53 protein-coding genes, 3 tRNA genes, 1 pseudogene and 1 CRISPR repeat array (1 of these 58 running past the window's edge) are annotated in these 56,453 nt (G+C 70.4%); of the genes and pseudogenes, 21 read left to right on the forward strand and 36 right to left on the reverse strand.

The window, feature by feature from the left end; genetic code table 11:
* The 3 genes and pseudogenes from ACFWPT_RS05385 to ACFWPT_RS05395 all read left to right on the forward strand — a co-directional run.
* Positions 1-951 (forward strand): annotated as a pseudogene (locus tag ACFWPT_RS05385) (hypothetical protein); the annotation flags it as partial.
* Between the two features lie 516 nt (positions 952-1,467).
* Entirely contained in the window at positions 1,468-1,863 is a 396-nt protein-coding gene (locus ACFWPT_RS05390) for a hypothetical protein (RefSeq protein ID WP_380479695.1), read from the forward strand.
* Between the two features lie 1,213 nt (positions 1,864-3,076).
* Positions 3,077-3,436: a hypothetical protein gene (locus ACFWPT_RS05395; protein WP_380479697.1), complete on the forward strand. Its 360-nt coding sequence runs from the start codon at positions 3,077-3,079 to the stop codon at positions 3,434-3,436.
* Between the two features lie 667 nt (positions 3,437-4,103).
* Here the strand turns inward: ACFWPT_RS05395 and ACFWPT_RS05400 are convergent.
* Positions 4,104-4,406 carry a hypothetical protein gene (locus tag ACFWPT_RS05400; protein WP_380479699.1) on the reverse strand — a complete coding sequence of 101 codons (303 nt, stop codon included), beginning with the start codon at positions 4,404-4,406 and terminating at the stop codon, positions 4,104-4,106.
* Between the two features lie 142 nt (positions 4,407-4,548).
* Here ACFWPT_RS05400 and ACFWPT_RS05405 point away from each other — a divergent pair, with 142 nt between their 5' ends.
* Both ACFWPT_RS05405 and ACFWPT_RS05410 read left to right on the forward strand, forming a co-directional pair.
* Positions 4,549-4,686, forward strand: coding sequence for a hypothetical protein (locus tag ACFWPT_RS05405; protein ID WP_380479701.1), 138 nt, complete (start codon positions 4,549-4,551; stop codon positions 4,684-4,686).
* A gap of 344 nt (positions 4,687-5,030) precedes the next feature.
* On the forward strand, positions 5,031-6,611 hold the full coding sequence (locus ACFWPT_RS05410) for a hypothetical protein (RefSeq protein WP_380479703.1): 1,581 nt from the start codon (positions 5,031-5,033) through the stop codon (positions 6,609-6,611).
* A 486-nt stretch (positions 6,612-7,097) separates the two neighbouring features.
* On the opposite strand, the gene ACFWPT_RS05415 is transcribed toward ACFWPT_RS05410, so the two are convergent.
* The 3 genes from ACFWPT_RS05415 to ACFWPT_RS05425 form a co-directional block, all read right to left on the reverse strand.
* The gene (locus ACFWPT_RS05415; RefSeq protein ID WP_380479705.1) at positions 7,098-7,616 is read right to left on the reverse strand and encodes a hypothetical protein; all 519 of its coding nucleotides are present in this window, start codon (positions 7,614-7,616) and stop codon (positions 7,098-7,100) included.
* 121 nt (positions 7,617-7,737) lie between these two features.
* Positions 7,738-9,273 (reverse strand): terminase large subunit domain-containing protein, encoded by a 1,536-nt coding sequence (locus ACFWPT_RS05420; RefSeq protein WP_380479707.1) that lies wholly within the window; start codon positions 9,271-9,273, stop codon positions 7,738-7,740.
* Positions 9,270-9,815, reverse strand: coding sequence for a hypothetical protein (locus tag ACFWPT_RS05425; RefSeq protein WP_380479709.1), 546 nt, complete (start codon positions 9,813-9,815; stop codon positions 9,270-9,272). The genes ACFWPT_RS05420 and ACFWPT_RS05425 overlap by 4 nt, the downstream gene beginning before the upstream one ends.
* 403 nt (positions 9,816-10,218) lie before the next feature.
* Between ACFWPT_RS05425 and ACFWPT_RS05430 the strand changes: the two genes are divergently transcribed.
* The gene (locus tag ACFWPT_RS05430; RefSeq protein ID WP_380479711.1) at positions 10,219-11,130 is read left to right on the forward strand and encodes a hypothetical protein; all 912 of its coding nucleotides are present in this window, start codon (positions 10,219-10,221) and stop codon (positions 11,128-11,130) included.
* Positions 11,131-11,937: 807 nt separating this feature from the next.
* Here the strand turns inward: ACFWPT_RS05430 and ACFWPT_RS05435 are convergent.
* Positions 11,938-12,183: a hypothetical protein gene (locus ACFWPT_RS05435; protein WP_380479713.1), complete on the reverse strand. Its 246-nt coding sequence runs from the start codon at positions 12,181-12,183 to the stop codon at positions 11,938-11,940.
* Positions 12,184-12,428: 245 nt separating this feature from the next.
* On the opposite strand from ACFWPT_RS05435, the gene ACFWPT_RS05440 reads away from it, so the two are divergent.
* A complete protein-coding gene (locus tag ACFWPT_RS05440) occupies positions 12,429-12,665 on the forward strand; it encodes a DUF397 domain-containing protein (protein WP_380479715.1) in 237 nt (78 codons plus the stop codon).
* Between the two features lie 95 nt (positions 12,666-12,760).
* A complete protein-coding gene (locus ACFWPT_RS05445; RefSeq protein ID WP_380479717.1) occupies positions 12,761-13,714 on the forward strand; it encodes a helix-turn-helix domain-containing protein in 954 nt (317 codons plus the stop codon).
* Between the two features lie 11 nt (positions 13,715-13,725).
* Here the strand turns inward: ACFWPT_RS05445 and ACFWPT_RS05450 are convergent, their stop codons facing one another.
* From ACFWPT_RS05450 to ACFWPT_RS05465, 4 genes are all read right to left on the reverse strand, one after another.
* Entirely contained in the window at positions 13,726-14,547 is an 822-nt protein-coding gene (locus ACFWPT_RS05450; protein ID WP_380479719.1) for an SAM-dependent methyltransferase, read from the reverse strand.
* A gap of 227 nt (positions 14,548-14,774) precedes the next feature.
* Positions 14,775-15,143, reverse strand: a complete 369-nt coding sequence (locus tag ACFWPT_RS05455) for a sigma factor-like helix-turn-helix DNA-binding protein (RefSeq protein ID WP_380479721.1) — start codon at positions 15,141-15,143, stop codon at positions 14,775-14,777.
* A gap of 923 nt (positions 15,144-16,066) precedes the next feature.
* A complete protein-coding gene (locus ACFWPT_RS05460) occupies positions 16,067-16,333 on the reverse strand; it encodes a hypothetical protein (RefSeq protein ID WP_380479723.1) in 267 nt (88 codons plus the stop codon).
* A 91-nt stretch (positions 16,334-16,424) separates the two neighbouring features.
* Positions 16,425-16,850: a Ser-Thr-rich GPI-anchored membrane family protein gene (locus tag ACFWPT_RS05465; RefSeq protein ID WP_380479725.1), complete on the reverse strand. Its 426-nt coding sequence runs from the start codon at positions 16,848-16,850 to the stop codon at positions 16,425-16,427.
* 523 nt (positions 16,851-17,373) lie between these two features.
* Here ACFWPT_RS05465 and tnpB point away from each other — a divergent pair.
* Positions 17,374-18,855 carry an IS607 family element RNA-guided endonuclease TnpB gene (gene tnpB / locus ACFWPT_RS05470; protein ID WP_380479727.1) on the forward strand — a complete coding sequence of 494 codons (1,482 nt, stop codon included), beginning with the start codon at positions 17,374-17,376 and terminating at the stop codon, positions 18,853-18,855.
* 94 nt (positions 18,856-18,949) lie between these two features.
* Positions 18,950-19,587: a CRISPR direct-repeat array (repeat unit 28 nt; unit sequence GTGCGGCCCGAGCGCGTGGGGGCTGACC).
* A gap of 307 nt (positions 19,588-19,894) precedes the next feature.
* Complete coding sequence (locus ACFWPT_RS05475) at positions 19,895-20,500, forward strand: hypothetical protein (RefSeq protein WP_380479729.1); 606 nt, start codon at positions 19,895-19,897, stop codon at positions 20,498-20,500.
* A 201-nt stretch (positions 20,501-20,701) separates the two neighbouring features.
* Here the strand turns inward: ACFWPT_RS05475 and ACFWPT_RS05480 are convergent, their stop codons facing one another.
* The 14 genes from ACFWPT_RS05480 to ACFWPT_RS05545 form a co-directional block, all read right to left on the reverse strand.
* Positions 20,702-21,385, reverse strand: coding sequence for a hypothetical protein (locus tag ACFWPT_RS05480; RefSeq protein ID WP_380479731.1), 684 nt, complete (start codon positions 21,383-21,385; stop codon positions 20,702-20,704).
* Positions 21,386-21,453: 68 nt separating this feature from the next.
* Positions 21,454-22,866: a ParB N-terminal domain-containing protein gene (locus ACFWPT_RS05485; RefSeq protein ID WP_380479733.1), complete on the reverse strand. Its 1,413-nt coding sequence runs from the start codon at positions 22,864-22,866 to the stop codon at positions 21,454-21,456.
* Positions 22,859-23,524, reverse strand: a complete 666-nt coding sequence (locus ACFWPT_RS05490) for a ParB N-terminal domain-containing protein (RefSeq protein WP_380479735.1) — start codon at positions 23,522-23,524, stop codon at positions 22,859-22,861. Before ACFWPT_RS05490 ends, ACFWPT_RS05485 begins: the two co-directional genes overlap by 8 nt.
* 769 nt (positions 23,525-24,293) lie before the next feature.
* Positions 24,294-25,031: a hypothetical protein gene (locus ACFWPT_RS05495; RefSeq protein ID WP_380479737.1), complete on the reverse strand. Its 738-nt coding sequence runs from the start codon at positions 25,029-25,031 to the stop codon at positions 24,294-24,296.
* 1,135 nt (positions 25,032-26,166) lie between these two features.
* Complete coding sequence (locus ACFWPT_RS05500) at positions 26,167-26,556, reverse strand: hypothetical protein (RefSeq protein WP_380479739.1); 390 nt, start codon at positions 26,554-26,556, stop codon at positions 26,167-26,169.
* 18 nt (positions 26,557-26,574) lie between these two features.
* Entirely contained in the window at positions 26,575-28,173 is a 1,599-nt protein-coding gene (locus tag ACFWPT_RS05505) for a restriction endonuclease fold toxin-2 domain-containing protein (RefSeq protein WP_380479741.1), read from the reverse strand.
* Between the two features lie 118 nt (positions 28,174-28,291).
* Positions 28,292-28,540: a hypothetical protein gene (locus tag ACFWPT_RS05510; protein ID WP_380479743.1), complete on the reverse strand. Its 249-nt coding sequence runs from the start codon at positions 28,538-28,540 to the stop codon at positions 28,292-28,294.
* On the reverse strand, positions 28,537-28,770 hold the full coding sequence (locus tag ACFWPT_RS05515) for a hypothetical protein (RefSeq protein WP_380479745.1): 234 nt from the start codon (positions 28,768-28,770) through the stop codon (positions 28,537-28,539). The genes ACFWPT_RS05510 and ACFWPT_RS05515 overlap by 4 nt, the downstream gene beginning before the upstream one ends.
* A complete protein-coding gene (locus ACFWPT_RS05520; RefSeq protein WP_380479747.1) occupies positions 28,767-29,012 on the reverse strand; it encodes a hypothetical protein in 246 nt (81 codons plus the stop codon). Before ACFWPT_RS05520 ends, ACFWPT_RS05515 begins: the two co-directional genes overlap by 4 nt.
* Positions 29,009-29,134: a hypothetical protein gene (locus ACFWPT_RS05525; protein WP_380479749.1), complete on the reverse strand. Its 126-nt coding sequence runs from the start codon at positions 29,132-29,134 to the stop codon at positions 29,009-29,011. Before ACFWPT_RS05525 ends, ACFWPT_RS05520 begins: the two co-directional genes overlap by 4 nt.
* Positions 29,131-29,370: a hypothetical protein gene (locus ACFWPT_RS05530; protein ID WP_380479751.1), complete on the reverse strand. Its 240-nt coding sequence runs from the start codon at positions 29,368-29,370 to the stop codon at positions 29,131-29,133. The genes ACFWPT_RS05525 and ACFWPT_RS05530 overlap by 4 nt, the downstream gene beginning before the upstream one ends.
* Before the next feature lie 263 nt (positions 29,371-29,633).
* Positions 29,634-29,810: a hypothetical protein gene (locus ACFWPT_RS05535; RefSeq protein WP_380479753.1), complete on the reverse strand. Its 177-nt coding sequence runs from the start codon at positions 29,808-29,810 to the stop codon at positions 29,634-29,636.
* A 32-nt stretch (positions 29,811-29,842) separates the two neighbouring features.
* Positions 29,843-30,061, reverse strand: coding sequence for a hypothetical protein (locus ACFWPT_RS05540; RefSeq protein ID WP_380479755.1), 219 nt, complete (start codon positions 30,059-30,061; stop codon positions 29,843-29,845).
* A gap of 78 nt (positions 30,062-30,139) precedes the next feature.
* Complete coding sequence (locus tag ACFWPT_RS05545; protein WP_380479757.1) at positions 30,140-31,255, reverse strand: ParB/RepB/Spo0J family partition protein; 1,116 nt, start codon at positions 31,253-31,255, stop codon at positions 30,140-30,142.
* Between the two features lie 783 nt (positions 31,256-32,038).
* Between ACFWPT_RS05545 and ACFWPT_RS05550 the strand changes: the two genes are divergently transcribed.
* Together ACFWPT_RS05550 and ACFWPT_RS05555 are read left to right on the forward strand one after the other, a co-directional pair.
* Entirely contained in the window at positions 32,039-32,410 is a 372-nt protein-coding gene (locus tag ACFWPT_RS05550; RefSeq protein ID WP_380479759.1) for a hypothetical protein, read from the forward strand.
* 44 nt (positions 32,411-32,454) lie between these two features.
* The gene (locus ACFWPT_RS05555) at positions 32,455-33,303 is read left to right on the forward strand and encodes a hypothetical protein (RefSeq protein WP_380479761.1); all 849 of its coding nucleotides are present in this window, start codon (positions 32,455-32,457) and stop codon (positions 33,301-33,303) included.
* Here the strand turns inward: ACFWPT_RS05555 and ACFWPT_RS05560 are convergent.
* Together ACFWPT_RS05560 and ACFWPT_RS05565 are read right to left on the reverse strand one after the other, a co-directional pair.
* Positions 33,233-34,234, reverse strand: a complete 1,002-nt coding sequence (locus ACFWPT_RS05560) for a recombinase zinc beta ribbon domain-containing protein (protein WP_380479763.1) — start codon at positions 34,232-34,234, stop codon at positions 33,233-33,235. The genes ACFWPT_RS05555 and ACFWPT_RS05560 overlap by 71 nt on opposite strands.
* Positions 34,235-34,312: 78 nt before the next feature.
* Positions 34,313-34,570 (reverse strand): DNA-binding protein, encoded by a 258-nt coding sequence (locus ACFWPT_RS05565; RefSeq protein WP_380479765.1) that lies wholly within the window; start codon positions 34,568-34,570, stop codon positions 34,313-34,315.
* Between the two features lie 285 nt (positions 34,571-34,855).
* Here ACFWPT_RS05565 and ACFWPT_RS05570 point away from each other — a divergent pair, with 285 nt between their 5' ends.
* The gene (locus ACFWPT_RS05570; RefSeq protein WP_380479767.1) at positions 34,856-36,526 is read left to right on the forward strand and encodes a tyrosine-type recombinase/integrase; all 1,671 of its coding nucleotides are present in this window, start codon (positions 34,856-34,858) and stop codon (positions 36,524-36,526) included.
* Between the two features lie 754 nt (positions 36,527-37,280).
* Here the strand turns inward: ACFWPT_RS05570 and ACFWPT_RS05575 are convergent.
* Together ACFWPT_RS05575 and ACFWPT_RS05580 are read right to left on the reverse strand one after the other, a co-directional pair.
* On the reverse strand, positions 37,281-37,646 hold the full coding sequence (locus tag ACFWPT_RS05575) for a hypothetical protein (RefSeq protein ID WP_380479769.1): 366 nt from the start codon (positions 37,644-37,646) through the stop codon (positions 37,281-37,283).
* A gap of 351 nt (positions 37,647-37,997) precedes the next feature.
* Positions 37,998-38,071: transfer RNA gene (locus tag ACFWPT_RS05580), tRNA-Ile, on the reverse strand.
* A gap of 189 nt (positions 38,072-38,260) precedes the next feature.
* Between ACFWPT_RS05580 and ACFWPT_RS05585 the strand changes: the two genes are divergently transcribed.
* Both ACFWPT_RS05585 and ACFWPT_RS05590 read left to right on the forward strand, forming a co-directional pair.
* Positions 38,261-39,151: a hypothetical protein gene (locus tag ACFWPT_RS05585; RefSeq protein WP_363370010.1), complete on the forward strand. Its 891-nt coding sequence runs from the start codon at positions 38,261-38,263 to the stop codon at positions 39,149-39,151.
* 107 nt (positions 39,152-39,258) lie between these two features.
* Entirely contained in the window at positions 39,259-40,011 is a 753-nt protein-coding gene (locus ACFWPT_RS05590; RefSeq protein WP_380479771.1) for a trypsin-like serine peptidase, read from the forward strand.
* A 178-nt stretch (positions 40,012-40,189) separates the two neighbouring features.
* On the opposite strand, the gene ACFWPT_RS05595 is transcribed toward ACFWPT_RS05590, so the two are convergent.
* A tRNA-Asn gene (locus tag ACFWPT_RS05595) sits at positions 40,190-40,262 on the reverse strand.
* A 61-nt stretch (positions 40,263-40,323) separates the two neighbouring features.
* A tRNA-Asn gene (locus tag ACFWPT_RS05600) sits at positions 40,324-40,396 on the reverse strand.
* Positions 40,397-40,641: 245 nt separating this feature from the next.
* Here ACFWPT_RS05600 and ACFWPT_RS05605 point away from each other — a divergent pair.
* The 4 genes from ACFWPT_RS05605 to ACFWPT_RS05620 all read left to right on the forward strand — a co-directional run bounded on the left by ACFWPT_RS05605 (position 40,642) and on the right by ACFWPT_RS05620 (position 45,602).
* Positions 40,642-40,947 carry a hypothetical protein gene (locus ACFWPT_RS05605; RefSeq protein WP_380340974.1) on the forward strand — a complete coding sequence of 102 codons (306 nt, stop codon included), beginning with the start codon at positions 40,642-40,644 and terminating at the stop codon, positions 40,945-40,947.
* A 107-nt stretch (positions 40,948-41,054) separates the two neighbouring features.
* On the forward strand, positions 41,055-42,488 hold the full coding sequence (locus ACFWPT_RS05610; RefSeq protein ID WP_380479773.1) for an FGGY family carbohydrate kinase: 1,434 nt from the start codon (positions 41,055-41,057) through the stop codon (positions 42,486-42,488).
* Between the two features lie 155 nt (positions 42,489-42,643).
* Positions 42,644-44,047, forward strand: coding sequence for a glutamate decarboxylase (locus tag ACFWPT_RS05615; protein ID WP_380374979.1), 1,404 nt, complete (start codon positions 42,644-42,646; stop codon positions 44,045-44,047).
* Positions 44,048-44,468: 421 nt separating this feature from the next.
* Complete coding sequence (locus ACFWPT_RS05620) at positions 44,469-45,602, forward strand: DUF2690 domain-containing protein (RefSeq protein WP_380479775.1); 1,134 nt, start codon at positions 44,469-44,471, stop codon at positions 45,600-45,602.
* A gap of 38 nt (positions 45,603-45,640) precedes the next feature.
* Here the strand turns inward: ACFWPT_RS05620 and ACFWPT_RS05625 are convergent, their stop codons facing one another.
* From ACFWPT_RS05625 to ACFWPT_RS05645, 5 genes are all read right to left on the reverse strand, one after another.
* Complete coding sequence (locus ACFWPT_RS05625) at positions 45,641-46,879, reverse strand: sigma-70 family RNA polymerase sigma factor (RefSeq protein ID WP_380479777.1); 1,239 nt, start codon at positions 46,877-46,879, stop codon at positions 45,641-45,643.
* 136 nt (positions 46,880-47,015) lie between these two features.
* The gene (dnaG, locus tag ACFWPT_RS05630; RefSeq protein WP_063347483.1) at positions 47,016-48,920 is read right to left on the reverse strand and encodes a DNA primase; all 1,905 of its coding nucleotides are present in this window, start codon (positions 48,918-48,920) and stop codon (positions 47,016-47,018) included.
* Between the two features lie 152 nt (positions 48,921-49,072).
* A complete protein-coding gene (locus tag ACFWPT_RS05635; protein ID WP_063347484.1) occupies positions 49,073-50,386 on the reverse strand; it encodes a deoxyguanosinetriphosphate triphosphohydrolase in 1,314 nt (437 codons plus the stop codon).
* Between the two features lie 175 nt (positions 50,387-50,561).
* Complete coding sequence (locus tag ACFWPT_RS05640; protein ID WP_159398421.1) at positions 50,562-51,527, reverse strand: SGNH/GDSL hydrolase family protein; 966 nt, start codon at positions 51,525-51,527, stop codon at positions 50,562-50,564.
* A 209-nt stretch (positions 51,528-51,736) separates the two neighbouring features.
* Positions 51,737-52,681 (reverse strand): PAC2 family protein, encoded by a 945-nt coding sequence (locus tag ACFWPT_RS05645; protein WP_063347486.1) that lies wholly within the window; start codon positions 52,679-52,681, stop codon positions 51,737-51,739.
* A 645-nt stretch (positions 52,682-53,326) separates the two neighbouring features.
* On the opposite strand from ACFWPT_RS05645, the gene ACFWPT_RS05650 reads away from it, so the two are divergent.
* Positions 53,327-54,055: a GNAT family N-acetyltransferase gene (locus ACFWPT_RS05650; RefSeq protein WP_063347487.1), complete on the forward strand. Its 729-nt coding sequence runs from the start codon at positions 53,327-53,329 to the stop codon at positions 54,053-54,055.
* A 244-nt stretch (positions 54,056-54,299) separates the two neighbouring features.
* Positions 54,300-55,295, forward strand: coding sequence for a hypothetical protein (locus ACFWPT_RS05655; RefSeq protein WP_380479780.1), 996 nt, complete (start codon positions 54,300-54,302; stop codon positions 55,293-55,295).
* Positions 55,296-55,371: 76 nt separating this feature from the next.
* On the opposite strand, the gene ACFWPT_RS05660 is transcribed toward ACFWPT_RS05655, so the two are convergent.
* Together ACFWPT_RS05660 and ppdK are read right to left on the reverse strand one after the other, a co-directional pair.
* Positions 55,372-55,887 (reverse strand): ribonuclease, encoded by a 516-nt coding sequence (locus ACFWPT_RS05660; RefSeq protein ID WP_380479782.1) that lies wholly within the window; start codon positions 55,885-55,887, stop codon positions 55,372-55,374.
* Positions 55,888-56,134: 247 nt separating this feature from the next.
* Positions 56,135-56,453, reverse strand: the 3' end of a protein-coding gene (gene ppdK / locus ACFWPT_RS05665) for a pyruvate, phosphate dikinase (protein ID WP_380479784.1). 2,390 nt of this gene lie beyond the right edge of the window; the window shows 319 of its 2,709 coding nt (coding positions 2,391-2,709); its start codon lies beyond the right edge, outside the window — the gene reads right to left on this strand; it ends in the stop codon at positions 56,135-56,137.

A 56,453-nucleotide genomic window follows, 5' to 3' on the forward strand; every position in this document is an offset into this window, starting at 1 on the left:
AAGGCCGCCGAGGCGCAGTACACCGCCGCCGGGCAGACCATCCACTACACGTACACGGTCACCAACACCGGCGCCCAGCCGCTGACCAACATCGGCGTGGTGGACAACGGCCCCGGCACCCCGACCGTCACCTGCCCCACCGGCCCGCTCGCGCCGGGCGTCTCCGAGAACTGCACCGCGACCTACGTCACCACCGACGCCGACGTCGCCGCGGGCAAGGTCGTCGACACCGCCCAGGTGACCGGGAGCGCTCCCGGAGGCCGGACCGTCACCTCGACCAGCAACAAGGTGACCGTGCCCTACGCCGGGCTGAAGATCGTCAAGGCCGTCCAGGAGACCTCGTTCTCCGCCGCCGGCCAGGCCCTGCACTACACCTTCACCGTCACCAACACCGGTGACACGACGCTCGGTTCGATCGCCGTGACGGACTCCGGTCCGGGCACTCCGGCCGTCTCCTGCCCGGTGACCACCCTGGCCCCGGGCGCGTCCACGACCTGCACCGCGACCTACTCCACCGCCGACGCCGACGTGCAGGCCGGGAAGATCACCGACACCGCGACCGTCACCGGCACCACCCCCGACGGCACCCCGGTGACGGCGACCAGCAACACCGTGACCATCGTGGCCTGCACCCCCTGCGAGGACCAGGACCACGGCGGCTGCGACGGCAACAACTCCGGTGGCCACGGCGGCTGGGGCGACCACCACCCCGGCCCCGGCCAGTGGGACAACCACCCCGACGGCACCGCCCCCGGTGACACGTCGGCCGCCGAACACCCCGCCGGCACCCACCCCGCGCCCGTTCCCCCGCAGGAGCAAGGCCCCGCCCTCGCTCACGCCGGCTCCCAGGTGCAGAACGCCGGTATCGCCGGAGGCTGGCTCCTCGCCGCAGGGGCGCTGCTGACCCGCTTCTCCAGGACCCGCAAGCACCCGACCAGCAGCACCAGATAGACGGGAAACCCGGCACCGGGAAACAGGACCAACACCCGAACACCGGAAACCGACGGAACACACGGCCCGGGAACCCCAGATTCCCGGGCCGCACCACCACCCGCCGCACCCGGACCACACAACCCCATCCGCCCCGCCGGTCAGGGCACAGCGGCTCCCGAACCGCCCCGGGCACGTCGGCCACCGCCCCGGGCCGCGCTGCGCACGGTCCGGGGCGGTGGCGACGCGGTTCTGGTTCATCGCGCTGTGCCGCAGGATCGTCAGGGTGTCGGTCCCGCGGTGCGGGTCCGGGTGTCCGGTGGCGAGTTGGCCGGGTAGCAGGGCGTGGAAGCAGTCCGGGTGCTCGCGGGCGCCGGCTTGCGGATCCGCTGGTGTGGTCCACGCGATCCCGGTGGTGGTCACCGCAGTGCGTCGGCGCGTTGGCGCCGGGCATTTGGCCGAGCACGGCTGGCGGCCCGCGCGGCAACGGTCCAGCGTGGGATCACCGGAAGATCTCGGCCGAAGGGAAGTCTCATCATGGACGTCAGTAAGCGCCTTGCGGCCCTTGTCCTGACAGTCAGCTCGGTTTCTGTGCTCTCGCTGACGGCCGGAACCGCTGAAGCCGCGCCAATTCTCTGCGGCACGACCACTGCCGACTATGCCGGGGCGACCTACGAACTCGTACAAGGCTCGTTCAACGATCAGTACGTTTTCCAGAGCAACGGGACACTGACCCTGGCCGTCAACGGTTCCGTGGCCGGGACGTACACCGCGACCCTGCAGGCGCTGACCCTCAACGTGAGCCGCACCAATTCCACTTACACCAGCACGTTCCGTGGCTGCGACACCAGCCTGACCCAGCCCGGCTTCGTCGACCTCCGGGCCGCCACGTCCTTCCCCCGGACATCGACGCTGACCAAGATCAGCAGCTAGCCCGGTCTTCTGCGGACTTGCTTGTCAGCCGCACCCCGACGTCCTCGGTGCCGGGCGCGTAGGACGCGGGGGTCCAGGCCCGGGCGCTTTCGCGTAGCCCGGTTGTGAGGCCCGCCTGCGAGCACCTGGCAGCACCGACGCCCAGACCGTCAAGCACAACGCCGGACTCACCGGATTCAGGGCGCACCTGGATCGGCGTGGACATGGCGTCGACCGCGGCTGAGGGTGCACCTCCCCGCCGTCCGGCGCCTCCACATCACCACCCGGGGCTACGCGACGATCGGTCAACGACCTGAGACCCCACCCGGACAGAGCAGAGACCATTTCGCCGACGAGAACGCAGAGGCCCGGCGGGCGCTGTACCCGCCCGGCACCGGCCGAGTGCCGGGGCGGCACACGGTGGCCGGTCCTGGGCACGACCAGCTACCGCACCAGCGCCCCTGGCCCGGCGGGTCACGCCGTCGTCGGATGTGAGGTCCGCCCTTTGCGGACGTCGTCCCGTGTCACCCGCCACCAGGGTGTCCCACAGCGGGTCCGGCTGACCGGGCACCGTCTTGCCCAACGCCCGCCACGCGTCGGCTGGCTCTGCGTAGATCGGCTCGCCGGGCGGGCCCAGGGCCCGCGTCGCGACGCACGGCCGGTCCGAGGCGCATGCCGGACGTACATGGCAGGCCGAACGCGAAGTGAGTGTCCGGGAGTTCGGGCTTGCGCAGTTCCCACATCGCCGTGCGATCGCCACTCTTGCGGGCGCGTCCCACAGCCGCCCACACCCGGCGAAGGCGCAACTCGGCTGCCTGCCCCCTCCTCAGGTGTATTCCGGGATCGAACCCCTCTCGACGCACTCGTCCATCTTGTGCAGGTAGATATTGGAAAGGAGCGGGGAAATCACCCACCCTCCGGAATTTGGCCGTGCATGGTGTTCCAGGTCCAGCCCACACCCACTGGTCGTCGAGTGGGTGCAGGTGGGTGATTTCCGAGACCCTGCGTTTTCGGCCCTTGCGGCCGGGCTACACATGTGTGGCGGAAAGGGCGTAAAATGCGCCCCGCGATTTTGTGCGGTTGACCCGCACGGAGAGAAGCTGGAATGAGACCCATTCGTATGCTGGCCGGGGGAGCCGCCCTCGCGATGTGTGCCGCACTGGGGGGCGTGGCGTCCGCACCTGCGGCGTTCGCCGGTGCTCCGGACGCGTGTGGAGACAGCCCCCTGGACTATGTGGGCACGTTCGTGGGGACGGTCAGCATCGGCAACGGGCCCACAACGCTGACCTACACCCTGACCTATCCTACGGTGGGCAGTTACCTGGTGCAGTTGAATGTCGGCGGCGATGTGCCGGGCAACAACTACACGGCTTCGGGGCCGCTGTCCATTTCGGGTGAAGGCGGCGTCGGCAAGACGGTGAATTTCGCCGCATGGCCTCTGTATACGACTGACAACAGGATCACCACCCCGCCGGCGGCAGGCGAGGCGCTGGGTTGCGCCAATCTGTTGCCCTTGGTGGCACCGCCGTTCGTCAGCCAGTTCACAGTCAAGCAGGACGGCGGGCCCGACATCATCATGAACAGGACGATCTGACCCCCACAGTCACAGGGGTCTCGTCCTTTGGCCGGTGAGCGTGGGCCGGCGGCCGCAGCGAACCTCCCCGACACCAAAGCCCGGTGAGGCCACGGCGCCGATCGCGGTGCCAGTGTCCCCCCAAGGCCAGTCGGTGCGGGGCGCCCCCGCGGGTCGGCGAGGCTACACCCGCGATGCCGGCCAAGGATCTTGAAGGCGTGTCCGAGTCGGTTCGTTCGCCGCCACGCGCGGAGCCTCACAGGCAGGGCCGCGTCCGCCAGCCCTCTCGTTCACCGCTACTCCCCTGCCGGTCCCTCTACATGGGATAAGAGGGACCGGCAAGGGAACACCTCGCCGCTCTGCCTGCGGTGACGGTCCTCGACCTCGGCCCGCCCGCCGCCCTGGCACTCGCGGCCAAGAACACGTAGGCCGGAGCCCACGCCCGCTACGCCGCCGCCCCCAGCCCTGAGCGCCCGGACCGCGCGGTGGCCGCTACCGTCGGCCCGGCCTGCCACGCTGACCAGCTCCGGCCCGACCGCCCGGAGCGAGGCGCTGTCTCTGCCGTGGCCGGTGGCCTTCTGGCGTGCCCGCCGGGCCCGCGGCACCAGGCCATCTCCCTCGTCCCCTCGCCGAGTACCTCTCAGGTCCGGTCGGCTGCTGGGGAGTTGCGTCTGCGGCGGTCCGCATGTCAACGAGGAACTACCTGGCGCGGCTTGGCCGTGCGGATCCGGTCGGGCGTCCGCCAGCCGTCCACCGCCCGGATGCCGCCGCAGATCGCGTAGCGGTGGCCAGCCGGCAGCCCGTCCGTGGCGATCCCGGTGTCGTCGGCGACGTGGGCGAGGATGTCCTCGGCCTGGTGCCCGGCGTCGTAGGGCGGGACGACTTCGAGTCGCTCCTGAAGGGTGCGGTGCTCGCGGGGCGGCTGCTGGAAGAGGTGTTTGAGGGTGGTGTTCTCACCGGTCAGCGACTGAAGCGACTCACCGGGAATCATCTGACCCCGCAGCCGTGGAAGTCCGAGGCCCACCCGATGTGAGGCCCTGTTCGCGGGGATCGCGGAGCAGTTCTGCGCACCGGGTTTCCGCGGCTGCCCGTTCATCAACGCCGCCGCTGACTACCCCGACCCGGAGAGCGCGGTGGACACGCTGCTGATCCTGCGGCACGGCGCGATGAACCACAGCCGTTTCACCACGCCCCAGGACGTACGGAGTGGGCTGTCCGGGGCGGTGGCCGCCATCCTGGAGCAGGCTCGCGTGGGAGCTGGCGCGCCCTGACCGGCGGGACGGGACGGGTCGGGTCGGATGCGGAGGGATTGGTCCGTGTGCCTGCGGCGGGCGGTGGAGCGGCCCGGGAATCACCGGTGCGCCACCCGCCCCGAGGCTGGCACCGGCCTCGTCCTCGCTCGCAAGGGCGCCTGCTGAGTCACCCGTCAGTCGAGCCCCGGGGCTGGCCTGCCTCGACCTCGACTGCCCCCGATGCCGTAATGGGAGGCAGCCGGCTGGGTGACCCCTGTTCCGCGCCGTATGCCTCGTGACCTGCGGCCTAGCATCTACGGCATGGGCAGAGAGCCCAGTTGAGTGACGTTCTGCTGATGTGATGTTGCGGTAAGTATTCGCACATGAGGAGAACTGGCCCTATCGTCGCGCTCGCGTTCGCGCTGGCGCTCACGCTGCTCGGACGAGCCGCGCCCGCATCAGCCGACACCGTGTCGCAGCCGGCGCAGGCCGCGCCCGCTACCGCGGTTCCGGCCAACCCCACAGCCGACCAGTTCGACAGCTGGGCCAAGCTCAGCGAGAAACAGTGGCTGGAGGCCCTCGAGGAGGGCTGCATCAAGGCCGGCACCGCGGCCTGCAAGATGACCGACAAGCAGGCCCACAAGCTTCTCTCGGACACCCAGAAGCTCACCCGGGAACTGCACAACGAGATCATGAACAACCCGGCGGAAGTCGCCGAGCTCAAGGCGGTCAAAAAGGAGAAGACCCGCGCCGTACAGCTCCTCGGCGCCAAGGGGGTTGCCACCATCTCGAAGTTCACCAAGAACCCGGCTGTAAAAAAACTGAGTAAATATTCCGATAAAATCGGCGACGTCGCGGGACATTCGATCAACGGGACGTACGCGGTCCACGGACTGACCGAGGCTACCCAGGTATCGATCAGCAAGGCGATCGTGTACATGGTGCCCGTTGTCGGAGACGTCTGGTCGCTCGGCGAGGCCATCGCGGACCGCGACGTGGAATCCGGAGCGGTAGCGGTCATCTCCCTCATCGCGACCGCGGTCGCCTTCATCTACCCGCCGGCGGGAGCTGTGCTCGCGACCGCCCTGGCAGCCTACTACGTGGCGAAGATGATCATCGGGTTCCTGTGCGCCAAAGAGCGCGACTGGATCGCTGAACCCCCCGGCACCCAAAAGGAACTGTTCGAATCAGGTGCCGACATCCGATGGGAGACCCACCGTGTCGCCGGAAAGGATGTCGTCGCCATCATCCCCCCCACCGGGTCTGTGAAGCAGACACTGCTGCTGGACTCGAAATGGACCGAGTACAACGCCGGACGGCGGCCGGTCAAATACTCACTCAACGGAAAACTTTCCTTCGGCAGCGCCGGGCGCCCGAAGGCGGTCACGATCTGGCAAGGCGGTCGACAAGCCGCCAGCGCCGCCTGTGAAGACCTAACGGACATGTATGAGGTAGGAGAGGTCTCGGTCCCAGAGGAGAACATTGACTGCATGCTGAAGTCGACCGCGACCATTTCACTGGGAAATCCCGCCGTTATGGTACTGGAGTACGCTTTCCCCAAAAAAAGCCCCTGCTCCGGGACTCCGTGCGTCCCCAGCAAAGAGGCTAATGCACACCTCACGGTGAAGGCGGAGGATAAGAGTACGGTGCTTCTTGACCTCCCTTTCCGCTATGCGTTCATTTCGAAGCTGTCCGAAGTGTACGCCAGTGGGGAATTCACCTACACCTACGCGGCGGAATCTTCCACTGGGGAGTTTTCCTCCAAGGAAAAATCAATTTCCCGCCCAGAGCACGGAAGGTGCTACAACTTCGTCTCCCCGGCGCTAGAGGTCAAAAATTCCACGGACCATAAGGCGACCGTCTGGTACAGTCCGGATTGCAAAGGAACGAAGGTCACCGTTTCGGCTGGAAGCGAAGCCAAGCCCGTCAGGACTGCCGATTTCGATAGCGTCATGATCGACTGACCCCCTGGTACTGCAGTCCCAGATCTTGGAACCTTCTCGGTCGATGGGTCGGCGGTCGTGGCATGGTGATGTCTGTGACCGTCGAGGACGTGGCTGGCTGGGACGCTGGCCCTCGTGCTCTGACGGATGGTTCGGGCCGGTTGTTCAACCGGCCCGAACCAAGGCAGGTGTTCGGCGACTTCGTGCGTTCTTCACCGACTGCTGCACTGAAGAAGAACTCGTGGAACCTGGCTGAGCACGCCGGGTATGCGACGCCGCGTCGTCGAGCAGATGCTCGACGGCGCGGCGTCGCACGTCGACGCACTGCGTGAGGCGGCCCGCGACTACAACCCAGACTCGATGCCTCCGACCTGGTGCGGTCCCTTGACCTGCGCTCAAATCGCCAGGGGCTCCTTGAGTGGCTTGCAGCCTTGTGGATCACGTCCGACAGACCACTGGCCCCACGCCCTGGACCCGGTAGTACGCGAGGCGGCCCGGCCCGACCGCCTAACCGCGGTGGCCGCGCACCGCGGCGCACGCCTCGTACAGCACCGCCCACACCTCATCGATCATCGCGCCGGGCTGGCGGGACGCCTGCCGCACGAACTCTGCGGTGGTCTCCGGCTGGAGACGGCATCGCCGCACGAACTCCTGCGCGAGCGGCACGGCGGCGAAGAACCGGGCGTCCTCGGCCTTGGCGTCCGCGATGCCGAACGGCGTCCCGATCTCGTCGGCGATCTCCAGGCGGGCGTGAAGGGTCTCGTCGGTCGCCGCCCGCACCAACCGGCGCAGGTCCGGCACGCCGAGGACGTCGCACTCCTCTGGCGGGCACTCCTGGATCAGCAGCACAGCGAAGACGTAGGCGAGGTTGAGGTTGCCGAGCCCCTTCTGCTGCCGGTCCAGCTCCCGCAGCACCGGCGACTGCAAGGCAGCGGCCACCATCACGAAGTCGCCGCTCGTCTGGGCGGCGAGCAGGGTCTCGACCACGTCGGTGACGGCCTGAGGTACGGACGGCGAGAACAGCATGCCCGCCACCCTACTTCGGCCAGCAGCGCCGCCTCGCGGCCGCTGCGCCACCACCCTCACGCCAGGTGGGCGCGGGCTGCAGCCCCAGGGCTACACCCGCGCCCATCCACGTCCAGGTCGATCAGCGGCGGCCGGACAGCCGGTTGTCGTCCAGGCCCTGCGCGAGCGCATCGAGCTGCCCGGCGCCGACCAGCTCGGTCAGGCCGTGCACTGCGGAGTCCATCCTGTCGGGGCTGTCCATCCCGGCGACCCACGTCGCCATCTGCCCTTCCAGCTCCGGGTAGTGGCCGACGTGGTGGACCCGGCCCTGCTCGTACAGCTGCGCCACCGGCTCCGCCCTGAGCCTCTTGCCGACCTTGGCGTTGACCTCGACGATCAGCGGCATCAGCTGACCGCGGGTCTCCCCTTCCCGGGCAAGCTGATCCCACGCCTGGCTGAGGATCTGGCGGGCCATGTTGCCGCCGTAGTTCGCCTCGACCACGATCGCGTCCGCCTTCAGCGACAGCGCGAGACGGCAGGCGGTGAGACCCCAGTCGTTGGCGCCGAGGGTGCCGGACTCGTCGGCGACGACGTACAGGTGGTCCTGGTAGTCGAGCCCGAGGCCGACGATGCCGGTCTCGTCGTTGACGGAGCTGTCTCCGCCGGACGGGTCGACCGCAACAACCACCCGGGCCAGTTCGACGCCCGAGAACTCGACGGCGGTGATCCGGGCCGTGTCAATCCACGCCCGCCGCCACACCCCGCCCTCGACGGGGCGGGGCTTCTGCATGAACAGCGACCACCACACCCGCTCACCGACAGCGCGCCGGATCGCCGCGAGGGCCTTGCGCCCGTAGCGGGCGGGCCACAGCGGCTCTCCGACCTTCCGGCCGAGCGCGTCGTCGGGACTGTCCGCGATGGCGGGCAGGTCGATGATCGTCCAGTCGGAGGCGGTCTCCCCCGCGAGGATGCGCCCGGCAAGATCATCTTCGTCCCACCTCGTCTGGATGACGATGACGCTGCCGCCCGGCTCGATGCGGGTGAGGAGGACGGCCTGCCACCATTCCCACAACCGGCGCCTCATGGTGGGCGATTGGGCGTCCGCGGCGTCCTTGATCGGATCGTCGATGATCGCGAGATGGGCCCCTTTGCCGGTGAGGCCACCGCCGACACCGGCCGCGAACAGGCCGCCTTCCTTCGACAAGATGTCGAACCGGTTCGCGGCCTTCGACCCCGGGTGGAGGTGCAGGCCGAGCTGGTCGCCCCACGTGGTGATGGCGTCCCTGATCCACCGGCCGTGATCATCGGCCAGGTCGGAAGAGTAGGAGGCGATCATCACCCGGTGGTCCGGGCGCTGGAGCAAGTACCACAGCGGCGCCCACCGCGCCGCCCGCCGGCTCTTGCCGTGCCGGGGCGGCATCGTCAGCAGCAGACGGATCGTTTCTCCTGCCGCGATCCTGCGGAACGCCTGGTCGATCAGATCCAGGTGGGCGGCCTGCATCTCCCGGCCTTCGGTGAGCAGCGCGGCCAGCGAACCGGGCGAGTGCCGCATCGCGATGTCCCGCTCCACCTCGGCGAGTTGGACGCGGAGCTTCGGCGATGCCCGATCGGCGATCTCGCGGCGCCGGTCAGCGGGCAGCCGCCGGTACTGCGCGACCAGGTCCTGCTGCGCGCTCACTCCCGGCCCTCGCTGCCGGCCGGGTCGGTGATCGCGATCAGCGCCGCCAGTTCGTCGGCGGTGGTGTCCACCTCGATCGGGCCGCCGTCGTGCCCGGTGATCTCCGTGCGCGCCGGCTGGTCCAGGCCCAGCAGGCGAGCCCGGCGCTCCATGATGCGCAGCGCCCGATCGATCGCCTGCAGTTCGCCGTCGCGCACCGCCCGTCGGTACGCGACGAGGAACAGCCGGTCGAGGCGGGCGTCCTCCAGCGCGCGCAGCTCCTCAATGTCGGCCTGCGCGGCGGCGAGACGATGGTCAAGGGCCTGGGTCACGTCCCGGTTGACCGAGCGCACCAGCGTCTCGTCGTCCGGGCCGGGACGCCCCTTGGAGTGCAGCTCGTAGCCGTACCCGAACGGGTAGGCGATCCGATCCGAGTTCAGAGCCGGATCAGCGGCGAGCTTCCGGCCAACGGTCAGGGGGTCGGCGCCGGCAAGGCGCAGCTCGACGGCGTCGGCCCGCCGCTGAACGATCGCGGCGCGCTGGGCCCGAGTGGGGCGGGGCATGGGCGCAGGTCCTCCGTGGTGCGCCCCCGCGCCACCACCCATGATCCCCTACGAGGACCCCGTCGGCCACGTGCCGAGCGCGCCTCGCGACCGTGCCGGGGCCAGCGAGCGGACCCCTTATTACTTACTTTCCTCACTTACCTTACCGATCCGCGATCACGTTCCACGTAGGCCTCCGGCAACCGAGGCCGGGTCGCGCCCGCCGAACGGATCCGGCGGGTCGTCGGTGAACCGGGGCGGCCAGCAGAGCGTGATCGACGCCACTTCGAACTCGCTCGGCAGTTGGGAATCTGCGGGTGCCACCAGGCGCTATCCCCCTCTGAGATTCAGGAAGGGCAGATCTTGAGATAGATTTAGCTCAGAGATTGACCTAAATGCCTGATGAGGAGCGTATCTTCGCACCATGGAGGAGGTGCAGATGATGAATGAATTCATCCAGCCGGGCCTCACGGTGACCCGTCAACATGTCCACAACCGGTTCGGCGGCCGACTGCAGGGCGGGATCTCCCCGACCAAGGGGGACCACATCCTGGTCTTCATCGGCCTCCCCGAGCCCGGCAGCCCCACCCTCGGCCTGTCTCCGGACGGCACCCTCCACTACGTAGGCGAGGGAGCAAAGGGGGACCAGCAGTTCACCCAGAGCAACAGGGCTCTCCTCCGACACAAGGAGGACGGGCGAAGCATCCACGTCTTCCAGGACCGCGGCACCCGCCTCAGGGACACGGGCGAACACCGCTACCTCTACATCGGCCAGTTCGAGGTTGACCCGGACGAGCCCTACTACTACTCGGACGAGGTGGACCGGCACGGACAGGCCCGTCGCGTCATCAACTTCAGGCTGCGCCCGGTCGGCGTCGACAACGTGCCGTTCGTCGATCCGGGCTCCATCGCTCGACGCCAGCGGGAGGCAGCCAGGCGAAACAGCCCCCTGGTTGAAGCTCTGGACACTCGGGCCCCCATGCGGAACCACGAAGCCGAGCTCGTGGCGAGGTTCATCGCCCACCTCCACGCGCGCGGCCACACGACCTCACGCCTCGCCCTGCCCGTGCCGAACGAATCCGGCAGCGATCTCGTCGACCTGTTCGACGAGACCACCCAGACCATCTACGAAGTGAAGCCCTCAGCTGCGCGCATCGCGGTTCGTCACGCCATCGGGCAACTGATGGACTACCGCTGGAGGCAGGGCGGCACCGCCTCCATGGGCATCATCCTGCCGTCCGAGCCGTACCAAGACCTGCTCGACCTGTGCGCCAGCCTCTCCATCGAGGTCGTCTGGCCGGACCCGGACACCGGCTTCAGGTCCAGCAAGATCTGAGGCCGAGGGTCGCCACCCCCGGCCTCAGATCACAACCAGCCGCTCGCGTCGTTTCTCAGGCTCCGCGAGCCGGCCGCTCACCGCCCATCTCGCTGAACAGGAGCACCCCCAGTATGACCGGCTACTCCCACCTGCCGAAACTGTCGGCCAACGGGTGTTAGAGGCAACTCCCCCATACGCGCGAAGCGCCGAGCCGTCACCGGCCCGGACGCCAGAGGGCGCCCCCGAGCGCACCACCATGGCCGGCTACGGGCCGGGCGAGCCGACACAGCTCCGCCTCCCTGGCGGAGATCAACACTCCTGGGGAAACGACGTGCACCACGTCCTCGAATCGCTGTGGTCCAACGTGAACACCATGAAGGTGGCCGTGCCGGTCCTCGGCATCCTCCTGGACCTCCTGCGTCAAACTCTGACGCAGAAGCGAAACCGGACCAGCCAGCCACTCCCGAGCCTCACGACGGCACCGGACTCCGAGACGGCACCAGGGGCCGCCGCCCCAGGCCCGCTTTACCCGTCGCGACGGGTCGGCGAACTCCACCGCGCCGCCGCGCGGCGGCACCGCGGCCTGGCGGCCCGCCCGCCGGCGGCCGAGGTCCGAATCGTGGCCCAGGCCCGACGGTCACCTGCGCCGAAGGGACGTCGTGTGAACCGCCGCCGCCCAGGCAACCGCCAGTCGTAGCAGCACCTCGCCCCACCAGCGGCCCGGCACCACCACGGTGCCGGGCCGCCGCGCCTTCGCCACCAGGACCGTACGGACGAGGCGCCGCGAAGATCGCCCCCCTCGGTCCGGTCGGGGCTGCGCTCTGACTATCCTGGGCTCAGCGCCTGCCGATACCGCGAGACGCACATCTTGAGGGCCACCACCGGCAGGCACCCGTCGAACCACAGTGCACCGAGCCGAGCACCAACCAGCTGCACCGCCAGCTCGATCACGACTGCGGTGGTCGGACGTGCCAGCGATTCGGCCCGATGCATCGACGCACAGGCCAGCCCCTGCCTGCGCGGGCCCGCCTTCCTCACCGCACTGCCGCCTTCGCGCACGGACTCGACCACCAGAGCCCCCGCGACCAGTCCCGGCCTGCTTCCACGATCCCCTCTTCACCCACGCGGTGATATCACCACAGTATTTCGCTCACCCGTTTGGCGGGTCCGGCGTTCGAATTCTGGTGGCTACGCTTCATTCTCACGCTCAGGAAATTTCCTCGGGGAAATTTCCTGAGGCACCCACCTGCACCGCCAGGGTCCTGGTCGTATTTTCTCGGGCCCTGGTGAATCGAACATGAGAGGGGATCGTCGCAATGGCGGACTACTGGAACGGCATGCCTGCTGGTTCGATCGACGCGGTCTGGATCAAGAGCAGCGCAAGCGAGCCGAACGGCCAGTGCGTGGAGCTCGCACTCACCGGGGACGGGGAGATCGCCGTCCGGAACTCCCGCGATACGACGGGCCCGGCGCTGCTGTTCACGGCCGGGGAGTGGAAGGCGCTGCTGGCCGGCGCGAAGGACGGGGAATTCGACCACCTGATTACCGCCTAGTAAGCAGGCGTAAATACGAGAAGTAAACGCGCGGGCCTCGATTGTGGGACCATGGGACCGTTTAACATCCGGTCTGTCTCGCCATTGGGGCCCGCGTGTCCGTTTTTGACGCTTCTGCAACATTCTCCGGGTTTGCCCCTATGGGCCGCCCGGGGGCAGACCCGGAACAGAACCCCGCCGTCGCGGCCGTGCTGCTCGGCGCGACCTTGCTCTCGCTGCGCCTCGACCTCGGCGTGAAGCAGAACGATGCCGCGAAGCGCGCCGCCATGTCCCCTTCGAGGCTGTGCAAGCTTGAGCACGGACGCTTGCTTCCCCAGCACAAGGACGTCGAGATCCTCGCCGACATCTACGAGATCCTTCCCCGCGAGAAGTCGTGGCTCCTGATGCTCACGACGCTGGCGCACCAGCCGGCGCAGTGGCAACGGGAGGGCCTGACGGTGTCGATTCCGTCCATGTGCCAGCTGGTGGGCCTGGAGCCCGCCGCGGAGAGGCTGTGGACCTACGAGGCAAAACTCATCTCCGGCCTTCTGCAGACCGAGGCCTACATGCGGGCTGTCATGCTCAGGAGCCAGCCGCCGATGGAGCCCGACGAGGCCGAGGAACGAGTCGGGCTTCGCCTGTACCGGCAGAGGAAGTTGTTCGACAACCTCCCAGAGTGCGTCTTCATCCTCGACGAGAGCATGCTGCTCCGGCGCATCGGCGACCGCGAGACGATGGTTGGGCAGATGGACCGCCTGATCGAGATCGCGGAACGTCTCCTGGTTCAGATCCGCATCATCCCGCTAGACGGCGACCAGGTCCTCAGCGGAGTGAGCTCCCTGACACAGCTCGAGTTCGGCATGGCTGCAACGAAGCTGCCTTCCATGATCTACCTGGAGACCAGCGAGAAGGGCAAGTACTTCGTCAAGGGCGATGACGAACCGAAGGAGAAGAGCGCGCCGTCGTTCGACCGCCTCAGCACCACCATGACGATGCTGCTGAGCCAGGCCGCCGGCCGCGACGAGAGCCTGAAGATGATGAAGGAGGCCCGGCAGCGGTTTGCCCGCTGACGGGCCCGTCCTCACGGGACCCGGGCGACGCCTCCAAACTCGACCCACTCGTGGGTCTGCTGCGCACGGCGCTGGCGGAGTTCGTTGTCCGGCCGCCAGTGGGTCACGTCCACCAGGTACGGGTCGAGGACGGTCAGACCGTCGAAGTACCGTCGCACATCCAGCTTCTCGCGGACTCGGCCCCACTGGTCATCCGTGCCGTGCTTCATCAGCTTGGTGACTTCGTCCCGGACCGTCTCGTCGTCGCTCACGAGCTGGCAGATGACCATGTAGCTGCCAGGAGCCAGCCGGTCCCGCATGCGCCGGATCATCTCCTCGGGCCGCTCTCGGTCCTTCAGACAGTGGATCACCGAGACATACAGTGCAGCCACGGGCTGGCTGAAGTCGATGAAGCCGCCGTTGGAGGCCTGCTCGATGATCCGTTCAGTGTCGGTCATGCTGGCCTCGATGAAGCGGGTTCCGCTGTTCACGTCCAGCGAGGTGCGGCCGTGTGCGATCACGATCGGGTCGATGTCTATGTAGGCGACCCGGGCGTCCTGCGGGTGGATGTCCTGCGCGATCTGGTGCACGTTGGGCCTGGTCGGCAGGCCGGAGCCGTGGTCGAGGAACTGGGTGATCCCGCGTTCGCGGGCGAGGAAACGGACGACGCGTTCTAGGAACCATCTGTTGTTCAGGGCCAGTTCGCGGCTGCTGGGAGCGATCTTCAGGAGGTCCTGGCAGGCCTTGCGGTCTGCTTCGAAGTTGAGCTCTCCGCCCAGTAGCCAGTCGTACATGCGTGCTGCACTCGGGATCGAGGTGTTAATGGCATGCGCATGCCCATCCTCAGTATCCACGGCGCCCCTTCCGTGGCCGGACAACCCAGGGGGTTCCCCAGGGAGTTGGGGCCCAATCGTAGGCAGGCACACACGGCTACGCCATGAGGCTAGCCGGGCTATCGAAGCACTCGGTAGCGCGCCATGGCGAACAAGGAGCGAATTCACGCAGGTCGCACGCCGCCCCACCCTCAGATGCGCACATCTGAGGCACTGTGAGTTCTAACACTGCACTTCGGGACTGTGTGTCATGTCCGGGCAAGCATGCGAAGCGCCGCACGCAGCTCAACCTCGACGACGCCCTCGCTGACCCCCATAAGGTGCGCCGCGTCCGGCAGTTCAAATCCCAGCCGGTAGCGCAGAAGGACCGCATCCGCGGCAGGAGCGGGCAGAACAGTGTGCAACCAGTCTCCGCCGCGCCGGCCCGGCACACTGCGACGCGTCACCGCCTCACGCAGCAGAGACCAACACACCGCCGTCGGCTCTGAGCTGGCCAGCACCGAATCCCAGTCAGCCTCGGCATAGCCGAGAGTCCACGCCACCGCCTCCGCGCCGAGCTCCGCGTCATCCAGGCGAGCCCGCGCATACCGGCCGTACATCAGCCCGTACAACTGCACGAAGCCCTCGAAGCCGCTGCGCGCCCGGGAACTTCGCGCCCGGCCTCCGGGCACCAGCGGGCAGCCCGACGACCTGGTCCATGGATACGCCCGCATACCTCCGCCTCGCCGCTCATCAATGACCCCGTCCACGAAAGCGGGGCGGCCCTCCCCAGACAGAGAAGGACCGCCCTTCAGAATTCAGACCACCCACACGCGCCGGACCCGGACCACCACCTCCCGGGTACACCGCAGCAGGCACAGAAGCAGGGCCACCCGGGAGGCGGCGACCGGGCCGTCACCCAGGACAACCCAGGCGAGGAGGGGGACCGCGAGTACGCCGCTTAAACGCGCGACGACGTCAATTACCCCGATCGAGCGCAGGGCCCGGCCCGGAGAGAAATTGCTGGTAGCTTGAGGGAAATCGGAGCACGGCAGATCGCACTGCCGCCCGCCACGGAATCGTTCGAGCATGCCTATTCTCGTCGTTCTTGATCGGTTTGGTGGGGCCCCGGGCGTGGTGGGGCAACCACACCCGGGGTCATGCCGGTTGACCGGCATGAACATCAACCTACCGGCGGTTTGGGGCCGCAAGGCAGTTGAGGCCCAGACACGCAATTTCCGATTGGGCGTGGGCTCCGAAAGGGTCCAGGAAAACTTACATCTGCTCAGGAAGCATCCCGCTCCGAATCATTCCGGTCGCTTTCGCGCCCGATTGCGTCATTTCGGATCGATGCATTCCGATTGTGTCCCTATCGCGGGCGCCGTGGCTCGACCGGGTGCGGCTTCGGCGAGCCCCATCACCGCCCCCTTCGACATGCTGCCCGGCCCACGCCACCGGCCCGCCCCCTCACGGTGACGAAGCCCGTGCTCCTCTGGCCGTATCCGGGACAGCGGAAGCGCCCTCACCTGGCGCCCGGCAGCGCACACGGGCCCCGAACAGGTCACGAGGAACGCAGCGCGCGCTCGCAGTCCAGGCAGCGCCGGTCGGCGAGCGGCGGCGGGTACCAGGATTCCCCGGGGCGGGTCGGCCGGTAGTGGGCGTGCTCCATCGGCCCGGTGTCCAGGCCGCACAGGGTCTGGGCCTGTGGGTCTTCCGGCACGTCGGGGTCCGCTCCGGCGGCGTGCACGGTCAGCACGACCGGCTCGACCCCGTCCGGGCCCAGTGCCTCGTCCGGCTCCAGCTCGAACAGGACGATGATCGATCCCATGAGGTCGAGCATCACCCAGGCCAGCGCGGCTCACAGCTAGAGGTAGGCCGTCCGGGCCGCCCCGACACGACGCCGGCGCCCCTGCCCGGTCTCAGCCGGCAAGAACAAGCGGTCCCCGGCGAGGAGCAGGAACAGTGCCACCTCCAGCGACCACCTCGAACATCCCGCTGTACCCAGCATCCGGTGCCAAGCCGAGCCCCAGCGCGTACGTACCCGGCCGCAGGTCCGACGGAACGAGCCACACGAACTGGCCGGAGGCGCCGTCGACGGTGTCACTGATGGTCTGGACGGCGAACAGGGAGGTCTCGTCGCCGGTGAACAGCTTCAGCACACGGTGGTCGCCCGTCCCGCCGTCCCAGACGATCAGGCAGGGGTCACCGCGTACGACGATCGCATCGGGCGCCGGCAGGGTGACGGAGGGCCGGTCAGGGTTCGTCGGAGAGGGCCCGGTCAGGCCAACCGCGGAAAGGGCCGCCAAGCCGAGGCGCAGCAGGCCACCAAACTCGCCAGGGGTCATATCCCCCATTCAACGACAACCTGCTATGACTCGTCACTCAAACCGGCGAATACTTATCCAAACGGTCAAATCGAGCTTGGGCGGGCGCAGGTGCGCACTGTCAGCGGGGCCGTATTGGCTGGCCGAGTTCCACACGGCGGCGCACGTCGACAGCCCGCCACTCCTTCAGCGCCTCGATGATCTGAGGGCGCTGCACGTCGAACGCAGCCAGCGCGTCACGTTCCTCCCCGCAAACCACCTCCCGGCCTGACGATCACGCCCGGCGTCGGGCAGGTGGACACGGGCCACCGATCCCAGGCCGAGCGCAGCAGACCGCCGAACGCAGGCGGTTCGCATCCCCCTTCCGGCGGGGCAACCGACAAAGCGTCGCCAGCCTCCCTGGCGCGTCCCTCCGAACGGTCAACTCTTCCTTGCCACAGCGCCTTCAGCGTCGAATCGCGAACTTTCCGCGCGTTGTCGGTGGCGGCCGCGAAGGTCTCACCACACGTTGCCGGACAGCTACGGAGAGGGGGTGAACTGCGCCTTGTTGCAGGAGACTTTGCAGGCCTTCAAGTTCACCCTCGACCCCACGCCTGCCCAGGAAGCAGATCTGAACCGGCACGCCGGTGCCGCCCGGTGGGCCTTCAACTGGGCGCTGGCCCGGAAGATCGCCGCACACCGCGAGTGGCGCTCCCAGGTCGATGGCCTCGTCGAGAGCGGGCTAAGCGAGCGCGACGCCCGGAAGAAAGTCACCGTCCGGATCCCAGGCCAGGCCACGGTCAAGAAGCACCTGAACCAGGTCAAGGGCGACTCCCGTCTCGACGATGGGCGCCCCGAAGGCTTCCACGGCCCGTTCCTACCGTGCCCGTGGTGGCACGAGGTGTCCACCTACGCCTTCCAGTCCGCGTTCTACGACGCCGACGCCGCGTTCAAGAACTGGTTCGACTCCCTCACCGGCCGCCGCGCCGGCCGAGCCGTCGGCTACCCCCGATTCAAGAAGAAGGGCCGCGCGCGGGACTCCTTCCGGCTCCACCATGATGCGAAGAAGCCGACGATCCGACCCGACGGCTACCGGCGGCTACTCATGCCCCGCATCGGCTCGGTGCGCATCCACGACTCCACCAAACGCCTCGTCCGCCTCATCGCCAAGGACAGCGCGGTCGTCCAGTCCGTCACCGTCTCCCGCGGCGGAAACCGCTGGTACGCCAGCGTCCTCGTCAAGGTCACCCGAGACATCCCCGACAAGCCGACCCGCGCCCAGACCGAACGCGGCACCGTCGGCGTCGACTGGGGCATCTCACACCTCGCCACCCTCTCCCAGCCCCTCAACCCGGCAGACCCGGCGAGCGTCCACGTCGACAACCCCCGCCACCTCAACGCCGCCACCCGCCAACTCGCCAAGGCCCAGCGCACCCTGTCCCGCACCCAGCGCGGATCCAACCGCCGCACCCGGGCCGCCCGCCACGTCGGCGCCATCCAGCACCGCATCGCCCAACGCCGCGCCACCACAATCCACCAGCTCACCAAGCAGCTGGCCACCCGCTTCGCCACCATCGCCATCGAAGACCTCAACGTCACCGGCATGAGCGCATCGGCGAAGGGCACCGTCGAGAAGCCCGGCCGCCGAGTCCGCCAGAAGGCGGGCCTCAACCGAGCCGTTCTCGACGCTTCCCCCGGCGAACTCCGCCGGCAACTCACCTACAAGACTTCCTGGCACGGCTCCAGCCTCGCGGTCGCCGACCGCTGGCACCCGTCCAGCAAGACCTGCTCAGCCTGCGGGACAGTCAAACCCACGCTGTCCCTGGCCGAACGGGAGTACCGCTGCACCACCTGCGGCCTGACGATCGACCGCGACCTCAACGCGGCCCGCAACATCGCCCGGCACGCCGTCCCTCTGGTAGAGGGGGACGTTAAAGCCCGTAGAAGTCCGGTAAGCCCCGCCCGCGAGGGCGAGCACGGACGCGCCGAAAGGCAGACGCGGGAAGGCCCACCGCCACCAGACGACGGGTCACCTCGGAGGGGGTAATCCCCCGACAGCCCCCACCCGAGCACGCTCGGGCCACAACTCCACAGAGAGCAAAGAATGCGCAAAGCCCACACGAAGGCCCAGCTCACGAAGGGTGCGGCCCGAGCGCGTGGGGGCTGACCCCGGGCGGACCTCAGCTTCCAGATCACTGCGGAGTGCGGCCCGAGCGCGTGGGGGCTGACCCGACACCTCCACGCCCGCCTCCGAGAGGTCCCGGTGCGGCCCGAGCGCGTGGGGGCTGACCCATGGGCGAGCGGATGGGCGGCGGCCTGGTGGCGTGCGGCCCGAGCGCGTGGGGGCTGACCAAGAGCCGACCCTGGCCGAGCTGCCCGCCGGCCGTGCGGCCCGAGCGCGTGGGGGCTGACCGATCTCCTTGTAGCGCCTGCCGTCCCCGAGGTGGTGCGGCCCGAGCGCGTGGGGACTGACCGCCATCCGGGCGTGGCCAGATGCGATCGCGATCGTGCGGCCCGAGCGCGTAGGGGCTGACCGAGTGAGAAAAGGGCTCCGCGGGCCAGCTGTCCGTGCGGCCCGAGCGCGTAGGGGCTGACCGGTGTGGTTCGGGTGACGGGCGTGCAGGGTGCAGCGCGGCCCGAGCGCGTAGGGGCTGACCGGCCCAGCAGATCGAGCGCGACGCCGCGTTCGCGTGCGGCCCGAGCGCGTAGGAGCTGACCGTCGCCCTCGGCGTCCGGGCCCGGGGTGTAGTGGTGCGGCCCGAGCGCGTAGGGGCTGACCAGTCGCCTTGACCAGACCGTCGCTCAGCACGTCGCGCGGTCCCGCAGGGCGGCTGTCTCGTCATCGGCGCGGGTGAGCGAGGCCTGCACGACGCAGACGGGCCGGGGCCGCCCATCCGACCATGGCGTCTGCGAGGTGCGCCAGCGCGCTCCCGTCCGCTGCGGCACCCGGGGGCTCCTGGCCGGGCCGCTCACCAGAGGCTGAAGTTTCACGGTTTCGGTGGCACACGGGCGGCCGCTGCGGAATCGTCGGTGCCGGCGCCTCGCCGAGCGGGCGTCTCAGGCAGGCAGATTACTGGAGGGGTGCCATGGGCGAGCGGGAGACGTGGACGACGGACGAGTTCGGAGACTCGCACAAAGGCGCCGTCGGAGTACTCCTGGCCGACGGCACCGTTCCCCGCCCTGCCTTCTTCCCCATGGCAGACCAAGGAGGCGGGCATACCACCTCTCAGTGGAACGTCTACGACGGCCGCCACGGCCTCACCCCGCGGGCGCACGCGCTCCGCGCCGTCTGCTCCTGCGGCTGGACCGGCCCGGAGCACCAGGTCGACTGGAACGGTGACGGCGCGCAGGAGTTCGACGACGCGGCTCACGAACTGGCGTACGCGTGCGAGCAGGAGTGGGACGAGCACACCACCGAGGTCGAGATGTCGGCCGTGGCCATGCCGGATGACATCACGGACCTGATTCGCATCCTCGGGGACAAGCTCGACAAACTGGGGACGGAATCTCCACTGGTGGCGCTCAGGGTCGTGCGGATGCTGGAGTTGACTGCCGAGCGGAGCGCACGGCGGCCAGCTCGTATTGCCCAGTATGACTTGGGACTTGAGCAGAGCGCCGCAGGCCTCGGCCTGAACGAGGACGGTGCCCGACGGTTACTGTCCCGCTTCGGCCGCTTCTCGCCCTACAGCTGACACCGCACCCAGAGGCCGGTTCCCCGAGCCGGGTCTCATCAGGGCTCCGCCTCTCACGGGGCACCGCCGCCCGCAGAAAGGCCTGGGTGACGGAACCCTCCCACCGCTGCTCACGGCCAAGGCGCACCCTCCGCAGGCTGGGCCACGGGGTACTGACAGCACCCCGGGGCTACCGGTCGGGCAGCCCCGGGGTGGGCAGCGTCAGTGTGTGGGGCGAGGGCCGGGCGGATCCGTGATCAGGCCGACGGGCTCCTGGCTGTCGAGGTCCTGCTCGGCGGCGCCAAATCGCAGCTGGTGCGGGGCCGGGCCGGCTGGCCGGGCATTCCGGGTGTCGGGGCCGCCGGTGTCGTTGCCGGTGGCCTTCTCGGCGCGCGGCGGCTTCGGGAGGAGTTCGCCTTGGCCGTTGCCGGGCCGCAGGGTGGTGATGCGGGGCCGGTCGCCGTGGACGTGGGGGACACCACGGGCGCGGAGGTGGTGGGCGAACTGCCAGTTGCGGCAGGTGCGGAAGAGCGGGTCGCCGGCGTGGGGGTCGTCGTCGGGGATGTCGGCGTCGGTGAAGGGGATGGGTCGGATGCCGTCGAGGTGGACGGTGAGGTCCTGGACGGCGAGGTCTTGGGTGTGGCCGGGGGCGGCGGATTCGAGGGCGAGGTGGGGGTTGTCGGCCCAGCGGTAGGGGCCGGTGGTGACGCCGCACAGGTACCAGGCGAAGGCGTGCGGGAACTCGTTGAGTTCGACGGTGGCGTGGCGGGTGGTCTCGTCGATGTGGCGGCTGTAGCGGCCGTGGAGGGCGACGGCGCAGTGGCGGCTGAGGTCGATGCCTGTGACGTACTTGAGCCACAGGTGCCGGTACCGGCGCTGTCCCGTCTCGATGGTGATGGACGCCAACTCGACCATCCTGTCTGCTAGTTGATAAACCCTTTCACTTATATTTTATACTCTTGATTGGTGGTGTCCTAGCCGCCGTCCCGCTCCCGACAGGCCCGCATCAGCACCTCCACCAACGGCCGGTGCCGGTTGTGCCGGTACTCCCCCGGGTACTCCATGTTGAACTCCAGCTCCAGCGCCGCCCGCCGCTCCTCCTCCGGCAGCGCCCTCGGCTTGCGGCACACCGCGTAGATGTTGCTCCCGTTCGGATTGCCACGCACCTCCACCTCGTCGAAGTAGCGGCCCATCAGCGACCGAAGCGACTCAGGATCATGGAACCTCTGCATCGTCCACACGCCGGCACGAAAGCTCGCAGTGAACCCGTTGTCGTCCAGGAACTCGACGCTGCGCCTGTACCGGCCGTTGTTGCGGGCCTTCTTCCCGCCGACCCTGCGCGCGACCGAGCCGAGCGACCTGGTCCCGGTGTAGAAGGTGCCGTCCTTGGCGAGCAGCGAACTGCAGGCGGCGACCACGGCGTTCTCGAACTCCAGGGAGGTGACGGAGTTCAGCACGCTGTCGAGCACGACGACGTCGTACAGCCCCTGGGCGGGGATGTCCCGTTGGAGGTCGCGGATGTGCGCGACCGTGGCGGCCACGTCGAGCGCGTTCTGCTTCCCGGCGGCCTTGACGTGCGGCTCGTACCAGTGCGCGTCCCAGCCCTGCGACTTGATCCGCTGGATGTAGGCGAGTTCTCCGGCGCCGAAGTCCATGACCCGCTGGCCGGGGCGCAGCGCGGGCAGGACGTGCTGCTCGTACGTGGTGGACTTGTTGGAGTCGCCTTCGTCTCCGCCGAGGCGGTGCATTTGGCACCAGTGCTGGTTGTAGGCGCGGATGCCGAGTTGGGTGTAGTCGTAGACGCCGTAGTCGCCGTCCAGCCACACGGCGAGTTCGTCGGCTTCCTGGACGGACAGGCGGTAGCACAGCAGCGGCAGTTTGAGGTCGGCGGCGACGACCGCGTAGTCGTTGTTGAGGATGACCCTGCCCTGGTGGTCGGCGACGACGGAGCCCCAGGTGCCGTAGCGGGTGACCAGGCGGCGGATCTCGGCCTGGATCGCCGGGTTGGAGCGGGATACGGCGGTGACGTCCTCGGGCTGGATCCACTCCCAGCCGTGGGCGTCCGGCCCCGACGCGGGCACTCGCACCTTCGAGCCGTCGGTCTCGATCGAGTTGTGGAGCAGGTTGAACTGGACTTCGTCCTGGGTGGAGACGTGGCCGTCGAGGAGAATCGCCGGTGCGTGGCTCTGGCCGATCGCCTTGAGGGACTTGGTGCGCTGGTGGCCGGCGACGAGGATGCCGTTGCCGTTGACGATCACGGGCTTGACGCACCCGAAGAGGGCCAGGGACCGCTGGAGCCGGTCGAAGGCCTCCTCGGACAGGCGGCGGGGGTTGTACGGGGCGGGCTTGAGCCCGTCGATCGCGTACGCCTCGACGAACTTAGGCATCGACGGCCTCCTGCTGCGCGTCGTGCTGGTCGAGGAGGTAGTGCGCGAAACCGGTGTCGGTACCCCTGCTCGTGTAGAAGGCGTCGTGGATGTTGTTCAGCCGCTCGACCTCGTCCTTGGTGATCTGCACGCGGGTAGTGCCCCACTGCACGAAGCCCCACTGCAGATGCTCGTCGGCGGTCTTGTCGCCCTCGCGGTCGGTCGTCTCGGCGGCGAGCTGCGACGGCAGCTCGATGCCGTCGAGGAGGTCGTCCACGGCGTCCTGGTCGTAACCGGTCCCGTCGAGGTCGGGCAGGGCACCCAGGATGTCGGCCAGCAACTCGGTGTCGTACCCGGCCAAATCCGAGGTGCGGTTGTCCACAATCACGATCTTCGCGGCCGCGTCGTCATCGACGTCGATCCAGGAGACCGCGATCTGGTCCCAGCCCCGCTGAACGGCGGCGTCCCAAGTGTGGTTGCCGGCGAGAATTTCGTTCAGGCGGCCGGTGAGAGCACCCCGGTTGACGACGATCGGCTTGTACTGGCCGTTCCAGTACAGGGAGTCGGCAACGGAGTTCACGTCGCCACGCCGCGGGTTGCGGTGGTACCGGGTGAGGTCGCCGATCGGAACGGCGAGAGGCAGCAGGGAGTCGACGATCCGGTCGATCGGTGCAGGCACGAGCTGGTCCTTCGTAGGCCGATTCCCCGCGCCCTACGCCGCAACAGCCTAGACGACCCTCAGGTACCCCTCAGGCGGACCCAACGCGCGCCTTGACACTAAGAGAGCAAGTCGTAACAATCGGCGACCAATGGGATTGCTCTCTGAGGGCAACCAGAGATCGGGATCACGGCACGACTCCGCTCCTCCGACGAGGACGAGGAGACGACCCGCCCAGGAAGCCGACGGCTTAAGGCACCTGGGGCGTTCCCGAATCCCAACGTCATCGAAACCACCTGCAACAACGAGCAAAGCTCCATGTGGCGCTGCTCAACTTGTTCCACCGAGACTTGGCGTCGGCAGAGTCTCGGCTCAACCACCGTCCATCGGAGGTCGAGCCGAGCCTGCCCTGCGCCGGACCCGCCCGCCTCTGACCGAAGGAGCATGGGGGTCCGCGTGCATACGCTCGGCTGGGTGAGCGCGGCGGTTTTGAGCATCGCCGGTCTCGGTACGATCGCCAGGATGCTGGTCGGTCAGCTAGGGGCGCTGCTCGACACGGTGGCGAAGCATGGCCCTGCCGCGGTGAGAGCGATCGAGGCGGTCCGGCGGATTGCGGACGCTTGGGGGGCTGCGTTCCCCAAGTCCGAGGCCACCAAGGCCTGTCGAACCGGTCGTTCGCCAGCTACGGCCGCCGCTCGCGAATCCCCGGGCAGTGAGAACACCCCGCATCATCGGCCCCTCGGTGCCGGCCCAGCGGCTTCAAGACCGCTCCGGCGCTTGGCCGGCGAGGCTAGACGACGGGATCGGCCCATCGGGCGAGGCCGCCGGTGAGGCTATCGAGGTCGTCGGCCGCTTCGGACCACCGCTGCGGTGGCCGGTTGGGGTGCTCTAGGGGACCGAGAAGCAGGTCGTGGATCAGTTCCTTCCGAGCTTGGGTGGGCAGGAGCGTGAGCCCGAAGATCTTGAAGGTTGTGGGGAGTGGGGCTCCCAGATACCGGTCAAGGTCACGGCACTGCTGGCGCATGCGATCAAGGTCGGGTTCGCCTCCGGCCGCGAGGTCTCGGCAGTCGTCCGCGAGCTGTTCGGCGATCTTCGCCGTCGCTGTGCAGATCTTGTGAGCCCGGACCTTGGCCCTGATGGCGAAGGCGATGGCGGCGGTGGACAGCGTAACGATGAGACCAAGCCGGGTCGCCGGGGGAATGGAAGGGGTTGTCCTGAGCATCCCGAGGAACCCGATGACGAAGAGGCTCATACAGATCGCATGGGAGGCAGTCGATCTGAAAACACGCCAGCGGATGGAGGCGCGCCAGTCCTTCCAGGGCTCCATATGGGGCGCGGTCAGCCAGAGGACGAGGGCGACGCCCATGATGGCGCCACCGGTGGCGCCGTTGTCGTTCGGCTGGCGGCTCTCGATGACCTCGTAGACGAGGAAGCCTCCGAAGAGCAGCCAAACCACCGGCGGAAGCCGCCCAAGCACCCACGCCACACTCCGGCGAGCCCATGTCGGCAGCAGGTCGAAGAAGTGCATCACGACGACTGGCCAGAGGAATCCTGCGAACCAGGCCCGAGACGAGAGGCCCGCAAGAGTCAGGCCGAGGAGAAGCACCCACAGGACACCGATGAGGGCACCCGCTGCCGCCCACCGCCGTTGGGGTGTCCAGCTGGCTCCGGGGAGCGCGAGTTGAGCCATTTTCTTCCTTCCGCGAGGTCTTTCTCGCGAGACAGGTTAGAGCTCCCGCCCAGCGGCCTCTCCGTGACGGCTACCCAGGTACACCCGACGGAGGAGATGGCAGCGGCTGGCTCGCTGCAGGGGGCGCGGCGTTGTTGACACCGCGCTCCGGCCAGTACGCCTGAGCGCCCCGCACGAGAGGACCACGTGGCGCCGTCCTGATGATCGCCGGAGGGGTGAGCGGCCTCCGGCGGGTCCGCTACCTGGTGGGTCGAGGCCTCCCCCACGGGAGCGGGACGGCATGACGGGCATGCGCTCGTCAAGGATGAGTCCTCAGACGTAGGTAGTGAAGAGCAGGCCAACCTCACTTGTGGCTGCTTGGCTGCTGCCTCCCGTCGGTAGAAAGGGGGCTACATGGCCTCGATCCGAGGCTGGTAGGGGATCAGGGAGTCAGATGCGCGCTCGAAAAGCACTCTCCGCAATATCCACTGCCCTTGCTGCGGCGGTGGGCCTGGTCATCGCCGCACCTGATGCACACGCGGCCGGGCTAGCTGGCGGCTACGGATGCACGGGCACCCATGTATGGTCCGGCGAACTCATCGGATACCCAGGAGTCGGGACGGTTCATACCTACCTCGACGGCGCGATCAACTGCTCGGTGTACGTAAAGATTTCCTACGCGGGAATCCCCACGTGGACCACTATCGCGATCCAGAACAGCGACAACGATCTTGTCTGGGCCGGCAGGGACGAGGGTAGGTACTCCTCATACGCGGGCCCCGTACGCGTCGATGCTCCCGGCAAGTGCGTTCGCGAGTGGGTTACTGGGTGGCTCCCCAACGGGGATCTGCACTATAGCGCCCCGACCCCCTGGCACTCCTGCGGCTGACGGAATCCTCGACCAACCCGTCGCACATTGAGGCGACCAAGGGCCCCTCTTTTCGCGCCTTGTCCGGTGCGGGCTCACGCGGCGCGTCGTCCGTTCGACGGGCTGCTACTCGATGTCGAACAGTGACTGGAGCAGTTCCTCGATGTCCTGGACGCTGGAGTGCGGCGGGATCACCCGGACGTTGTCGGGGTTGGACGCGACCATGGCCACAGCCCGGGCGTCGGCGGGGAGGAGGCTGAGGAACCAGGCGATGGTGTCGGCCCACAGGGTGGCGTCTCCGTCGCGCAGGATGAGCTGGCCGTGCTCGAAGTAGCTGCACTGCCGGGTCGTCCCGTCCAGCTCGACGTCGAAGTCGATGTAGTCCTTCTCGCTCACGGGGGCGTGCTTGTGCCAGGACTCCATGTCGGGGAAGCGGCCGAGGAGGTGGTCCCCTGCTTCTTCCGGGGTGATCGGCCAGGTGGTTCCGGGCGCTGCGCCGATGTAGATGGTGTCCAACAGGGGTTCCTTGCCGGGTTAGGGGACGACGCGGACGTTGCTCTCGACGTGGTGTTTGGCGAGCAGGTACTGCCAGTACCCGACGGTTGCGCTGTCGGGGGTATCAACTTCAAGGTACTGGGCGTGGTTGGCGGGGTTGTCGATCGCCGCCTTGTAGCGGGTGAGTTCGGATTCGTCGTCGGCCAGGACGAACTGGGTGTTGAAGCGGTCTTCCTGTAGTCCTTCCAGCGAGCGGGGGCTGCATCCCATCTTGCGGACGTTCTTCGCGTCGATGAGCGCGCCGTCGGCGGGCCGGTAGCCGTCCGCCCACACCTTCTCCCCGTCAGCTCCGAGGACCCGGCGTTCCGGCCTGCCTGCGACCTGCACCTGGTACGCGCGGTCGGCGGGGGTGCCGTAGTTCGGGTCGCGTTGGTCCATCCCGGCGATCCATGTCCTGGCGGCCATCTGCTGTGCGGGGGTGTAGAGCGGGTAGGGCGGCGGGTTCGGCGGTGCGATGGGCCCGACGGCGGGGTTGGCGAGCGGGCTTTGGCCGGGGACGGCGGGCTGTCCTACCGGGTTCTGCGGGCCGGTGGGGGTGGTGGCGCTGGCAGAGTCGACGCCAGCGACCGTGGTTGCGGCAGCAGCGGTGCCGGCCAGGACCACCAGGCGTGCGGCGAGCGATGAGACGATGGCCTCGGCCTCGGCGACGGCGGCTGCAGCTGCCATCTGGGCTTCGGCGGCGGCAAGAGCTTCGGCGGCCACCGCGGCTTCAGCCGCCAGGGCCGCGTCTGCGGCGGCCGCGGCGGCATCTGAGCCGCCGAACGTGAAGACGGTCAGGAGGACGCCCGCCGTGGTGACGACTCCTGCGGTGACCCCCAGTCCGATCAGCGTGTTCTGGCAGTCGTCAATCGCCTTCGCGTACTCGTTGCAGATGGCTTGGAGTTCCCGGCACGCCGCTGAGATGTTCTCCATCAGCGACAGCTTCGATGACGCCGTGGTGCCGCCAGCCGGGCAGGTGTTGAACACCGTCGCGGCGTACGCCTTGTACCCCTCGAACGCGTCGCCCGCGCACTTCGCGATCACCTCCGCCGAGTGGAGCCCGGCGTTTCTCTGCGCCTGGTCGATCAAGGAGGCGCTCTGCTCCCAGACGTGGGCGGCGCTGCGCAGGCGTTTCGGGTCTCCCTGGGGCCAGAACTTCCCGATGATCGGGATCTCGTGGACTTCCTTGGAGCCGGTGACCATCGGGAGGCTGGCGTGGGCCTCGTTGGGGTCGCACTGCTGGGCGCCCTTGGCGAGACCCGAGGAGGTGTTGATCTTTCCGGTGAACGAGGCGGCGACGGAGTCCTGGACGGCGAGGTAGTTGGAGGCCATGGTCAGCAGGCGGCTGGAGATGGTGGCCATGCCCTGTCCGGCTTTCCCGATGGCCTGGACGATGCTCTTCGCGGCCGGTTCGTACTTGCCGGCGAAGGAGTGGGCGATCGAGTCGTCGCCCGCCATCCCCCCTGTGGACGCAAGGTCGCCTGCTATGCCGTCGGCGATGCGGTAGACGAAGTCCTTGGTGTCGAGGAACTGCACGGACGCCCGGAACGCGACGTCCGGGTTGACCTCGAATCCCGATGCTGCGGACGCGTCTGCCACGGTTCATCCTCCCCCGGGTGCGGCTGCCAGTTTATCGGGGCTACGCGCTGACAGTCAGGCAGTCGTGGGTACAGGTGCGCCCGGCCGGGTGGGGGTCCGGCCGGGCGGAGTCGGGGTGCTACTCGCCCCGGTCTTCGTTCTGGCTCTCCGCGCACAGGAGCCGTCCGGCGGCTTCGCCTTGGGCTTCGGTGAGGAGCGTGTCGGCGCGGTCGGCGAGCCCGAGTGACGCGGCGTCGACGCAGTACCGCTCCAGGGCGACGGCGGCTTGGACGGCCGCCGTGGGGGTGGTGGCCCACCCGAGGGCGGCGGGTCCTCCTCGGCTTCCCGGCCGGGTGGTGCGCGGCCGGGACGGCGGGGAGGGGTTCATCGGTCGCCCCGGTCGATGGCCAGGGCCTGTTGCGGGGTGATCTCGCCCTCGCAGAGGCGGCGGGCGATGTCGACCCGGTCTGTGACGTCGCTGTAGCCGGAGTGCAGGATGTCGGCGGCGGTCTTGAGGCGGGCCTCGGCGGCTTCGGCTCGCTCCCACAGCAGGTCCAGCTCCGGGTCGGTGATGGTGCTGGCGGTGGGCCGCTGGGGGGTGTTGGTGCTGTCGGTCATTTCGGGCTCCGTTCCGCTGGTCCGAGTAGACGGTAGCCGGTCCGACGTGGGAGGCCGTTGGCGGTGGTGGCGGTCGGGTGGAGGGCATTCAGGAGGATGTCGCGGCGGCGGGCCGGGCCCGGGCCGAGGGTTTCGACCTCGGCCCGGTTGCCGGTGACGGCCAGGACGCGGATGCGTCGCTGTTCGTCGAGGGGGTGGCATGCCTCGTACTCCTGGCCGCCGGCCACCTGGTGTGTGGTCATCGGTTGTTGCAGCGGCAGAGGCTGGAGATGGGGTCGCACCAGGAGTCGCAGGCCTTGCACCAGATGGCCCCGGGGCGGGGCGGGGTGCGCTCGGGTTCGGTGGTCGTCGGGCTGGTGGTCACTGCTTCGTCCCCTGCTGGTGGAAGTGGAGAGCTTGGAGGAGTTGTTCGCGGTGCCGGGCGGCGTCCGGGTCGGGCCAGCGGGTGCTGTACCGGCGGGTCCGGGGTCTCGGCGGTGGGGTGGGGGCGGGCCGGTTCTGTTCGGCGCAGAGCGCCGGCAGGGGTCCGTACCGTTCCTGCATCAGCCGGGCGTATGCCTCGGGGTCGGCCGCGCCGTGGGCGGTGTAGGTGTGGTGCACGGTGTGCCTCTTTGGGTATGCGCAGGCCCGCCCGACTCGGAAGGAGGTCGGGCGGGCCTTGGTCGTGACGTGCTTTGCTGGCGGTCCTCTCGTGGCGTGCTCATGGGAGCTGCCCGGTTCTGGCGGGTGGGGCGCGGGGGGAGTGCCGCCTGCCAGGTCCGTGAGAGGGGTGTCACGGCGCATGTCGCCGGGGGTGGGCCCAGGGGGGGCGAGCCCACCCCTCGGCGACATGCTGACAGTATCATCAAGAGTCCCCATACAAGTTAGGGAAGGGAAGGCTCGTCGGCAGGCCTCAGCTCTTCCACGGTGCAGCCGTCGAAGGGCGTCGTGCCGACGCCGTCGCTGTCCGGGTCGTGGCCGGGCGGATCGAACAGCGCGCCCTGCGTGCCGGTGTCGTACCAGGCGGCGGGCGGCATCTGGAGCCAGTCAGGCCGGGGCATGGGCATACCTTTCGTACGCGGGCCAGCGCGTGTCACTTGTGGCGGTCACGGCCCACCCGAACTGCTCGGGCTGCGAGTTCCGGGGCGGGTATCGGGAGCACGCTACCCAATCGCGGGGTGACCGTTCCAAGCGTCGCGAGCACCCGGTGAAAGGTGTCGGCTCCGTCGGCGATCTGCTCCAGTGCGGCCTGCACGTGCTGGTCGGCGATGGCGGCGGCCGCAACCAGGGCATCGAGGCCGGGTCGAGTCATCGGGCTTCCTTGGGATCGGGCGAGGGGGTTCCCGTCCGCAACCGGCGACCCCCCGGGGGGCCGCCCTGGTCGGCCAGGTCAGGCCGCGACGGGCACCGGGGCCTCGGCGGCGTCGGCCCGCTCGGCCTCGTCGCCGGTGCGATCGGCGGTCTCGGTGACTACCTCGGCGAGCATGGTGGCGAACTCGGCGTCGAGGTCGGCGCCGGCATCCGGCGCCGCGGCCTGCTCTGCGCCGCGGTCCTGCTCGGGTGCGGTGAGGCTGGGGGCCTTGGCCGCACTGGAGGTGACGATCTCGCGGGCGTCGGCGAACGCCTTGGCCTGCCTCACCTGGAACTTGGCGTCCTGGAGGCTCTTGGCGGTGCGCTCCAGCTGCTCCAGGCGGGCGCCGATCTGCCCGTCGAGCGCGCGAGCCAGCTCCTCGATGGGGGTCTTGGCCAGCTCCTCCAGCAGTGCGCGGGTCCGCTCGATCTGGTCGAGCTTGTTGCGGGTGCCCTTCTGGACGGCGATCCGCTCGGCCTTCTGCTCCTCGGTCAGTTCCTCGACGTCGAACATGCCCGGCTGGCGCTCCTGCTCGCGGACCTGGTGGGCGAAGTGGAGGAGTTCGTTCTCGTCCATCGCCTTGCCGTTGTCGCCACCCTGGGCCCACTTGGTGATGACGGCGTCCTGGGCATCCGGCGTCAGCTCGGAGATACGGTGTGCGGCGGCGAGGCCGATGTGACCATGGGTCAGGTGGTGCTGCACCTTGGGGACGAGGTCGAGCAGTTGGAGGCGGATCTGGATGTAGCGGGTGGACTTGCCGAAGACCCTGGCGACGTCCTTCTCGGTGAGCTTGCCGCCGTCGTCGCTGGTGTCCTCGTCGAGGATGCGCCGATAGCCCCGCCCCTCCTCCAGCGCGGTCATGTCGGCGCGGTTGATGTTCTCTGCCATCGCCCTGCGGAAGGCCTTGATGTCGGAGGCGACGGAGACGATCTCGGCCTTGATGGTGGGGTTGCCGACTTCCTGGTTGGCGCGGTAGCGGCGCTCACCCATGACGATCTCGTAGCCGCCCTCGGGGCGCCGGCGGACCTCGATCGCGGTCATGACGCCGTGCTCCCGGACGGAGGCGGTGAGCTCGGACATCTTCTCGGTGTCGAAGTACTCGCGGGGCTGACGCGGGTTCGGGTGGATCTGGCTCATCTTGAGCTTCTTCGCCATGGTGTAACTCCCATCAGGTTTTGGGGGTCCATCCCCCTTCCTTGTAGTTAGATTCTATACTCACTCAGGATGGGGTGCAACACCGGCAATAGATTGATCAAGAAACTTCTTGGCCGGGCCTCAGCTTTCGGACGACCTCGAATGCGAGGGATTCACCCCATCAGGCCAGCGAATCGCCACCGGCGTCGCCCGTGGCCCCCCGGCCCGAAGATCGGGAATCCGGAGCGGGTGACACCCCGCCCCCCGCGAAGAGAATGAGGGCGTCGACGACCCCCCGGCCGGATAGAGGGCTATCGCTTTCAGACTCGGCCACGAGTCCGGCCCGGCGCCGTTCTGCGAGCACGCGCAACACGCCCGCGCTGCTGATCGCCACCAGAAAGACCCCTCATACCAGCGCGCAGGCCCGACGCCGAGCCTGCGTGATCCATCCCGCGGCGCCACTCGCCGCGAACCCCCGACCGCTGACCTGGATGGACTCGCGACCGGCGGCCACAGCTTGCACCCGAGATCAACAACCTGTCAAAGAATGATCGTTTGGATTCCTGGCGCCATCGGCCTGTACTGTGCCTGTTGCCGATCGCCAACAGATATTCCAACGGAACAAAATCACAGGGGGCTCCAATGACTACGCCAGCCGATACGGCCGACGGGCTATGGAGCCTCGCTGCGAAGCTCAAGTTCCTACGCGGTCGACTCACACGGGAAGGCGAGAAGCCTCCCACTACACGTGATCTTGCGTCCCGTACATCCGACGAGAACGGAAAGCCGGCGCTGGATCACACGGTGATTCACGCCACGCTATCCGGGGCGAAGATCAACCCCCCCTCGCGGACACTGCTCGGACTGGCCGAGGCATTCGACTGCCCAGCGCCGTACCTGCTGCCCGGGGACCACGACCTGGCCTCGCTGGAGGTCTACTACGAGTATCCGGCAGTCCGTGAGGCGCTGCGCCTAGTGGCCGATCTCGGGGAGAACGGCGCCGACGGCCTCCTCCAAGCAGCCCTCGCCCTGCGCGAGGCCAGAGGCCTGGAGATCCCCGCCCCGGCCGAACCCGACTCCGCGACGTCGAAGACCCGCCGCCGGCGGCGCCTGTCGCGCGCCGAGGCCGCCGAGGCGAGCCGCCGGGAAACCGAGCTGTTCCTCTTCTGCTCCTAGGACCCGCCGCAGGCTGCGGCAGCAACACCGAAACGAGAACCCCCGTGCACATCGCACCACTGCTACTGGGCGCCGCCCTGGTCGCGCTATGCGTCGCCGCCGTCGTCGTGACCCGGATGACGCTGCGCCGCAGCGGCCATTCCGACGGCAACACCCGAACCCTGGCCCGATGGAGCCGCACCACGGCCGCCACCGCGGGCCTGGTCGCTATCGTCCTCACTCAGCCGGGAGTCTCGACCCGCATCGAGTCTGCCTCCGGGGTCGACAACCTGGCCATGCTCCTGTCCCACCTGTTCGGGATCGTGTCCCTTCTCGCGATCCGCGTCCTGCTGGTGCCGTGGACGTACCCCCCGGAGAACTGGACGTCGGCGCTGAGGTTCCGCTTCGCAGTGGCCGGGGCGGTCGCCGCGGCGGTCGTCATCATCTTCGCAGTGGCCAACAGCGCCGATGTCGCGTTCACCAACTCGTACGCGGCCGACGGCGGGGTGGCCGCCTATCTGCTGATCACGGACGCCTACTGGGCGCTGGTCGGGGCCTTCATCGCCTGGGACTGTGCACCTCCGGCCATCGGCAACATCCGCACGGGCCATCGCATGCTCGGCACCAGCCAAGCCCTGATCGCCGTCGGCGGCGTGGCCTGCGCAGTGTGGGGCGCCACCGAAGGAGTCTTTGCCGCCATCGCGCAGGCCGCCGGCGGGGCCTGGAGCGTCGACTTGCAGGACATGATCAGCTCCTGCAGCGCGGGCCTGTTCGCGCTGAGCCTGTTCTCCGGGATCACGGTCGGTTCCATGCCCGGCACTGTCGCCCGCCGGAGGACGGCGGCTACGCGGCGCGGCGGGTCGGCGGCGGTGCGGGCTGGTCGCGCCACCACAGCACCACGCGGCCGGGCTTGAGCGTGCGTACGCCCCGGCCTCCGGGGTGCACGTCGACGCGGTGAAGCATCAGCATCGCCAGACCGGCCCGGGCCACGGCGCCCGCCGAGTTCCACCACTTGACCAGCTCGTCGATGTCCCCGCTGACCGGGGTGGCCACCGCTCGTCCCAGGATGCGGATCCTGCGGCGCAAGGCCTTCTGCTGCTGGGAGCCCTCCGCCTGCGCCTTGGCCGCGCTCGCGGCCGTGATCTCGTGGCGCAGCACCATCCCGCCGAGGTTGCCGAGGCCTTCGGTGATCGCCTCAAGCTGCGTCTTGGCGGCGACGAGCTGCTTCTCCAGTTCAGTGCGCGCCGTCTCCAGAGCCTTCTGCGTGCCGGGTTCGAGCAGCCGGGCGGCGATCTGCTCGCCGAGGTGGTCCTCAAGGAGTTCGGCGGAGATCCTGACCTTGCCGCAGTCTCCGGGACGGTCGGCGCGGGGCCCCGCCGAGCAGCAGTAGCCGGGGTAGCCCGCGCTCGTGCGCAGGCCCTGCTGGCTCGCCCCGCACAGGCCGCACACGACAAGATCGTTCTGGGCGAAGGCGTACTCGTAGTCGGGCTGCGGGGCGGCCTTCCGGGCGTCCTCGCGCTTGGCCGTCTCGGCCTCGTCGAGGGCCTGGAGCTGCGCGAACTGGTGCGGGGTGATGATGCCGGGGTGGCCTGCGTCGGCCAGCGTCCCGTCCGGGCTGGATTCAAGTCCGGCGATGGCCGGGTTGCGGAACAGCTTGCCCAGCGTCTTGCCTGTGAACGCGGAGCCGAGCGTGCCGACGAAGCCCAGGGAGTTGACGTGCGCGGCGGCGCCGGCGCGGGTGGCGCCGTCGATACGCCGTTCCACGGCCTCCCTCAGGGCCTGCGCCTCGTCGTCCAACAAGGCGCTCTTGGCCACGTTCGAGAACCCGAAGACCCTCACTGCCACCGCGTGTGTCCCTTCCCGTCACGAGACACCCGTCACGTGATGGAGACTCATGGAAGAGTCTCCATCACGTTGCGCGCGTCACGCTTCTATGACAAGGCCGTCAACCTGGAGGAGCCTCCACAGCGACGCGGTGAGGACCCGCTTCGATCCGCCCACGCTGATCATGTCGAGCGGGAAGGTGCCGGCCCGGATCGCCTCGTACGCCGTATTGGGGCCCAGCCCCAGCGCCCGCGCCGCGGTCACCACGTTGATGGTGACCGGCAGGCTCCGCACCTCCTGCAGCATCATGCCGCGCTCGGGCTTCGTCCGGACCTCGTCGGTCTTGTCGATCTTCATTTTGAGTCGTCGCGTTTCTCCCCCGCGCCAACCGTGCCCACCCTACCCGCGAGGTAGAGACGCACGCGGATAACGGTAGGCAGTCAAGGATAACGTCCTGCACGCATTGCGCGCCGCCGCCTGGGAAGGCCGGTGAAGGCCAGGGAAATCCCGCCAAATCCCAAGCGCAGAGGGGGTCTTGCGTGTACATCTGATCAAAGATGCGGCAAAATAGAACGTGCATTCGAGTTGCGCTGTGTAGCCGCTTGTTTGCGACAGCACCGGGCGCAAGAGGAAGGCCAGAGCATGTTCGAGGAGAGGACATACAAGCGGTGCGGGTGCAAGGGCCCGCTCTACCATCGCCGGGGCAGGGACAAGGGCAAGCCCGTCCTGAACGAGGACGGCACCCACAAGATCGGCGACCTCGGCACCGGCTGCCCCGACCTTGAGAAGCGCACCCACGGCTCCTGGTACTTCTTCCTCCTTCTCGAAGACGACGCCGGCAAGGAGACGGAGCGCGTACGCAAGGGCGGCTTCCGCACCCAGACGAAAGCTGCCGCGAAGTGCAAGGAGGTATGGGAGGAGCACCAGGCCGGTCTGGACGTCACCGTGCGGGAGACGTTCGGCGAGTACCTGGACCGCTGGGCCGACGAGAAGAAGGACGTCGCCCTCTCCACGATCGCCAAGTACCGCGAACACATCCGCCTGCACGTCACCCCCTACATCGGGCACATCGACCGCAAGAAGATCCGCAAGAAGCACATCCAGCAGATGTTCGCGGCGATCCAGGACCGCAACGTCACGATCCAGGCCCACCGCGAGTACGTAGCCCTGCTCACACAGGACTGCGAGAACAAGCGGCAGGCCTGGCGGGCCGCCTCCGACAAGGAAGACCGGCAGATTCTGCGGGCCTCCTGGCACGAGGCCCGCGAGCTCCTGGCCGTTGAGCGCAAGCAGATGCGCCGCGTCACCGACATCCAAACCCAGTACCGCATCCGGGCCACGCTCTCCTCCGCTCTCGCCGACGCCGTGCGCGCGGAGGAGGTGAAGAAGAACTGGGCCGAGCTGGTCAAGCTGCCGAAGGCGAACCCGCCCAAACCGCTGCTGTGGACACCGGGCCGCGTCGCACGTTGGCGCGAAACAGGTGAGATTCCCGGCAAGGTGATGGTCTGGACGCCCCAACTCACCGGCCAGTTCCTGGACTTCGTCGTCAACGACGACCTCTTCGATCTCTGGCACTTCATGGCCCTACGAGGCCCGCGCCGCGGCGAAGCCTGCGCCCTGTCGTGGACCGAAGTCGACCTCGACGCCATGTCGGTCACGATCAGCCGTCAGGTCGTGTCCATCGCCTACGAGTTGTTCGGCACGACTCCGAAGGCCGACTCCGAACGCGTCCTGACGCTCGACAGCGAGTCAGGCCACCTCTTCGAGAAGCGCCTCCTCCTCCAGGTCCAGCAGCGCACCAAGGCCGAAGCGGCCTGGCAGAACACAGGTCTCGTCTTCGCCCAGGAAGACGGCTCGGGATACCACCCCGACTTCCTGACCCAACGGTTCAAGCGCCTCGTCGAACTCTCCGGACTCCCACCGATCACCCTCCACGGCCTCCGCCACGGCGCCGCCTGCATCGCCCACGCCAGCGGATCGGACCCCAAGGAGATCTCCGACCAACTCGGCCACAGCACCATCAAGATCACGATGGACACGTACACCAACGTCCTACCCGAACTCCAGAAGGTCAGGGCCGAAGCCTCACTGGCCATCGTCCCCCGCTCCGGCCGAAAGACCCCCGAGACGCCAGCCGAACCCTTGCTGGCCACAGTCACCCCGGACACCGTGCACGTCGCCGCCCCCGTACAGGTCACGCCGCCGACTCGTCCTGCCGAACCCGTGCCCACGCTGCGCCCCGCCGGCGGCGGCCGCCTCGCCGCTCTCAAACGAGTCCGGGAGAAGAAGGCAGAGAAGGTGACCCCCGCATAGCCTCAATGGGACGTCGCTGGCTGACGGTGATGGACGGACCGCCGGCCCGACCACCGCCATACCACGAACCGTCATGACGGCAGTCGCTACCCGCTAGACTCAGCTGACCCACTCTCAGTGGGATGGATGATCCGCTCCGCCGCCCGGCCCTTCCTGGTTCCGGACGACGGCAAGGACCATCCGGCCAAACTGAGGAGAAGGGCTACACCGTGGACGAGCAGGAGAGCGACCCGGTGGAGCGCCGTAGTCCGCGTGATCAGCTAGTCACCGCTACCTGGTGGCTGGTCGGCGCGACGTTCACTCTGGTGATCGTGACGCTGATCAAGTAGTTGGACACGCGGAAGGCCTGGTAGCTATGCCACCAGGCCTCCGGCGCACTGCTGTACCGCAGTACACGTCGGCCGCCTCGACTTTCCACGGCCTGGGGCGGCCTTCGTGCTGTCACGGGCCGGGCTTCGATGGATCTATCCGTCGAGCCAGGCCCGTTGACGTTGCAGTCGTATCACCCGGTGTTGAGTAAAACCCATCGCCAGGTGGCGACCGAAACTGAGCATCCAGTTGTTGTCCCACGACATCAAGGACACCGCTTCCGCAGGTCAGACCGCACTTCGACGGGCCTGCTTCGATGACCTAAATCTATGAGACGCACCCACGGTACCAGTGCGTTGTATTTGCCGTGACCGTTCCAACCATTGATGAGTTAGCTCCCACGCGGACACGCCGTCGAACAGGGACATCGGCTGGCAGCCGACACTCAGGCTGCGGCGTGCACCCGTTCCAGCCAGGCCAGCTCCGCCAGCCACAGGGCAACGTCGTCGCCGGGGCGAAGGAAGGGCTTCTGCCGGGCCAGCTTGAAGAACCCGCTGGATGGCCGCTTCGTCTCCTTGAGCACCACGACGGCGGACAGCATCGGCGCTTCCCTCCCGCCGTGCAGGCGGGTGCAGTCCTCCAGCAGATAGGGCATAGGCCCGTCGTGGGGCGGAACTGCGTGTCCCTGGTCGGCGAGCATGCCGCTCAGCTGCGAGTAGTACAGCGGTTGGAACGGCCGCGCGACCCAGTCGAGGAGGACTCCCTCCATCGCGCCCAACGCCGCCGAGTACTCTCCGTCACCCCTCCGCATGGCCCCTCCGCGCATCCGCATTCGACTTCTCCGGCTCAGACAATGCCGTGCCGGCGAGCGAGGGACGACCGGATTCAGGAAATTCGGCTCCACCAGATGGATACCGATCCGGCAGGAGGGGGTTGGGCGCTGCCGGCTGCGCCCCTGCCCGAACCGGGCCGTTGACGCCGACGTGGGTCGGTTCTGGGGCGGCTCACCCCCGCCGGTTCCCCAGGAATTCCCCAACGCGGGTGAACTTCGGCAAGTCAGACTCCATCGGCCTGAACCGTGCCCTACAGTGTGCCTGGCAGGAGCACACATTTTTCCAGGTCAGAGGCCCCTTGCCTACTGACCTGCCGTCAGCCTTGAGTGTGGGGCGGGTGGGACTCGAACCCACGACCAAGGGATTATGAGTCCCCTGCTCTAACCGGCTGAGCTACCGCCCCGGTTCGCCGCGTGCGCCGGTCGTCGACCACGGCAGCAGCAGACGGCCCCGAAAGGACGTCCCGGGCAGCATAGCCGGTCGATCACCCGTGGTGCGCGCCGGGGGCGCGCACGGGTGCGCACAGGCGTGCGCCTGTCCTGGTTGCGCAGTTCGGGTGGCGCCCGGACGGCCCCACGGGCAGCCTGGACGGATGACGACACGTGGGACGGGAGCCGCCGCCGGGGCGCTCGCGGTGCTGCTGGCCGCGGCGGGCTGCACCACCTCGGCCGGGCCCGGCGGGGGCGCGCCGACGGTCAGCTCGGCTCCGGCCACCCCCTCCACCCGCCCCTCCGCCCGCCCCTCCGGATCCGCCTCGGCCTCCGGCGGCGGCCACGGCTGGAGCCGGCAGCGGCTCAGGGGCGCCGTCGCCAGGCACACCGGGGTCACCCGCACCGCCAGGCCCACCGTGCTCAACGGCCTGGTCGGCGCCGTCTTCACCCGCAACGCGGACGGCGACCACTTCTGCACCGCCAGCGTCGTCGACAGCGCCGGGCTCAACCTCATCGTCACCGCCGCGCACTGCGTCTGGGACCCCCAACTCGGCCAACGCAGCGACCTCGTCTTCGTCCCCGGCTACCGCAACGGCGACACCCCCAGCGGCGTCTGGCCGCTGATCGCCGTCACCGTCGACGACGGCTGGAAGGACCACGCCGACCCGGACGTGGACGTCGCCTTCGCGGTCGTCCAGGCCCAGAACGGGCAGCAGGTGCAGCAGGTGCTCGGCGCCAACAAGCTGGGCGTCGGCCTCGGCTACCAGCTGCCCGTGCGGATCACCGGCTACCCCGGCACCAGCGACGTCCCGATCACCTGCGCCAACAACACCACCGAGCAGAGCTCCACCCAGCTGCGGATCGACTGCCCCGACTACACCGGCGGCACCAGCGGCAGCCCCTGGGTGACCGACTTCGACCCGAGCACCAGGACCGGCACCGTGGTCGGTGTGATCGGCGGCTACCAGCAGGGCGGCGACAGCCCGGACACCTCGTACAGCAGCTACTTCGGCGACCGCGTCCAGGCGCTCTACGACCGGGCCACCGGCTGACCGGAGGGGCGGCAGTGGCGCCGCCGGGCACGGCCTGATAGATCTTCCTCTCGAACGGCGGAACGCACGAACCCGGTGCCCGCCCCGAGGAACGAGACGGAGCCCCGATGGCCCCCCGCCCGGCACGGCCCCCGCGCGCCGCACGGACGGTCGCGCTGGCGGCCCTGCTGCTCGCCGCCGGAACCGCGTGCGACGGCGGCGAGCAGGACCAGGCGCCCGCCGCCGAGGTCGCGCAGCAGAGCAGCACCCGCGACCGGATCGGCACCCTCTCGGTCCGGACGGCGCAGGGCCCCCGGGCCTGCACGGCGAGCGTCGTCCGCAGCCCCAGGCACAACCTGCTGGTCACCGCGGCGCACTGCGTGCAGAACCGCCGGATCGGCCTGCTGGACGGCCTGGTGTTCACCCCCGGCTACCGCAACGGCTTCATCCCGTACGGCAGTTGGCCGGTGAAGTCGATCACCGTCGACCCACGTTGGGCGGACGACGACGACCCCGAGTACGACGTGGCCTTCGTCACCGTGGGCACGGTCGGCGGCAAGCAGGTCGAGGACGCCGTCGGCGGCAACCCGATCGCCACCGGCCAGGGCTTCGGGCTGGCCGTCTCGGTGACCGGCTACCCGAACGAGCGCGACGAGCCGATCACCTGCGCGGCCAGGACCCGCTCGCAGAGCCCGACCCAGGAGCGCTTCGACTGCGACGGCTACACCGACGGCACCAGCGGCAGCCCGTGGGTGACGGACAGCGGCACGGTCGTCGGCGTGATCGGCGGCTACCAGGAGGGCGGCGAGACGGCCGGCACCTCCTACAGCGTCACCTTCGACCAGCGGGTCTCCGTGCTCTACCGGGAAGCGACCGCCTGAGCCCGGGAGGCGACCACCCGAACCCGGGAGGCGACCGTCCGAGCCCCAGAGGCGACCACCCGAGCCGCCCGGCCGTCGCGAGGTGACGAACGGCGCGACGTGACGAAGGCAACACGAAGGCCCCCCGGTCATCCGAGGGGCCTTCGCTCTGAGCAGTCACCGGGCGGACCCGATGAAGCTCCCGCATTTGGACTCGAACCAAAAACCTGCCGGTTAACAGCCGGCTGCTCTGCCAATTGAGCTATGCGGGATCGCGGTACCGAACTTCCGTACCACGGACGGGAGGAGGCCTCTTGCAAGACCTCTCCCGAGCTCCCCCAATTGGACTCGAACCAATAACCTGCCGATTAACAGTCGGCTGCTCTGCCAATTGAGCTATGGGGGATCGGCTTCCGCCTCGGCCCCCGGTTCCCCGGGCTCCTCGGCGCTCGCTGCGGGACATACATTAGCGCACTCGGGGGGGTGGTCCGCCAATCGCTTTCGCCGGACCGCCCCCCGGACCGCCCCCGGGCTCCCGCCCGGCGTGCCCGGCGCGCGCCCGGCACGGCCCCCGGGGATGCTGGGGGGCACGGACGGTTCGCCGTCCCGACGGACGGGTAGGGCAATGCGGCAGAAGGCCGCCAGGAGAGGGTGGATCCGATCATGTGGAAGCTGTCGTTGGCCGCGGGGTTCGCGGCCGGCTACGTCCTGGGCTCCCGGGCCGGGCGCCGGCGCTACGACCAGATCACGAAGGTCACCCGGAAGATCGCCCAGAACCCCACGGTGCAGGGCGCGGCCGACCGAGCCCGGCAGCAGGCCGGCGCGGTCGCCGGGAAGGCCGCCGGCGCCGTCGCGGACAAGGTCGGCGACCGGCTGCCGAACGCCGTCACCGACCGGGTGCCGTACTTCAACCGTTCCCGGGCCGAGGACGACGGCTGGGGTACCTTCCGCCCGTGACGGGACGGTGACGCCAGGGTGTACCGGGGCCCTGCGTCGAGTCCCGAACGGGCAACACCTCACCCGGCCCGGACGCGTCCCGGGCCGGGCTGAGGCATGATCTCGACATGGCCATCGTCGCGGGGATAGACAGCTCGACCAACCGCACCCGGATCGTCGCGTGCGACGCCGACACCGGCGCCGTCCTGCGCTCCGGCAAGGCGCCGCACCCCGTCCCCGAGGACCCGGACACCCGCCCCGGCGAGACCGACCCGCAGCTCTGGCTGCACTCGCTCGGCGACGCCGCCGCCGGCGGCCTGCTGGAGGGCGTCCGGGCCATCGGCGTCAGCGCACAGCAGCACGGCATGATCGGCCTGGACGCGGGCGGCGTGCTGGTCCGGCCGGCGATCCTCTGGAACGACCCGCGCTCCAGCGGCGCCGCCGCCAAGCTGCTGGACGCGCTCGGCGGCCCGGCCGCCTGGACCGCCGCGATCGGCGCCGTCCCCAGCCCGACCTACACCATCGCCAAGCTGCGCTGGCTGGCCGAGTTCGAGCCGGCCAACGCCCGCCGGGTCGCCGAGGTCCTGCTGCCGCACGACTGGCTGGTCTGGCAGCTCCTCGGCCACCCCAGGCGCCGCACCACCGACCGGGGCGACGCCTCCGGCACCGGCTACTGGTCCCCGATCACCGGCGAGTACCGGCAGGACCTGGTCGAGCTGGCGCTCGGCCACGAGCTGCGGCTGCCCGAGGTGCTCGGCCCCGCCGAACCCGCCGGGCACACCCCCGAAGGCCTGCTGATCTCGGCCGGCACCGGCGACAACATGGCCGCCGCGCTCGGCCTCGGGCTGCGCCCCGGCGACGCGGTGGTCTCGCTCGGCAGCACCGGAACGATCTTCGCCGTGCACGACCGGGCCGTGGTGGACGCCACCGGGCTGATCTCCTCCTTCGCCGACGCCGCCGGCCGCCACCTCCCGATGGTCGCCACCCTCAACGCCGCCCAGGTGCTCCGCGCCACCGCCGCCATGCTCGGCCGGGACCTGGACGGCCTGAGCGACCTCGCCCTGCACTCCTCCCCCGGCGCGTACGGGCTGGTGCTCCTCCCCTACCTGGACGGCGAGCGGACGCCGGCCCTCCCGCACGCGGCCGGCACCCTGACCGGCCTGCGGGCCGAGTCGATGACGCCGCAGCACCTGGCCCGGGCCGTCGTCGAGGGCATGCTGTGCAACATCGCGGACGCCCTCGACGTGCTGCGCGCCCAGGGCGTCGCGGTGCGGCGGGTGTTCCTGCTCGGCGCGGCCGGGCGGCTGCCCGCCGTCCGGCACATCGCCCCGCCGCTGTTCGGCGTCCCGGTCGTGGTGCCGCCGCCGGGCGCCCACGCCGCCCGCGGGGCCGCCCGGCAGGCCGCCTGGGCACTGGCCGGCACCCCGGAGCCGCCGGAGTGGGAGCTGCCGGACGCCGAGACCGTCGAGCCGGACGGGGATCAGGACCTGGCGATCGGTTCGGCGGTGCGCCAGCAGTACCGCGCCGCCCGCGAACAGATCCACCCGGAGACGGCGGCCTGAAGGCGGCCCGCGGCGGCCTCACCGGCCGGGGACGGCGGCGCCCGACCCCGACCCCGACCCCGACCCCGACCCCGACCGGTGAAGATGCGTCACCCGGCGGCCGGTGGCAGCGTGGGACGGGACACGGCCACCGACATGAAGGGCGGCAGGACTCCATGGCGCTGCACAAGGGGGCCCGCAACGACCGCCGGCTGAGCATCGGGCCGCTCGTGGGCGCCGCCGACCCGCTGGGCTCGATGAAGCTGGCACCGCCGCTGCACCGGCTCGGCGAGGGGCCCGTCACGGCCGACACCGCGTACCAGCTGATCCACGACGAGCTGATGCTGGACGGCAACGCCCGGCTCAACCTGGCGACCTTCGTCACCACCTCGATGGAGGCACAGGCCGCCCGGCTGATGACCGAGTGCCTGGACAAGAACATGATCGACAAGGACGAGTACCCGCAGACCGCCGAACTGGAGCGGCGCTGCGTGGCGATCCTCGCCGACCTCTGGCACGCCCCCGACCCGGACGCCACGGTCGGCTGCTCCACCACCGGCTCCAGCGAGGCCTGCATGCTGGCCGGCATGGCGCTCAAGCGCCGCTGGATGCACCGCAACGCCGAGCGCTACGCGGCCGGGGCCCGGCCCAACCTGGTGATGGGCGTCAACGTGCAGGTGTGCTGGGAGAAGTTCTGCACCTTCTGGGAGGTCGAGGCCCGCACCGCGCCCATGGAGGGCGGGCGCTTCCACCTCGACGCCGAGCACGCGGTCGCGCTGTGCGACGAGGACACCATCGGCGTGGTCGGCATCCTCGGTTCCACCTTCGACGGCTCCTACGAGCCGATCGCGGAGATCTGCGCGGCCCTGGACGACCTCCAGCAGCGCACCGGCCTCGACGTCCCGGTGCACGTGGACGGCGCCTCCGGCGGGATGGTGGCGCCCTTCCTCGACCCTGAGGTGGTCTGGGACTTCCGGCTCCCCCGGGTCGCCTCGATCAACAGCTCCGGGCACAAGTACGGCCTGGTCTACCCCGGCGTCGGCTGGGCCCTGTGGCGCGACCAGGAGGCGCTGCCGGAGGAACTGGTCTTCCGGGTCAACTACCTCGGCGGCGAGATGCCGACCTTCGCGCTCAACTTCTCCCGCCCCGGCGCCGAGGTCGTCGCGCAGTACTACATCTTCCTGCGGCTCGGCCGGGACGGCCTCCGGGCCGTCCAGGGCGCCTGCCGCGAGGTCGCCACCCACCTGTCCGGGGCGATCGAGCACATGGGCGGCTTCCGGCTGCTGACCCGCGGCGACCAGTTGCCGGTCTTCGCCTTCACCACCGCCGACGACGAGCCGTTCGACGTGTTCGACGTCTCGCGGCGGCTGCGCGAGCGCGGCTGGCAGGTGCCCGCGTACACGTTCCCCGCGAACCGGACGGACCTGTCGGTGCTCCGGGTGGTCTGCCGCAACGGCTTCTCGCTGGACCTCGCCGACCTGCTGCTGGCCGACCTCTCCCGGCTGCTGCCGGAGCTGCGGCGCCAGCCCGGCCCGCTCAAGGAACTCGGGGTGCCGGCCCGGTCGGGCTTCCACCACTAGGGCCTGGGTCCGCCGGGGCGTGAACACGGCGGGGCGTGATCACGGTGGGGAGGGCGCTGCGAAGCGCCCTCCCCACCGTGCGTCCCGGACGAACCGGGGCAGCCTCCCCCCGCGAGGCTGCCCCGGCCGGTGGGGGAATCGGGACGTGCTGCCGGAGCGGGGACCGGTGACCGGTCCGCGTCCGAACGACGCCGTCGGGCGGCGAACCGCGCCGACCAGAGAACTGTGCACGACGGACACGTGCACATGCGAGCGTTCCCGGGGGTTGTGAGACACTTCCGTCCGTCTCAGCGCCATGACCTGGGGTTTGGGACGCCGGACCGGTGAGTTTGGAGAAGCGGAGACACCCGAACGGCCCGGGCCGGAGCCCGTTCCGCTCTCCCCGTCCCCCCGTTCCCGTCTCGCATCGTTGGAAGGCCCCATGGGTTCCGCCTGGAAGAACCTGCCCGAAGAGCTGTCCGGACCCGCCCGGCTCCTGGCCGAGGAGCTCCGGGCCATCAAGGACGCCGCCGGACTCTCGCTGTCCGAGCTGGCCGCCCGGACGCACTACAGCCGGGCCTCCTGGGAGCGCTGGCTGAACGGCAAGCGGGTCATCACCGGGCAGGCACTGGAGGCGCTGACCAGGGCGGTGGACTGCGACGGGCCGGCCCTGCGGGCGCTGCGGGAGCAGGCCGTGGCGGGGCCCGAGGAGGACGGCGAGCCCGGCGCCCCGGAGGAGCCCGCCGCGCAGGCGGCCCCCGAGCAGCCTCGGGCGGCGCAGCCCCCGACAGGCCGGACCGGCGCGCCCGCCACACCCGCTGCCTCCGACGTACCCGATGTGACCGACGTACCCGATGTGACCGATGTGACCGTCGCACCCGGCGAGCCCGGCGGCGCCGTGACGGCACCCGTGACGTGGTGGCGGCGCCCGGCGACGCTGCTGACCGGCGCCGCCCTGCTGGTGGCCCTGCTGGTGCTGGTCGGCCTGCGGGCCACCCGGCACCAGGAGCAGCCCCAGACCGTCGCCGAGCCCGTCCCGACCGCCACCGCGGCCAAGCCCGTCCCGGGCGCTCCCGTCTGCCAGGCCGTCGGCTGCGCGCACAAGGACCCCAAGGCCACCGGCTGCGGCAAGGACGCCCGGACCCTGCAGACCGACGTCATCGGCAAGGTCGTCGTCTACCTCCGGTACAGCCAGACCTGCCAGGCGGCCTGGGCGGCGATCACCGAGGGCGAGCCGAACGACTACGCGACCATCACCGACGACTCCGGCCAGAGCGAGACGGCGCTCATCCACTGGGGCTACGACAACTACTCGTCGATGCTGGACGCCGCCGACCCGGCCGTCACCTTCCAGGTCTGCGGGTACCAGCCGGCCGGGCACGTCTGCACCTCGCCCGTCTCCGGCCTGGCCGCCGTGGTGGCCTCCACCCCGATCCCGATCGGCCCCGCCTCGCCGCCCCCGGGCACCGGCCCGGACGCGGCGGCCACCGACCCGCCCTCCCCGGCACAGCCGACCGACACACAGCCCGCCACCGCGCAGCCGACCGCCGCGCAGCCCTCCCCCGGCCGGTCCTAAGCCGGTCCGGCCGGTCCCGGCCGACCCCGGCGGGCCGCTCAGTCGAGATACCCGCGCAGCTGCGCCGCGAAGGCGTGGTCGCGGAGCTTGATCAGCGTCTTCGACTCGATCTGGCGGATCCGCTCCCGGGTCACGCCGAACACCGTGCCGATCTCCTCCAGCGTGCGCGGGCGGCCGTCGTCCAGCCCGTAGCGGAGCTGGACGACCTGGCGCTCCCGCTCGCCCAGGGTGGCCAGGACGGCGTCCAGGTGCTGGCGCAGCAGCAGGAAGGTGGCGGACTCCGCGGGTGAGGCGGCGTCGGCGTCCTCGATCAGGTCGCCGAGCGCGACGTCGTCCTCCTCGCCGACCGGGGTGTGCAGCGAGATCGGCTCCTGGGCCAGCCGGAGCAGTTCGCGCACCCGCTCCTCGGTCAGCTCCAGGGCGGCGGCGATCCCGGCCGGGGTCGGTTCCAGCCCGCGCTCCTGCAGCAGGGCGCGCTGCACCCGGATCACCCGGTTGATCAGCTCGACCACGTGCACCGGCACCCGGATCGTCCGGGCCTGGTCGGCCAGCGCCCGGCTCATCGCCTGCCGGATCCACCAGGTCGCGTACGTGGAGAACTTGTAGCCGCGGGCGTAGTCGAACTTCTCCACCGCCCGGATCAGGCCCAGGTTGCCCTCCTGGATCAGGTCCAGCAGGGTCAGTCCGCGGCCGACGTAGCGTTTGGCGACGGACACCACGAGCCGCAGGTTCGCCTCGATCAGCCGGCGTTTGGCGATCCGGCCGCGCACCACCAGGGTGTCCAGTTCGCGGGCCGGCGGGTCGGACGGCGGGGGGTCGCCGTTCAGCCGCTCCTCGGCGAACAGGCCGGCCTCGACCCGGCGGGCCAGCTCCACCTCCTCGGCGGCGGTGAGCAGGCGGACCCGGCCGATCTCGCGCAGGTACTGGCGGAGCAGGTCCGGCGCCGGGCCTGCGTCGCCCTCGGCCTGCGGGCGGGGCTCCTCCTCGTCCCCGTCGCCGGGCTCCGGGTCCTCGGCGTCAGGCGCCGGGTCCTCGGCGTCGGGGTCCGTCTCCGGGGCCTCGGGGTGGCCCTGCGGCACGCCGCGGGCGCCGTCCGGGGGCGCGGCCCCGGCCCGGCCGTGGTCCGTCTCCCGGTCCCCGGCCGGGCCGGCGGGGTGCGGTCCGGTGCCGGCGCCGGGCGGTGCGGCGGTCAGCGCGCCGGTCGGTGCGGCGGTCGGTGCGGCGGTCGGTGCGGCGGTCGGGCTGGAGGTCGCGGCAAAGCCTCGGTCCACGGGCATCCCTCGGGGCGGGCGCGACTCTGGCGGACCCGCGCTGAACGGAGGTGGGACGCCCTCCAGTGTGCGGTACGCCACACTCCGTGGCCGAGACTCGTGCGCCGACTTTCTGGGCCGCTCCCACGGCCCCGCCGCACTCCTACAGCGCCGCCGCGCCCTGGCTGCGGAGCTGCTGGCCGTACTGCTGGAGCTGCCACAGCTCGGTCTGCACCGCGTGCTGCTGCTCGGCGTCGGCCCGGTGGCCGAGCCGCTGCAGATAGCCGCGGACCTCGGCGATCCGCCGGTCCACCGCCAGCAGGCGCAGCTTCACCAGGAACTCCCCGGCGTAGACCGCGTCCACCTTCCGGCGGGAGCGCACCGGCTCGACGGTCAGCTCGGTGACCAGCGAGCGCACCTGGTCGTCCGGGGCCGCCTCGCGCACCACGCTGGTGAAGTCGGGCAGCGTCGCCCCGTACGCGGCGCCGCCAGCCTTGGCGATGGCCTGCCGGACGGCCGTGTACGGCAGGGTGGGGAACTCGTCCTCGCCGTAGTGGTCGAAGGCCGGGCTGACCAGGTCCGGGTGCTGGAGCGCCAGCTTGAGCAGCTCCCGCTCGACGAACTGGGCCGGGTCGCGCGGGTTGAGCCGGAAGGCGGGCTGCGCCGGGCGCACCGGCGCGGGCTCGGCGCGGCGGCCGCGGTCGGCGCCCCGGGGGTTCTGCTGGCGCTCGCGGTCCCAGCGGGCCAGCTGGGAGACCCGGCGGACGACGAAGGGCTCGTCCAGGATGCCGAGCATGCCGGCCAGGCGGACGGCGTACTCGTGCTGGATCGAGCGGTCCTTGATCTTGGCGACGATCGGGGCCGCCTCCTCCAGGGCCGCCGACCGCCCCTCCGGCGTCTCCACCCGGTGCTTGGACACCGCCGAGACCAGCGCGAACTCGAACAGCGGGACGGGGTTGTCGATCAGCTGCTTGACCGCCTCGTCGCCCTGGGCCAGGCGCAGTTCGCACGGGTCCATGCCGCCCGGGCTGACCGCGATGGAGGTCTTGGCGGCGAACTTCTGGTCGTCCTCGAAGGCCCGCAGGGCGGCCTTCTGGCCGGCCGCGTCGCCGTCGAAGGTGAAGACCGTCTCGCCGCGGTACTGCGAGGTGTCCATCAGCAGCCGACGGATGATCTTGATGTGGTCCTCGGCGAAGGCCGTACCGCAGGTGGCCACCGCCGAGGTGACCCCCGCCAGGTGGCAGGCCATCACATCGGTGTAGCCCTCGACCACGACCGCGCGGCCCGACTTGGCGATCTCCTTCTTCGCCAGGTCGATGCCGTACAGCACGTGCGACTTCTTGTAGATCGGCGTCTCGGGGGTGTTCAGGTACTTCGGGCCGTTGTCGTCCTCGCGCAGGCGGCGGGCGCCGAAGCCGACCACCTCGCCCGCGATGTCCCGGATCGGCCAGACCAGCCGGCCCCGGAAGCGGTCGATCAGGCCGCCGCGCTGGCCCTGCGAGGCCAGGCCGCCGAGCAGGATCTCCTTGTCGGTGAAGCCCTTGCCGCGCAGGTAGCGGACCAGGTGCTCCCAGCCCACCGGGGCGTAGCCGACGCCGAAGGTCTTCGCGGCCTCCTCGTCGAAGCCGCGCTCGGCCAGGAAGCGGCGGCCGATCTCCGCCTCCGCCGAGGCCAGCTGCTCCCGGTAGTAGGCGGCGGCCACCTTGTGCGCCTCGACCAGGCGGGTCCGCTCGCCCTGCTGGTGGCGGGGGCTGTAGCCGCCCTCCTCGTAGCGCAGGGTGATGCCGGCCTGGGCGGCCATCCGCTCGACGGCCTCGGCGAAGGTGAAGTGCTCGATCTTCATCAGGAAGGCGATGGTGTCGCCGTTCTCCTGGCAGCCGAAGCAGTGGAAGACGCCCTTGGCGGGGTTCACGTAGAACGAGGCGGACTTCTCGTCGTGGAAGGGGCAGACGCCCTTGTACTCGCCGCCGCCACCGTTGGTGAGCTGAACGTAGTCGCCGACCACGGCGTCGATCGGCAGTGCGCTGCGCACCGCTTGTACGTCTTCGTCCCTGATCCGCCCGGCCACCCCGGAAGTCTACTGGGGTGGCCGGGGTTTCCCGGCGGGCCGGTCGTGCCGGGCCGGTTGCACTGCGCGCGCCGGGCGCCGGGCGGTTGCGCTTGAGCGGTCGCGCGCCGGGCGCCGGGCCTGAGCGGTCGCGCGCCGGGGCCCGCGGGCGGTCAGGCCCAGGCGGCGCCGACGAGCCTGGCGTGCAGGGCGAGGGCGGAGGCGTCGGTGAGGGTGGCGATCTGGTCGATGACCGCGCGCAGGGCGGCCCGGTCGTCCTCGGCCTCGCGGTAGAGCGCGCCGAACACCGGGTCCAGGCCCTCGGGGGCGCGCTGGGTGAGCACGTACGCCAGCTCGGCGATCACGATCCGCTGGCGGGCCCGCAGCTGGGCCTGCTCGTCGCGCTGCATCACGAAGCGGACGGCGACCGCCTTGAGCACCGCGACCTCCAGCCGGACGCCCCGCGGCACCACCAGCTCGGCCGTGTACCGGGTGAGCCGGCCGGGGCCGTAGCGGGCCCGGGTGGCCTGCTCGGCGGCCAGGCAGAAGCGGCCGATCAGCTGGCTGGTGAGGTCCTTCAGCCCGGCCCGGGCGCGGGCCGTGCCGTCGTACTCCTGGGGCCACCGGTCCTGGCCGAGCAGCCGGTCGAGGGCGGCGGCCAGCTCCTCCGGCTCGGCGTCCGGGGCGTAGCGCTCGGCGACCTTGAAGAGTTCGGCCCGCTCGCTCGGCGCGCGCAGCGCGGCCGGGTCGATGTGGCCGGCCTGGAGGCCGTCCTCGACGTCGTGGGTCGAGTACGCGACGTCGTCGGACCAGTCCATGACGGTGGCCTCGAAGCACTTGCGCCCGGCCGGGGAGCCGGCCCGCAGCCAGCGGAACACCGGCAGGTCGTCGGCGTAGACGCCGTACTTGGGCGAGGCCGGGTCGGTGGGGTGGGCGCCGCGCGTCCACGGGTACTTGGTGGCGGCGTCGAGGGCGGCGCGGGTCAGGTTGAGGCCGACGCTGCGGCCGGGCCAGGGGGCGAGCCGGGCGGCGGGGTGCTCGCCATCCGGGGCGAAGCGCTTGGGTTCGAGCCGGGTGAGGATGCGCAGCGACTGCGCGTTGCCCTCGAAGCCGCCGCAGGCCTCGGCAGCCTGGTCGAGCGCCTCCTCGCCGGTGTGGCCGAACGGCGGGTGGCCGATGTCGTGGGCCAGGCAGCCGGCCTCCACGAGGTCCGGGTCGCAGCCCAGGGCGGCGCCCAACTCCCGCCCCACCTGGGCGCATTCGAGGGAGTGGGTGAGCCGGGTGCGGGGGAAGTCGCTGCGCATCGGGGCGACCACCTGGGTGGTGCCGGCCAGCCGCCGCAGCGCCGCCGAGTGCAGCACCCGGGCCCGGTCGCGCTGGAACGCCGTGCGGCCGGGGCGCTTGTCCGGTTCGGGGACCCAGCGGGCCTCGGCGGCGTGGTCGTACGGGAGCGGGGCGGCGGCGAGGCGGTGCGCGGTGTCATCCATATGCCCCTCACGGTACGCCGCGCCCCCGACAGCCGGGGTGTGCCGCGCACGAAGGAGTGTGGGCCGGAGCGTGAATCCTGCGGTACGCGCTGGTGTCCGCCCCGGCCCGGGTTGCGCGCCGGTGGCCGCCCCGGCCCGCTGCCTGCGGTCCGGCCCCGGCCCCCGGCCCCCGGCCTCAGCCGCGGACGGCCTTGAGGACGGCGGCGGCCACCGCCTCCTGCCCCTTGGCGTTGGGGTGGATCGCCGCCAGGCCCGGGGCCGGGAACGGCGGTTCGACCCAGCGGGTGGCCTCACCCGCGCACATGTCGTGCCCGGCCGAGGGGGCGGCCGCGTCCACGAACACCGCGCCGGCGCCCTCCGCCCGCCGCTTGAGCATGCCGTTGAGCTGCTGCTCCTTCTCCGAGAGGAAGCCCAGGTCCCCGGCCGCGACCGCCTTGCCCAACACCTGTCGGCAGCCGGCCGGGTCGGACGGGAGCAGCGTCGGGTACCCGATCACGTACACCCGGGCCTGCGGGGAGCGGTGCTTGATGTCCTGCAGGATCCGGCCGAGTTGCTCACCGGCCGCGTCGACCTTGCGCTGCACCTCGTCCGTCCCGCCGGAGGCGTAGTGCTCGCGGCAGGGCGAGGGCGCGCGGGTGGCGCCGACGATGCCCTTCACCGCGTCCACCAGGTTCTCCTTGGCGCACTCCTTGACGACCTCCATGAAGCCCGCGTCGTTGCCGCCGATGCCGACCGTCACCACGCGGGTGGCCGGGGTCAGCGCGTCCAGCTGGGGCGGGTTGGTGCCGTGGTCGGTCTCCTGGGCGCCGGTCAGGTCCCCGGTGCGGGCGCCGCTGCAACTGACGTCCTGGAACTGGCCGGCCGGCAGCCCGAGCCCCTTCGCCACCAGGGACGGGTAGTTGACCCCCGAGCGGGAGCAGCCCTTCGGCTCGCCCACCTGCGGGGCGATCTTCAGGCCGGCGGTGTACGAGTCGCCGAGCGCCACGTACGGGCCGTTCGGCGGCGGCGTGGACTTGGCGTTCTTGCCGGGCAGCGCGCCCGCGAAACCGTCCGTCCCGCCGTCCGCGGGGGTGCACCCGGCGAGCAGCAGCGCGGCGAGCCCGGCCGTCAGGGCGACGGCCGGGCGGATGGTCCTGGACATGGTCGTGGGCATGGCATCCCCCCGGGGGATAGGCGTCACAGGCAGCTCCGTACGGCGGCGCGTCCCCCGACGCCGCCAGCACCAACGAACGGGGCCCGCGAATGACTCCCGTGACTCCCGGCCGCCGCCGACCCGGCCGGTTCCCGCCCCTGCGGGGCCGATTCCGCGCCGGACCTGCTCCCCCGCCCGGGCCTGCTCCCCGCCCCGACCTACTCCGCGCCGCGCTCGTGCTCGGCCAGGAACTGCTCGAAGCGCCGCCCCAACTCGTCCGCCGACGGCAGGTCCACCGGCTCGGCCAGCAGGCTCTCCCGGCTCTCCGCCCCCGCCACCGCGTCGTACTGGCCCTCCATGCCGCGGATCGCCGAGCGCAACTCGCCGTCCCCGTGCGCCAGCTGCTCCTCGATGTCGGCGTACACCTCGCCGACCCGCTCGCGCAGCCGGGTGCCGGGCAGCACCAGGCCGGTGGCGGACTGCACCGCCTCCAGGATCAGCACGGCGGCCGCCGGGTACTCCGAGCGCGCCACGTAGTGCGGGACGTGCACGGCGAAGCCCAGCACGTCGTGCCCGGCCTCGGCCAAGCGGTACTCCAGCAGCGCCTGGGCGCTGCCCGGGACCTGCGCCTGCTCGAACCACTGCGGGTAGCCGGCCGCCAGGTCGAGCCGGTTGCCGTGCGGGGTCAGGCCGACCGGGCGGGTGTGCGGCACGCCCATCGGGATGCCGTGGAAGTCCACCGCCAGCCGGACCTCGAAGCGCTCCACCAGCTCGCGGACAGCGCCGGCGAAACGCTCCCACTCGACGTCCGGCTCGGGGCCGGTGAGCAGCAGGAACGGCGCGCCCGCGCCGTCACGGACGAGCTGGAGCAGGATCTCCGGCGGCTCGTAGGACGCCCACTGGTCCCGGTCGAAGACCATCGCGGGGCGGCGCGCCCGGTAGTCGACCAGGCGGTCGTGGTCGAAACGGGCCACCACCTGCGGCGAGCCCGTCTCCAGGAGGTGGGCCACCACCTGGCCGCCGGCCTCGCCGGCGTCCATGAAGCCCTCGAAGTGCTGGAGCAGCACGAGGCCCGCACCGGTGTCGCGCAGCTCCGCGGTGGCCGCGGCCACCGCGGCCACGCCCTGCTGATCCAGCTCGTACAACGCCTGGAAGTCACGCACCGCGCACCCAACCCCGTTCTCTGCTCGTCACGACGTACCGGCTTCTCGTCCTCTCCAGCGTGCCGGGCGCCGCCGGAATTCCCGACCCGCCCGTCGGCGGGGTCGGCGGCCTCCCCGGACCGCTCCGGACCATGATCGCACCCGGGTGGAAAGCCCCTGGTCACGGGTGTTCAACGGCCCGTCCGGGGGCGGGTCGCAGCGGCCCGCACCGCCATTCGCGTGCCGCGAAGTGACGCACCGCCTTCTGACGGGTATCGTCCTCTCGCTGCCTCGCATCGTCGCGTCGTCGTCACGTCGTCCCGTAACGCCGTCGGCCACGTCCCGGACCGGTGTTCGGCCAGCCCACACGACGCATCTTGCCTTCATCTGGCCGCCTGTTTCCTTCGCGCTCCCGTTTCCTCATCGGCCATCTCGCGGACGCACACTGTCCCCTCGCTCATCCCCGCCGGACCGGTCCGTGGACCCGAGTCCGTTCCGGCACCGCGCTGCCCGCCTCCGGGCCGCCGCCCCCGCCCCGCCCGACCGGCTCTCCGGCGTGCGCGGGTACCGGCGGGCGTGCTCCGGGGCCGGGGCGACTGTCCCTGCCTCCCGAGCCGTACCCCGGCACGGTAGGCACCCTCCGACCGATGAAGGACCGAAGGTTCCGTGCCCGTACCTGTCATCCTCACCGGCCGCACCGTGCGGCTGGAGCCCCTCGCCGCGCACCACGCCTCGGCCATCGCCGAGGCCGGCGCCGAAGACCGTACGACCTACGCCTTCACGCCCGTCCCGCACGGCCTCGAAGCGGCCCGCGACTACATCGCGCGCGCCCTCGCCGACCAGGCCGCGGGCCGGTCGCTGCCGTTCGCGACGGTGAACGTGGCAACCGGCCGGGTCGTCGGCTCCACCCGTTTCCTGGAACTCGACTACTGGCAGGGGCCGATGGTCTGGCCGCCGGTGCCCGGGGTGCCGTTCGGCGACCCGGCCACGGCCGTCCCGGACGCCGCCGAGATCGGCAACACCTGGCTCTCGCCGCGCGCCCAGGGCACCGGCATCAACACCGAGGCCAAGCTGCTGATGCTGCGCCACGCCTTCGAGACCTGGGGGGTGCAGCGGATCTCGCTGCGCGCCGACGCCCGCAACCAGCGCTCGCGCACCGCCATCGAGCGGCTCGGCGCCACCTCCGAGGGCGTCCGCCGGGCCCACTCGCGCGGGCTCGACGGGGTGGTGCGCTCGACCGCGTTCTACTCGATCCTCGACGACGAGTGGCCCGCGGTGCGGGACATCATCGAGCTGCGGATCGCCGCCGCCACCTCGCCCAGCGCCCCGGATCCGGCGATCAACCAGGAGTGCCTTAGACACGGCGGCGGCCCCGGGCATCTGATCACCGCCTGACCCGGACGCCTGCTCACGGCCCGAAGGGGGCTACGGCCGCCACCCGTAGCCCCTGACGGCCAGGCCGAGGACCTCGCTCTCCGGGGCGGCTCGGCGCGGGGCCGGCGGGTGGGCCGGTGAGTGGAGTCGTCATATGGTTCCCAGCTCAGCGGTTCGACCGGTGCTCCGTCAACCTCATTCTCACAGGCTCCCCCGACGAGCGATGTTTCGCATACATCCGATCCTGGTGGGCAGCACCCCGGGTATGACCCGCGTGAACCCGCTCGACCCCGTCGTGCTGCTCGGCGCCGACCAGCAGCACATCGTCACCCGGGCGCAACTGCGCCGGCTCGGCGTGCCGTCCGGCACCATCGCCCACCGGCTGCGCCCCGACGGGCCCTGGCAGCAGGTGCTGCCCCGGGTGATCTGCCTGCAGTCCGGCCGATTGACAGCGCACCAGCGGCTGCGCGCCGCGCTGGCGTACGCGAGCCCCAAGGGGCGGGCGCCGCAGGCCGGGGAGGTACTGCTGACCGGGGACGCGGTGCTGGCCGACGCGGGGCTGCCGAGCGCCGGACACCCGGCCGACCTGGCCCGGATCGACGTCCTGATCCCCGCCCAACGCCGGGTCGTCGACCGCAAGTTCGTCCGGATCCACCGGTCGGCCGGGCCGCTGCCGGGCGGCTTCGAGCGGGACGACGGGCTGTGGAGCACCACCGTCGCCCGGGCGCTGGCCGACCTCGCGCCGGGCGAGACCGGGCAGCGCCGGTTCCGGGCGCTGTGCGCGGAGGCCGTCCAGCGGCGGCACTGCGAACTCGGCGAGCTGCTGGACCACTTGCTGGCCCGGCCGGGCGCGCTCGGACTGCCGCAGGTGGCCCGGGTGGTGGAGGACCTCACCGCCGGAGTGCGGTCGGTGGTGGAGGGCGAGGCCCGCGAACTCCTGGCGCACGCGGGCCTGCCCGAGCCGCTGTGGAACCCGGTGCTCTTCCTGGACGGCCGCTTCCTCGCCGTCCCGGACGCCTACTGGCCGCACGCCTGCGTGGCGTTGGAGATCGACTCCCGCGCCTGGCACCTGCGCCCCGCCGACCACGAACGCGGCCTGGCCCGTGCCAACCGGCTGACCGCCGTCGGGCTCCCCGTGGTCCGCACCACCCCGGTCCAGCTCCGGCGCGACCCCGTCCCGGTGTTCCACGAGCTGACCGCCCTCCTCACCACCGGCCCGCACGGCCCCCACCGCCGGATCAGCTGGCGCCGGGCCCGGTGAGGGCCGCGGGCGCGGTGCGGTCGGGTGCTCGGTGCGGGCCGCGGGCGCGGTGCGGGGCATCACACCGTGCGGGGTGTCAGCAGCGCGGGTCGATCTCCTGGAAGGTCGTGTAGTGGTCCGGCGACCAGTACTGCTCGCCGGAGCCGCCGGTGACCACGCGGCGGGTGCCGCGGTCGTTGGAGCCCGGGGTGACCACGGTGAACTCGTGGTAGTAGCCGCCGGACTTCTTCGGCAGGCGGCTCTCGCGGTTCTCGAAGACGATGCCGTCGCGGTTGTACGGGTACGGGCCGTTCTTGGCGATCAGGCCGAGGGTGTCCTGGGCCTGGCTGGGGAGCTTGCTGCGGCAGACGTCGGCGAGCGCCGGGTCGGCGGGCACCCAGGTGCCGCTCGGGGCGGGGGTGCCGTCGGCGGGCGGGGACGGCTTGGGGGCCGAGGACTTGGGGGCCGAGGCGCCCGCCGAGGTGGCGGTGGAGCTCGCGGCGGCCTTGGGGTGGCTGCTGCCGCCCTTGCCGGCGAGCAGGTACCCGATCCCGGCGACGAGGGCCAGGATCAGGACGGCCACGACGACGAGCGGGCTTTTACGTCTGGTCATGCGCCCCAGCTTGGCAGGCGCGCGGGCGCCGCCCGGCCAGCTACACACGTGGCCGCCGCCACATCCGGCCGGACGGGGAAGGCCGGCTGGGAAGCGCGGCCGGGCACAGACGGACGGCCGGGGAAGGACCGCCCGGCCGTTGTTACGTACGCCGGTTCTCCTGCGCCGAGCTCCGGTGTACGCCCTCCCGGTGGGGAGGGAAGCGGTCAGTCCGGCCCGCGGCCGAGGAGGGGATGCCTACCCTCTCTCAGCGCGGGTCGCTGCCCGCCGTCTCGATGGCGGCGCGGCCTGCCTCCAGGCGCGCCACCGGGATCCGGAAGGGGGAGCAGGAGACGTAGTCCAGCCCCACCTCGTGGAAGAAGTGGACCGAGTCCGGGTCGCCGCCGTGCTCGCCGCAGACGCCGAGCTTGAGGTCGGGGCGGGTGGCCCGGCCGGCCTCGACGGCGTGCTTGACGAGCGCGCCGACGCCGTCGCGGTCGATGGTCTCGAACGGGGAGACCCCGAAGATGCCCTTCTCCAGGTAGGCGGTGAAGAACGAGGCCTCCACGTCGTCCCGGGAGAAGCCC

The organism is Kitasatospora sp. NPDC058478 (assembly GCF_042720345.1).
In the GTDB taxonomy this organism is placed as follows: domain Bacteria; phylum Actinomycetota; class Actinomycetes; order Streptomycetales; family Streptomycetaceae; genus Kitasatospora.

Bases quoted from the DNA above. Each gene is read 5' to 3' on its own strand.
- ACFWPT_RS05390 (WP_380479695.1), top strand. From the start codon at position 1,468: ATGGACGTCAGTAAGCGCCTTGCGGCCCTTGTCCTGACAGTCAGCTCG.
- ACFWPT_RS05400 (WP_380479699.1), bottom strand. From the start codon at position 4,406: ATGATTCCCGGTGAGTCGCTTCAGTCGCTGACCGGTGAGAACACCACC.
- ACFWPT_RS05410 (WP_380479703.1), top strand. From the start codon at position 5,031: ATGAGGAGAACTGGCCCTATCGTCGCGCTCGCGTTCGCGCTGGCGCTC.
- ACFWPT_RS05415 (WP_380479705.1), bottom strand. From the start codon at position 7,616: ATGCTGTTCTCGCCGTCCGTACCTCAGGCCGTCACCGACGTGGTCGAG.
- ACFWPT_RS05425 (WP_380479709.1), bottom strand. From the start codon at position 9,815: ATGCCCCGCCCCACTCGGGCCCAGCGCGCCGCGATCGTTCAGCGGCGG.
- ACFWPT_RS05430 (WP_380479711.1), top strand. From the start codon at position 10,219: ATGGAGGAGGTGCAGATGATGAATGAATTCATCCAGCCGGGCCTCACG.
- ACFWPT_RS05440 (WP_380479715.1), top strand. From the start codon at position 12,429: ATGGCGGACTACTGGAACGGCATGCCTGCTGGTTCGATCGACGCGGTC.
- ACFWPT_RS05460 (WP_380479723.1), bottom strand. From the start codon at position 16,333: ATGGGATCGATCATCGTCCTGTTCGAGCTGGAGCCGGACGAGGCACTG.
- ACFWPT_RS05465 (WP_380479725.1), bottom strand. From the start codon at position 16,850: ATGACCCCTGGCGAGTTTGGTGGCCTGCTGCGCCTCGGCTTGGCGGCC.
- ACFWPT_RS05475 (WP_380479729.1), top strand. From the start codon at position 19,895: ATGGGCGAGCGGGAGACGTGGACGACGGACGAGTTCGGAGACTCGCAC.
- ACFWPT_RS05485 (WP_380479733.1), bottom strand. From the start codon at position 22,866: ATGCCTAAGTTCGTCGAGGCGTACGCGATCGACGGGCTCAAGCCCGCC.
- ACFWPT_RS05495 (WP_380479737.1), bottom strand. From the start codon at position 25,031: ATGCACTTCTTCGACCTGCTGCCGACATGGGCTCGCCGGAGTGTGGCG.
- ACFWPT_RS05510 (WP_380479743.1), bottom strand. From the start codon at position 28,540: ATGAACCCCTCCCCGCCGTCCCGGCCGCGCACCACCCGGCCGGGAAGC.
- ACFWPT_RS05515 (WP_380479745.1), bottom strand. From the start codon at position 28,770: ATGACCGACAGCACCAACACCCCCCAGCGGCCCACCGCCAGCACCATC.
- ACFWPT_RS05520 (WP_380479747.1), bottom strand. From the start codon at position 29,012: ATGACCACACACCAGGTGGCCGGCGGCCAGGAGTACGAGGCATGCCAC.
- ACFWPT_RS05535 (WP_380479753.1), bottom strand. From the start codon at position 29,810: ATGCCCCGGCCTGACTGGCTCCAGATGCCGCCCGCCGCCTGGTACGAC.
- ACFWPT_RS05540 (WP_380479755.1), bottom strand. From the start codon at position 30,061: ATGACTCGACCCGGCCTCGATGCCCTGGTTGCGGCCGCCGCCATCGCC.
- ACFWPT_RS05545 (WP_380479757.1), bottom strand. From the start codon at position 31,255: ATGGCGAAGAAGCTCAAGATGAGCCAGATCCACCCGAACCCGCGTCAG.
- ACFWPT_RS05565 (WP_380479765.1), bottom strand. From the start codon at position 34,570: ATGAAGATCGACAAGACCGACGAGGTCCGGACGAAGCCCGAGCGCGGC.
- ACFWPT_RS05570 (WP_380479767.1), top strand. From the start codon at position 34,856: ATGTTCGAGGAGAGGACATACAAGCGGTGCGGGTGCAAGGGCCCGCTC.
- ACFWPT_RS05575 (WP_380479769.1), bottom strand. From the start codon at position 37,646: ATGCGGAGGGGTGACGGAGAGTACTCGGCGGCGTTGGGCGCGATGGAG.
- ACFWPT_RS05585 (WP_363370010.1), top strand. From the start codon at position 38,261: ATGACGACACGTGGGACGGGAGCCGCCGCCGGGGCGCTCGCGGTGCTG.
- ACFWPT_RS05590 (WP_380479771.1), top strand. From the start codon at position 39,259: ATGGCCCCCCGCCCGGCACGGCCCCCGCGCGCCGCACGGACGGTCGCG.
- ACFWPT_RS05610 (WP_380479773.1), top strand. From the start codon at position 41,055: ATGGCCATCGTCGCGGGGATAGACAGCTCGACCAACCGCACCCGGATC.
- ACFWPT_RS05615 (WP_380374979.1), top strand. From the start codon at position 42,644: ATGGCGCTGCACAAGGGGGCCCGCAACGACCGCCGGCTGAGCATCGGG.
- ACFWPT_RS05620 (WP_380479775.1), top strand. From the start codon at position 44,469: ATGGGTTCCGCCTGGAAGAACCTGCCCGAAGAGCTGTCCGGACCCGCC.
- ACFWPT_RS05625 (WP_380479777.1), bottom strand. From the start codon at position 46,879: ATGCCCGTGGACCGAGGCTTTGCCGCGACCTCCAGCCCGACCGCCGCA.
- ACFWPT_RS05635 (WP_063347484.1), bottom strand. From the start codon at position 50,386: ATGGATGACACCGCGCACCGCCTCGCCGCCGCCCCGCTCCCGTACGAC.
- ACFWPT_RS05640 (WP_159398421.1), bottom strand. From the start codon at position 51,527: ATGTCCAGGACCATCCGCCCGGCCGTCGCCCTGACGGCCGGGCTCGCC.
- ACFWPT_RS05655 (WP_380479780.1), top strand. From the start codon at position 54,300: ATGACCCGCGTGAACCCGCTCGACCCCGTCGTGCTGCTCGGCGCCGAC.
- ACFWPT_RS05660 (WP_380479782.1), bottom strand. From the start codon at position 55,887: ATGACCAGACGTAAAAGCCCGCTCGTCGTCGTGGCCGTCCTGATCCTG.